Genomic DNA, 53,776 nt, shown 5'->3' on the forward strand with positions numbered 1-53,776 from the left:
GGTGCTCACGCCCGGCGGCCCGCGCAACGCCTGGGTGGTCGCCACCAACGTCTACCTCAAGACCGCCCAGGGCTGGCGCCTGGTGGCTCACCACGCCAGCCCGGGCAGCTCCAGCGAGACCCTGGAGGTGGCGGACGGGCCGCAGGTGCTGCACTGAGCGTGGCAGGCATGGAGTACGCAGCGCCGGCCTGGCTGCCCGGCGGCAACCTGCAGACCATCTGGCCGGCCCTGTTCGCGCGGCGCGTGTTCGGCGGGCCGGTGCGCTACCGGCGCGAGCGCTGGACCGCGCCCGACGGCGACTTCATCGACCTGGATTGGCTGGCAGGGGGCAGCGCAGCGCACGCAGTGGCAAGCGTGGGGGCTCACGGTCTCCTGGTGCTGTTCCATGGGCTGGAAGGCTCCTCGCGCAGCCACTATGCCGAGGCCTTTGCCGACTTCGCCCGCGCCCACGGGCTGGCCTACGTGGTACCGCACTTCCGCGGCTGCAGCGGCGAGCTCAACCACGGGCCGCGCGCCTACCACTCGGGCGACCATGAGGAGATCGGCTGGATCCTGGCGCGGCTGCGCGAGCGGCATCCCGGCCCGCTGCTGGCCGTGGGCGTCTCGCTGGGCGGCAATGCGCTGCTGCGCTGGGCCGGCGAGCAGGAAGGCGCGGCGGCCCGCCTGGCATCGGCGGTGGCTGCCGTGTGCTCGCCCATCGACCTGGCGGCCGGTGGCACGGCGATCGGCCGCGGCTTCAACCGGCTGGTCTACACCGGCATGTTCCTGCGCAGCATGAAGCCCAAGGCCCTGGCCAAGCTGGCCCAGCACCCCGGCCTGTTCGACCGCGAAGCGCTGCTGGCGGCGCGCGACCTCTACGCCTTCGACAACGTGTTTACCGCGCCGCTGCACGGCTTTCAGGGCACCGACGACTACTGGGCCCGCGCCTCGGCCAAGCCGCACCTGCACCGCATCCGCATCCCGGCGCTGGTGCTGAATGCGCGCAACGACCCGTTCGTGCCGGCGGCCAGCCTGCCGGCCGCGCACGAGGTCGGTCCACGGGTGACGCTCTGGCAACCGGCCACCGGCGGCCACGTCGGCTTTCCCAGCGGCCGGCCGCCGGCCCACGTGCGGGCCATGCCCGAGCAGGTGGGGCGCTGGCTGATGGCGGCCGCCGGCCTGCGCCCGGCCGCTCAGGCCTGGCGCGGCAGGGCGCCGCAGTAGTCGGCCAGCGCCGTGCCGTCGCGGCCCTTCTGGAACACCGCGTCGGCGCCCAGCCGCAGGCAGTAGTCGCGCACCTCGTCGGTGACGTAGTCGCTGAACACCACCACGCGGCCGGCGACCGGCTGCGCCTTGCAGGCCGCGATGACGGCCATGCCCGTGCCCTGTTCGAGCACCAGGTCCACCACGGCCAGGTCCCAGCCCCTGGCATGCGCGCGCAGCCACTGCAGCGCCGGTGCCTCGGCCGCGAGCTCGGCCACGACCCGGAAGCCGCCCAGGCGGTGCAGCAGGTCCCGCAGGGACCTGCGCAGCACACCGGAGTCTTCGACGAGCAGTACGGACAATGTCATGCAAACTCCGCCACGGGCCGGCGATGGCCACCCCGAGGGACGTGCGCCGGCCGCATCGGCGGCCGGCTGGCGTGCAGCGATCAGTTCTTCTTGCCGGGGCGGTCCGGGCGGCGCTGGCCGCCCGACAGCTTGTTGGCCTGCTCGCGCAGCGCCTCGATGGCCTGCCCCAGCAGGCGGTCGGCCCGCACCCGCAGCACCGCGATTTCCGCATCCAGCACGTCCAGCGCCTTGGGATCGGTGTTGGCCTTGCGCCGGTCGTACAGCCGGTTCTCGGCCTCGGCCAGCTCCTTGCGTGCTTGTTCCCACAGGGAGAAGGCGATGGCGATGTCGTCTTGGTCGCGGACCATTGTGCTTGGTGTTGGAACGTCCTGGCCGATTATGCCGAGGGTGCCCGCCGCGGTGGCGCGCTGCGGCGCCGCAGCGCGGCCACGATGCCGGTGGTCTCCGGCGCGGGCACGGCCACGGCCAGCCGCTGCCCCAGCCGTGCGGCCACCGCCTCGGCGGCCAGCGCGCCCGACCGCGCCGCGCTTTCCATGGAGCAGGGCACGGCCGTCGCCGTCCAGTCGCCGGCCAGCCACAGGCCTTCCACCGGCGTCGCATTGGCCGGGCGCAGGCGCTCGGTGCCGGGCTGCGGGCAGGGGATGGCCATGGGGATGCGGTGCACGCGCGAATGCACCACGGCGGCCTGGGCCGCGGGCGGCGCGAACTCGCGCACCTCGCGCAGCGTGCGCTCGACCAGCTGCGCATCGCTCCAGTGCCAGGCCGCCTGCGCGTGGATGGCGTTCGCGGCGATCAGCGCGGGCCGCCCCTGCCCGGGCGAGCGGATGTTGTTCAGCTCGTAGAAATCGGTGTTCAGGTCGCCCGCCGCGACCGTGCGGGCCCAGAAGCGTTCCCCGGTCACCGGCCGGTCCAGCCACAGCAGGGTGCTGACGTAGGGGCTGGGCCGGAACGCGTCGGCGTCCCGCGCCAGCGCCTCCAGCGCGATCCCCTGGCCGCGCCGCCCGAGCTCGGCGATGGCCTGCGGCGGCAGGGCGAGCACCGCCGCGCCGGCGTGCAGGCGCCGGCCGTCCTCCAGGACGACGCCTTCGAAGCGTCCGTCCCGCACCAGCAGCGCATGCACCGCGGCCGAGGTGAGCACCCGGCCGCCGGCCGCCTCGACGGCTGCGCGGGCGCCGGGCACGAACAGGTCGGCCAGGCCCACGGTCGGGAAGCCGAAATGCCAGCCGCTGCGCCCCAGCATCAGCCGGAACACCCGCATCAGCGAGGCCGCCGAGCAGCTCTCCAGCGGGACGTTGAGCAGGGCCAGCACGGCCGAGGCGAAGAACCATTCGGTGAAGCGCGCGCTGACGCCCATGCGGCGCAGGTAAGCCAGCGCGTCCTCGCCGTCCAGCGCGAGGCAGGCGGCCTCGTCCATGCGGGTGGCCCGCCAGGCCAGGCGCAGGTTGGACAGCAGGTCCGCCGGCGACACGCAGCGCAGCGCGTTGGGCAGCGCGGGCAGCCCATGCAGCGGCACCGGCCAGGCCGGCGCGCGCATGCGCAGCGCGCGGCCGGCGTCCAGCAGCGTGATCAGCGGATCGGGCTGCCACCGCACCTGGCCGGCCGTGCCCAGGCGCTCCAGCAGGGCGATGAAGTTGCGGTGCTCGCTGCTCAGGACGTGCGGCCCGATGTCGACCCGCTCGCCCGTCACCTCGTCGGTCCAGCTGCTGGCGCGCCCGCCCAGGAACGTTTCGCTTTCCAGCACCGTGACCCGCACCCCGGCGCCGGCCAGCCAGCTGGCGCACGCCAGCCCGGCGACGCCTCCTCCGGCGATAAGGACTTCGCTCATCAGGACACCTCCGCCCGGCGGGCTGCGGTGCGATGAGCCTTCGGAGCGGCCGTGCGGCTCATCGGCCCGGCTACCGGGCCGGCAGGGAAACGCGCGTGGGCGCGGCGCGCACCGGCAAGGCCGCCTGGGGCGCGGAGGCCGGCAGCGAGGGCGCGACGGCTGCCGCCGCGGCCGCGGCGGCGCCGGGCGGCCAGGCCACCTCGGCCGCATTGCGCGGCTTGCCGACCGGGTTGGCGGCCTGGCCCTTGCGCACGGCGGCCAGGTCTTCCTCGCTGGGGTACTGGCCCATCAGCCAGTAGTCGAACACGCGCCGGGTGATGGGCGCCGCCGAGGCGGCGCCGAAACCGGCGTTCTCGACGATCGCCGCCACCGCGATCTTGGGGTCGTCGGCCGGCGCGAACGCGATGTACAGCGCGTGGTCGCGCTGGTGCTCCTCCAGCTTGGAGGCGTTGTACTTCTCGCGCTGGCCGATGGTGACCGCCTGCGCCGTGCCGGTCTTGCCGCCCGACAGGTAGCCGGCGCCGGCGAACACGCGCGCCGAGGTGCCGCCCTGGGTCACGCCCACCATGGCCTTGCGGATCACGGCCACGTTCTCGGGCTTGAAGCCCAGGTTCTCCGGCGGCTTCGCCGGCACCGGGCGGATGTCGCGCGTCATGGGGTCCTGGGTGGCGATCACCAGGCGCGGCTTGTGCTTGACGCCGTTGTTGGCCAGGGTGGCGGTGGCCTGCGCCAGCTGCAGCATGGTGAAGCTGTTGTAGCCCTGGCCGATGCCCAGCGAGATGGTCTCCCCGCCGAACCATTTCTTCTGCTCGGGGCGCCGGTAGTAGTTGCGCTTCCACTCCTGGCTGGGCAGCACGCCGCGCACCTCGCCGAAGATGTCGATGCCCGTGAACTGGCCGAAGCCCAGCGGCTTCATGAAGTCGTGCATCGCGTCCACGCCCATGTCGTTGGCCAGCTGGTAGTAGTACACGTTGCTGGACTTGACGATGCTGGTGTGCATGTCCACGGCGCCCAGGCCGTGGTCGCCGTGGCTGCGGAACACGTGGCCGCCGTACGACCAGGTGCCGCTGTCGTAGATCACCTGCGTGGCGCTGCGCTTGCGGGTCTCCAGTGCCGCCAGCGCCATGAAGGGCTTGTAGGTGGAGCCGGGCGGGTAGGTGCCGCGCAGCGCGCGATTGAGCAGCGGCTTTTCGATGGATTCGTTGAGCGCCTGCCAGTTCTCGGCGTCGATGCCGTCGACGAACAGGTTGGGGTCGAAGGTCGGCTTGGACACGAAGGCCAGCACCTCGCCGCTCTTGGGGTCCAGCGCCACCAGCGCGCCGCGGCGGTCGCCGTACATGTCCTCCACCAGCTTCTGCAGCTTGATGTCGATGGACAGCATCACGGTGTCGCCGGGCGTGGCCGGCTTGCTGTCGAGCTTGCGCACGGCCCGGCCGCCGGCCGAGGTCTCGACCTGCTCGACGCCGGTGGTGCCGTGCAGCTGCTTTTCCAGGCTCTGTTCCACGCCCAGCTTGCCGATGTACTCGGTGCCGCGGTAGTTGCCCTGGTCCTCCTCCGGCCAGTCCTCCATCTGCTTCTTCTCGGCCTGGTTGATGCGGCCGATGTAGCCGATCACGTGGCTGGCGAGCTCGCCCCAGGGGTAGTTGCGGAACAGGCGGGCCTTGATGTCCACGCCGGGGAAGCGGAAACGCTGGGCGGCGAAGCGGGCCACCTCCTCGTCACTGAGCTTGGTGCGGATCGGCAGCGATTCGAAGCCCTTGGATTCCTCCAGCAGCTTCTTGAAGCGGCGCCGGTCGCGCGGCTGGATCTCGACGATGCGGGCCAGCTCATCGATGGTGTCGTCCAGGCCGGCGGCCAGGCGCGGTGGCGTGATCTCCAGCGTGTAGGCCGAGTAGTTGGTGGCCAGCACGATGCCGTTGCGGTCCAGGATCAGGCCGCGATTGGGCACGACGGGCACGATGGCCGTGCGGTTGGCCTCGGCCTGCTCGTCCAGCTCGTCGTGCTTGATCACCTGCAGCCACACCAGGCGGGCGGCCAGCAGCAGGAAGCACACCAGCACCGCCAGGCTGGCCACCAGCACCCGCGCGCGAAAGCGCGAGAGGTCGGCTTGGACGTTCCTGAGTTCGGTCATGCGCTTGGTCGGGCGTTGGCGGGGCGGGGGTCGGGCATCGTCCGGCGCATCCGGCCCCTAGATGGGGCGATTCTCATCCGGATCGGGCGCGCGGCGCTGCGGCGCCAGCAGGATGATGCTGACGATGGGCCAAAGCAGGGATTCGATCACGGGCGCCAGCAGGATGCCCAGGCCGGGGAAGCTGCCGCCGGAAATCATGCGCAGCGCCAGCTCGATGGCGTGGGCGGCGACGAACAGCGGCAGCACCTGCAAGGCCTGGGAGGGCACCGAGAACCACAGCAGGCGGCGGTGGATGGTGATGGCGAAGAAGCTCAGCGCCGCGTAGGCCAGCGCATGCTGTCCCAGCAGGGCGGCCTGGTGCACGTCCATGAACAGGCCGAACACGAAGGCCGCGCCTATGCCCACGCGCTGCGGCTGGTGCACGCTCCAGAACACCACCACCAGGGCCAGCACGTCCGGCTGCCACGCCAGCCGGCCCAGGGGCAGCACGTTGACCACCAGCGCCGCCAGCAGGCTGAACCAGATGAACAGGGGATTGGCCGGCAGCAGCAGCTGCTGCCCGGGGCGCATGATCACTTCTTGACTCCCTTGCGCACCAGCGCGGCATCCTGGGGCTGCGGCCGCGGCCGCGGCGGGATCTGCGCCGAGATCGGCTTGAGCACCATCACGTGCCGTGCGCCGTCCACCAGCGCCTGCGGCGTGCAGTGGATGCGGGCGAAGACCGAATCGGCGCGGCGCTCGACCTTGGCCACCCGCGCCACCGGCAGCCCCGCCGGGTAGATGCCGTCCACGCCGCTGGTGGTCAGCAGGTCGCCGGCCTGCACGTCGGCGTTGTCGGCCATGAAGCGCAGCTCGAGCGATCCGGCATGCGAGCCCGAGGGGTCGCCGTAGGCCACGCTGCGCGCGCCGGTGCGGGTATTGAGCACCGGGATGGCGTTGTCGGCGTCGGTGACCAGCGTTACCTCGCTGATCAGCGGGTGCACCCGGGTCACCTGGCCCAGCACGCCGGCCTCGTCGACCACGGGCGAGCCGGGCTCGACGCCCTGCGCCAGGCCCTTGTCGATGATGACCTTGCGGGTGTAGGGGTCGGCCGCGTCGTACAGCACCTCGGCCGCCTGCGAGGGCGTGCTGATCCGGTCGCGCAGGTCCAGCAGCTTGCGCAGCCGCTCGTTCTCCAGGGCCAGCTGCTCGACCTGGCCGGCGCGCTGCGCCTGCTGCGCCAGCTTGAGGCTGGCCTCGGCCTGCGCCGACTGCGCGCCCGTCATCGACTGGAAATAGGAGGCGCCATGGCGCACCAGCAGCACCGGCCGCAGGGCCAGCCACTGCACCGGGTACAGGACCGAGGCCACCGCGGCGCGCAGCGGCTGGGTGATGCGAAAGCGCGTGTCCGCCACCATCAGGAACAGCGCCAGGGCGCTGCACACCATCAGCTTGGATGCGGCGGACGGGCCCTGCTTGAAGAACGGCGGGGGGGCTCTGTCGAGGGTGCCGAGTGGCATGATGGCGACACCCTCCCCGGAAGGGGGAGGGGAGAGGATTACTCGCTGGTGAAGATGGACCCCAGGCGCTCCATGCGCTCCAGCGCGATGCCGCAGCCGCGCACCACGCAGGTCAGCGGGTCCTCGGCCACCAGCACCGGCAGGCCGGTCTCCTCGGCCAGCAGGCGGTCGAGGTCGCGCAGCAGCGCGCCGCCGCCGGTGAGCATCATGCCGCGCTCGGCGATGTCGGCGCCCAGCTCGGGCGGCGTGCTCTCCAGCCCGTTCTTGACCGCCGACACGATGTTGTTCAAGGGGTCCGTCAGGGCTTCCAGGATCTCGTTGGAGGAGATGGTGAACGAGCGCGGCACGCCCTCGGACAGGTTGCGGCCCTTGACCTCGAGCTCCTTGACCTCGCTGCCGGGGAAGGCCGAGCCTATGGTCTTCTTGATCGCCTCGGCCGTCGGCTCGCCGATCAGCATGCCGTAGTTGCGGCGGATGTAGCTGATGATGGCCTCGTCGAACTTGTCGCCGCCCACGCGGACGCTGCCCTTGTAGACCATGCCGCCCAGGGAGATGACGCCCACCTCGGTGGTGCCGCCGCCGATGTCCACCACCATGGAGCCGGACGCCTCCGACACCGGCAGGCCGGCGCCGATGGCCGCGGCCATGGGTTCCTCGATCAGGTACACCTCGCTCGCGCCGGCGCCCAGGGCCGACTCGCGGATGGCGCGGCGCTCCACCTGGGTGGAGCCGCAGGGCACGCAGATGATGATGCGCGGCGAGGGTTTCAGGACGGACCGCGGATGGACCATCTTGATGAACTGCTTGAGCATCTGCTCGGTGACGGTGAAGTCGGCGATCACGCCGTCCTTCATCGGGCGGATCGCCTCGATGTTCCCGGGCACCTTGCCCAGCATCGCCTTGGCCTCGTGGCCCACCGCCTGGATGGTCTTCTTGCCCTGCGGGCCGCCCTCGTGCCGGATGGCGACCACCGAGGGTTCGTCCAGCACGATGCCCTTGTCCCGCACGAAGATCAGCGTGTTGGCCGTCCCCAGGTCGATGGCCAGGTCGGTGGAGATGTAGCGTCGGAATGCTCCGAACATTGGGAACCCTCGTCTTATCTTGCGAAAGCGGCCGCTGTCGCGGCCGTGCTTTCCGAAGGCGGGATAATAACTGATCCCCTGTGAATAACTCAGCGAGAAGCGATGCGATTCTCGCGTTTACAACTGTCCCTGCCCGCCCCCGTTTCCGCCATGGCCCTGACCCCCGACGACATCGCCCGCATCGCGCACCTGGCGCGGTTGCAGCTCCAGCCCGCCGAGAGCGAGCGCATGCTGGCCCAGATCAACGGCTTCTTCGGCATCGTCGAACGCATGCGGGCCGTGGACACCGCCGGCGTGCAGCCGCTGGCGCACCCGGTGGCGGCCTTCGAGGACGTCCAGCTGCGCCTGCGCGAGGACATCCCCGGCGAGCCCGACCAGCGCGAAGCCAACCAGCAAAGCGCCCCGGCCGTCGAGCGCGGGCTGTTCCTGGTGCCCAGGGTGATCGAATGAGCGCTCTGCACCAGGCCTCCGTGACCGAGCTGGCGCGCTCGCTGCGCGCGCGCGAGGTGTCGGCCGTCGAGGCGGCCCGGCACTTCCTGGACCGGGCCCAGGCCCACGCCGGCCTGGGCGCCTTCCTGGCCGTCGACCCCGAGGTCACGCTGGCCCAGGCCCGGGCGGCCGACGAGCGCATCGCCGCCGGCGATACCGCGCCGCTGCTGGGCGTGCCGGTGGCGCACAAGGACATCTTCGTCACCCGCGATTTCCCCAGCACCGCGGGCTCCCGGATGCTGGCCGGCTACCGCTCGCCGTTCGACGCCACCGTGGTGCGCAAGCTGGCCGAGGCCGGCGCGGTGAGCCTGGGCAAGCTCAATTGCGACGAATTCGCCATGGGCTCGTCCAACGAGAACTCGGCGTTCGGCCCGGTGAAAAACCCGTGGGATCCCTCGCGCATCCCGGGCGGCTCCTCGGGCGGCAGCGCCGCGGCCGTGGCGGCGCGCCTGGCGCCGGCGGCCACCGCCACCGACACCGGCGGCTCGATCCGCCAGCCGGCCGCCTTCTGCGGCGTCACCGGCATCAAGCCGACCTACGGGCGGGCCTCGCGCCACGGCATGATCGCCTTCGCCTCCAGCCTGGACCAGGCCGGCCCGATGGCGCGCAGCGCGCAGGACTGCGCGCTGCTGCTGTCGGCCATGTGCGGGCCCGACCCGGACCGCGACTCCACCTCGCTGGACCGGCCGGCCGAGGACTTCGGCCGCGCCCTGGGCCGCTCCATCGAGGGGCTGCGCATCGGCGTGCCCAGGGAGTTCTTCGGCGAGGGCCTGGCCGCCGACGTGCGCGAGGCCATCGACGGCGCGCTGGGCGAGTACCAGAAGCTGGGCGCGCGCCTGGTGGAGATATCGCTGCCGCGCACCGAGCTGTCCATCCCGGTGTACTACGTCATCGCCCCGGCCGAGGCCTCGTCCAACCTGTCGCGGTTCGACGGCGTGAAGTTCGGCCACCGGGCCAGGGACTACACCGACCTGCTGGACATGTACAAGAAGACGCGCGCCGAGGGCTTCGGCGACGAGGTCAAGCGCCGCATCATGATCGGCACCTACGTGCTGTCGCACGGCTACTACGACGCCTACTACCTGCAGGCGCAGAAGATCCGCCGCATGGTGGCCGACGACTTCCGACAGGCCTTCTCGCAGTGCGACGTGATCGCCGGGCCGGTGGCCCCCACCGTGGCCTGGAAGCTGGGCGAGAAGTCGGGCGACCCGCTGGCCAACTACCTGGCCGACATCTTCACCCTGCCGGCCTCGCTGGCCGGCCTGCCGGGCATGAGCCTGCCCTGCGGCTTCGGCGCGGGCGGCCTGCCGGTGGGCCTGCAGCTGATCGCCGACTACTTCGCCGAAGGCGCCCTGCTCAACGCCGCCCACGCGTTCCAGCAGGCCACGGATTTCCACCTGCGCGCGCCCGAGGGCTTCTGAGAACACGAGATGAGCGCCAAACTGATCCAGGGCTGGGAGGTCGTCATCGGCTTCGAGACGCATGCCCAGCTGTCCACGCGAAGCAAGATCTTCAGCCGCGCGCCCACCGCCTTCGGCGCCGAACCCAACACCCAGGCCAACGCCGTCGACCTGGCCCTGCCCGGCACCCTGCCGGTGATGAACAAGGGCGCGGTGGAGCGCGCCATCAGGCTCGGGCTGGCCGTGGGCGCCACCATCGCGCCGCGCAGCATCTTCGCGCGCAAGAACTACTTCTACCCGGACCTGCCCAAGGGCTACCAGATCAGCCAGTACGAGATCCCGGTGGTGCAGGGCGGTGCGGTCGAGTTCCACCTCGGCGAGGAGAAGAAATCCGTGCGCCTGGTGCGGGCCCACCTGGAGGAGGATGCCGGCAAGTCGCTGCACGAGGACTTCGTCGGCCAGTCGGGCATCGACCTGAACCGCGCCGGCACGCCCCTGCTGGAGATCGTGACCGAGCCGGACCTCCGCTCGTCCGAGGAGGCGGTGGCCTATGCCAGGGAGCTGCACAAGATCGTCACCTGGATAGGCATCTGCGACGGCAACATGCAGGAAGGCAGCTTCCGCTGCGACGCCAACGTCTCGGTGCGCCGCCCGGGCGGGCCGCTGGGCACGCGCCGCGAGATCAAGAACCTCAACAGCTTCAAGTTCATGCAGCAGGCCATCGACTACGAGGTGCGCTGGCAGATCGAGCAGCTGGAGGACGGCCACGCCATCGAGCAGGCCACGGTGCTGTTCGACCCCGACACCGGCGAGACCCGCGCCATGCGCACCAAGGAGGACGCGGCCGACTACCGCTATTTCCCCGACCCGGACCTGCCGCCGCTGGTGGTCGCGCCGGAGTGGGTGGAGCGCGTGCGCTCGGGCATGCCGGAGCTGCCGCGGGCGATGGCCGGGCGCTTCGTCAGGGACTATGGCCTGCCGGAGTACGACGCCGTCACGCTCACGCAGAGCCAGGCCATGGCCGCCTATTTCGAGGCCGCGGCCCGGGCCAGCGGCCAGCCCAAGCTCGCCAGCAACTGGGTGATGGGCGAGCTGTCCAGGCGCCTCAACGCGGGCGAGGGGACAGTGGAAGCGGCGCCCGTCGACGCCCGGACGCTGGCCGTCCTGCTGGGCCGGGTCGCGGACGGCACGGTCTCCCACAATGCCGCCCGGCAGGTGTTCGACGCGCTGTGGAGCGGCGAAGGCCGGGACGTGGACGCCCTCATCGAGGCCAAGGGCCTCAAGCAGATGAACGACGCCGGCGCGCTGGAGAAGATCATCGACGAGGTGATCGCCGCCAACCCCGACAACGTGGCGCAGTTCAAGGCCGGCAAGGACAAGGCCTTCAACGCGCTGGTGGGCCAGGCCATGAAGGCCAGCAAGGGCAAGGCCAACCCGGCCCAGGTCAACGAGCTGCTGCGGCGCCGGCTGGCGTCGTGACCGCCGGCGCGGCGGCCTGCAGCGCCCACAGCGGCTTCAGGCGCACCAGCTCCTCGTCGAAGCGGGCGTTGATGCGCTGCTTCTCCTCCTGCTGCTCGGCCACGTAGCGCAGCTGCGCCGCCTGCTGCCGGTCGTTCTCCTCCAGCAGGCGCTTCAGGCGCGGCGGCATCTTCGCCGGGTCGGCCCGGTAGAACTCGGTCTCGGTGTCCAGCGCCTTGCGCTGGTCCGCCAGCTCGCCGGCGCGCCGGTGGGCCGTGGCGATCAGGTCGTCCACCAGGGCCAGGGCCGCGCGGCGTTCCTTCTCGTGGCCGTCCGGCTGCGGGAAGCGGGTGAGCAGGGCGCGGCCGCGGCGTTTTTCCTCGGCCAGGCGGCTGCGCTCCTCGGCGGCCTCGCGGGCCTGGGCCTCCTGCGCCGCGCGTTCGGCCGCGGTGGGCGAGGGAGCTATCCTGCGGCGCACCGTGCCGCTGGGATTGAGCTCCTTCTGCTCGCGGTCGATGCACGCCAGGATGGGGCGGTCGGACGTCACGCGCCGGCCCTGGGCGTCCACGCAGGTGTAGATGGCCTGTGCCAGCAGCGGCGTGCATCCGGCTGCCCACAGCATCCCCACCAGCGTACGCACCATGCCTGCCACCTGCGTCAGTCCACGCCGTAGCGCTGGCGGTAGGCCAGCACGCGGGCATGGTGCTCGCCCAAGGGCTGGCCGGCCTGGCCGCCCAGGTACTGGAGCAGATCGGCCAGGCGCGCGATCGCGCACACCTGCAGGCCCAGGCGCTCGCGCACGTACTGCACGGCCGAATGCGGCACGTCCTGGCCGCCCTCGGTGGCCATCTCCTGGCGGTCCAGCGCGATGGCGACCGCATGCGGCGTCGCGCCGGCGGCCCGGATCAGGGCAATGGACTCGCGCGCGGCGGTGCCGGCCGACATCACGTCGTCCACGATCAGCACCCGGCCGGCCAGCGGCGCGCCCACCAGCAGGCCGCCCTCGCCATGGTCCTTGGCTTCCTTGCGGTTGTAGGCATAGGGCACGTTGCGGCCCAGGCGCGCCAGCTCGACGGCCACCGCCGCGGCCAGCGGGATGCCCTTGTAGGCCGGCCCGAACAGCATGTCGAATTCGATGCGCGAGGCCAGGATGCGCAGTGCATAGAATTGCGCCAGCCGGCCGAGCTTGGCGCCGTCGTCGAACAGCCCCGCGTTGAAGAAGTAGGGCGACGCCCGGCCCGCCTTGGTCTTGAACTCGCCAAAGCGCAGCACGCCGGCTTCCACCGCGAACTGCACGAAATCCTGCGCCAGCTCGTCCTGGCCGCCCGCTGCCACCATGGGAAGTTCCTTGTTCACCCTCACCAGCCTCAACCTCAACGGCATCCGTTCGGCCGCCAGCAAGGGCGTGGAGGCCTGGCTCGCAAAAAGCAGGCCGGATTGTATTTGCGTGCAGGAGGTCAAGGCCCAGGCGGCCGACGTGGCCGGGCGTTTCGAGGCCCTGGCCGGGCTCAAGGGGTACTTCCATTTCGCCGAGAAGAAGGGGTATTCGGGCGTGGCCGCCTACTGCCGCCACGAGCCCAGCGACGTGGTGGCGGGCTGGGACGGCGGCGAGTTCGACGCCGAGGGCCGCTACGTGGAGCTGCGCTTCGACACGCCGGCGCGACGCCTGTCCCTCATCAGCTGCTACTTCCCCTCCGGCTCCTCCGGCGAAGAGCGGCAGCAGGCCAAGTTCCGCTTCCTGGCCGCGTTCGAGCCGCACCTGGCCCGCCTGAAGGCCGGGCGCGAGTTCATCCTGTGCGGCGACGTCAACATCGCCCACCAGAAGGAAGACCTGAAGAACTGGCGCAGCAACCAGAAGAACAGCGGCTTCCTGCCCGAAGAGCGCGCCTGGATGACAAAGTTGTTGAACGAAACCGGCCTGGTGGACGTCTACCGGCGGCTGCGGCCCGACACCACCGACGCCTGCTACACCTGGTGGAGCAACCGCGGCAACGCCTATGCCAACAACGTAGGCTGGCGGCTGGACTACCAGATCGCGACCGCTGACCTTGCGCGGACTGCACGCGAGGTGACGATCTACAAGGAGGAGCGGTTCAGTGACCACGCGCCGCTGACGATTCGCTATGAGCTGGCGATCTGACGCGCCTGCCGTCTAGACCCTGCGACCAGGCCGGCGCCGGAACTGAACAAGGTGGCCGGCATCGCCCTTTGGCACACTCCCATCATGCGAGACCCGAACCTGCAACGCCGCCACCTACTCCGCTCCGCCCTGGCTTCAGGCGCCGCCGCGCTGCTGCCCGCAGCCGCTGCGGCCGCGGTGGACTGGGGCGCGCTCGAAGCGCGCGCGCGCGGAAAGAAGGTGTTCTTCAACGCCTGGGCCGGCAGCGAACGCACCAACGCCTATCTCGCGTGGGTGGCTGCCGAGGTGTCGCGGCGGCATGGGATCGGTCTGGAGCACGTGAAGATCACGGACACCGCCGAGGCCGTGAAACGCGTCCGCTCGGAGAAGCAGGCGGGCCGCAGCTCGGGCGGCAGCGTCGACATGGTCTGGATCAACGGCGAGAACTTCCTGACGCTCAAGCGCGAGGGTCTGCTGTTTGGCCCGTTCGCGGAGCAGCTGCCGAACTACCGCTGGGTGGACACGGCCGGCAAGCCCACGACCCGGGTCGACTTCTCCGAGCCGGTGGAAGGCCTGGAGGCGCCCTGGGGGATGGCGCAGTTCACCTTCTTCGCCGACCGCCAGCGGGTGCCGCAGCCGCCGCGCAGCATGGCGGCCCTGCTGGAATTCGCGCGCGCGCAGCCCGGCCGCGTCACCTATCCGCGCCCGCCCAACTTCCATGGGACCACCTTCCTCAAGCAGGCGCTGCTCGAGGCCACGCCTGATCGCACGCCGCTGTACCGGCCCGTCACGCCCGCGGCGCTGGAGCGCGCCGGCGCGCCGCTGTGGAACTACCTGGACGCCCTGCGCCCGCACCTGTGGCGCGGCGGCCGCCAGCACCCGCAGAATGCCGCGGCCGTGCGCCAGATGATGGCCGACGGCGAGCTGCTGATCGCGCTGACCTTCAACCCCAACGAAGCCGCCAACGAGATCGCCGCCCGCCGCCTGCCCGCCACGGTCCACAGCTGGCAGAACGAGAAGGGCGCGGTGGGCAACACCCACTTCCTCGCCATCCCGGTGAACGCCAGCGCCCCGGACGCGGCGCAGGTGGTGATCAACTTCCTGCTCTCGCCCGAGGCGCAGGCGCGCAAGGCGGACATCGAGGTCTGGGGCGACGGGACGGTGCTCGCCGTCGACCGGCTGCCGGCCGGCGAGCGCGAGCGCTTCCAGGCGCGCAGCTGGCCGGGGCAGGTGGAGCAGCCGGCGCCCGTCCTGCTGGAGCCGCACGGCAGCTGGGTGGACCCGCTGGAGCGCGAGTGGCTGCGGCGCTACGGCCAGTAGGCGCTCCAACCTCGTCCTTGCCGGCCCGCGCGGTGCCCTTGGTGCTCGCGGCGGCGGCAGCGGTCCCCCTCGTGTGGGTCGCCGCGTCCGCGCTGGCCGCTGCTTTCGATGCCTCGGCCTGGCGCGACCTGCTGTCGGACCCGCAATGGCCGCGGGCGTTGCTGCACTCGCTGGCGACGGGCCTGGCCGCGACGGCGCTGTCCCTGCTGGCCGCGGCGTGGATCCTCTCGCGCAGCTTCGCCGCCCGCCCGTGGAACCTGGTGCTGCGCGCCCTCGCGCCCATGCTGGCGATGCCGCACGCCGCGTTCGCGATCGGCCTGGCCTTCCTCGTCGCGCCGAGCGGCTGGGTGCTGCGGGCGCTCTCCCCGTGGGCGACCGGCTTCGAGCTGCCGCCCGCCTGGCCGACGACCCAGGACCCGTGGGGCATCGGACTGGTGGCGGCGCTGGTCGGCAAGGAGGTGCCCTTCCTGCTGTGGACCGCCGCGAGCCAGCTGCAGCGGGCGGACACGGGAGCGCGCTGGCGCCGCGAGCTCGAGCTGGCCTGCACCATGGGCTACACGCGGCCGGCCGCCTGGTGGCGGGTGGTCTGGCCCCAGCTGTGGCCACGCCTGGCCGCGCCCGTGCTGGCGGTGGGGGCCTACAGCCTGACCGTCGTCGACGTGGCGCTGGTCATCGGGCCGGCGTCGCCGCCCACCGCGTCCGTGCTGGCCTGGCAGTGGCTGCTCGACGCCGACCCCGCGATCAACGCCAAGGGTGCCGCCGGCGCCTGGCTGCTCGCGCTGACCGCGGCGGCGGCGGCAGGCGTGTTCTGGGTGCTGCAGGGGCGCGCCGGCGCCGGCAGGCGCTGGACGGACGGGGACCGCGGCAGGAACGAGCCCCGCCAGGGGGATGCGATCGCGCCGGCGCTTCTGCTCGCGCTGGGGTACTTGTGCGTCATGGGCGCCCTGGCCGTCGGCAGCGTCTCGGGCGTGTGGCCCTTTCCGGATGTATGGCCCCGCGAGCTGAGCCTGTCGGGGTGGCGCTCGGTGCTGGCGAGCGTGGCCACGGTCTCCACCACGGTGGGGCTGGCGGCCGCCAGCAGTGCGACGGCGCTGGTCTGGGCCGTGGCGTGGCTGGAGGCCGCGCCGCCTTCCTGGGACGCGCGGATGCGCCGCATCGCCTACCTTCCGCTGCTGCTGCCCTCCATCCTGTGGGTCGTGGGCCTGCACCGCCTCACGCTGGCCTGGCGGCTCGACGGCCAGTGGGCGGGCCTGTGGCTTGCGCACACGCTGGCGGCGCTGCCCTATGTGCTGATCGCCCTCAGTCCCTCCTACCTCGGGTTCGATGCGCGCTACCGCCAGGTGGCCGCGACGCTCGGCCGCGGCCGGCCGGCGTTCCTGCTGCGGGTGAAGTGGCCCCTGCTGCGCGCCGGGCTGGCCACCGCGCTGGCAGTCGGCTTCTCGGTCAGCGTGGCGCAGTACCTGCCGACCCTGTTCGTCGGCGCCGGGCGCTACACGACCCTGACCACCGAAGCGGTGGCGCTGTCCAGCGGCGGCCAGCGATCGCTGCTGGCGGCCTATGCCTGGCTGCAGTGGCTGCTGCCGGCCCTGGCCTTCGGCCTGGCGGCCTGGGCGGGGCGGCCGCGCCGCTTCCGGGAGCGGGCGTGAGCCTGCACGTCTACGTGCGGGAGCTGCGCGTGGCGAGGCGACGGCTGGTGCACGAGCTGCGGCTGGACATCGCCCCCGGCACCGTGCACACCCTCATGGGCGAGAGCGGCTGCGGCAAGTCCAGCCTGCTGTCGGCGATCTGCGGCACCGCGGCGCCGCCGGTGCGCTTCGATGGCGAGGTCTTGCTCGACGGCACGCGGCTGGACGCCCTGCCGACGCGGCAGCGCGGCATCGCCATCCTGTTCCAGGACGACCTGCTGTTCGCGCACATGTCGGTGCGCGAGAACCTTCTCTTCGCCGTGCCGCCGGGGGCACGGGCGCAGCGCGAAGCCGTGGTGCAGCAGGCGCTGCGCGACCTGGAGCTGCCGGGCCTCGCGCAGGCGGACCCGGCCACGCTCTCCGGCGGCCAGCGGGCGCGCGTGGCGCTGGTGCGTGCGCTGCTGGCGCGGCCGCGCGCGGTGCTGCTGGACGAGCCGTTCGCGCGGCTGGACGCCGGGCTGCGCGCCCGCATGCGCGAGTTCGTCTTCGGCACCATCCAGGCCCGGGGCATCCCGGCCCTGCTGGTGACGCACGACGCGCAGGACATCGCCGATCCGCAGCGCGTCACGCGCCTGGCCAGCCCGCAGCCATGACTAGGCGCCTGGCGCGGCGGCCAGCCGCGCCAGGAAGTCGTTGATGATGGCGTCGCGGTCGACCGCGTACGCCTCGCGCATCAGGTGGCTGCCGCTGCGCTGGATCCAGCGCTTGTCGCCGCCGAGGTCCGGCGTGCGCACCAGCGTGCTGCGCAACCAGCGGGGCTCCAGCACCCAGGCCACGCAGACGAGGTCCCAGATCACCCAGGAGTGCGGTCTCGCCGGGTCCGCCGGGTAGATCGTCCACAGCGGGTTGCTGGTGAAGAGATGGTGCAGGTACCCGCCGATGGCTCCGCATCCCCGTACGTGGCTTTCCATCTCCGCGAGCGACAGCCGCAGCTGCGCGCCCACGTGGAAGCCGGGCAGGTACACCAGCGGAACGCCGCTTCGCAGCAGCAAGCGGCTGGCGGCCAGGTCCTGCTCCAGGTTGAACGAGTCGTTCGCGTGGGGCGCATGCGACGGGTAGCCGCTGGTCCACACGACCACCAGGCGCTCGACGATGTCCGGGGCCATCAGCAGCGCGCTCGCGATGTTGGTGACGCAGCCCAGCGCCAGCACGTACAGCGTCTCGCCCGGCCCGCAGGCGCGTGCCAGCGCCACCAGGTGCTCGGCCGCCTCGCTGGCGATCGGCCGATCGGGCGCCTCGAGGTAGCCGGCGCTGCCGGCGAAGGCGCGGCCGCGGTGGTCCATGCCCAGGAGTTCGTGGATGCGCCGGATCTCGGCCAGGCTGCGCCGCATGCCTTCGGCCGGTGCATTGAAGGGCGGTGCGTCGGCCGGCGCGTGCGCGAGCTGGGCGCGCCGGTGGGCGAAGGAGAAGGGCACCGCGTACACGGCCTCGACCTGCAGCCGCTCGCGCGCCAGCAGGGCCCAGGCCAGCGCGAACTGGTCGTCGATCTCGTTGGCCGTGTCGGTGTCGATCACGCAGCGCACCGGGCCGCGCGGCTCGGCGAGGCGGCCGGCGTACCAGGCGTCGTCGCGGCGGCGGGTCATGCGCACCCCTCGCCCGGCACCGGCCCCGCCGGGGCCAGCTCCCGGAAGCGGCGCAGGTCCGCGGGCTCGTCCACGTCCCAGAGGCTGTCGAGCTCCTGCCAGCGCGCGCCGGCCGCACGCAGCCGCTCGCGCGTCTGCGCCAGCACCGCCGGCGTGCTCCAGGCGATGTCTTCGAAGACCTCGGGCAGCACGCGGGCCAGCCCCAGCAGCACGTAGCCGCCGTCTTCCGCCGGGATCAGCACGGCGTCGTGCCCGGCGAGCGCCCGGGCAGCGGCCTGCAGGTGCCCGGGGGCGAGCAGCGGACAGTCGGTGCCGATCACCAGCAGGGGCAGCCCTGGATGCTGCGCGAAATGCGATTGCGCCGTGGCGCGCATGCGCTCGCCCAGGCCGCCCTGCACCTGGCTGCGCAGGGCAAGCCCGCACCGCCGGTGCAGCGCGCGGAAGAAACGGTGCCCAGCGTCCGGGGCGCACCACAGCTGCACCGGACCCAGCGCCGCCGCCTGCGCCGTGCGCAAGGTGTCCAGCGTGAAGGCCCGCTGCAGGCGGGCGGCGGCCGGCGCACCGATGCCCGGTGCCAGGCGCGTCTTCGCGAGGCCCGCGACGGGCGCCTTGGCCAGCACGGCGACGCCGGCGGCAGCCGGCCCCGGCCGGCGGCGGTAGCCGTAGCGGTCGGCCAGCTGCTGGGGCGCGGCGCCGAAGAAGTACCGCAAGCGCAGCCACCACATGAGCAGGATGATGCGCAGCACGCCGTGCCGCTCCCAGCGGCGCGCGGACGTCGCGACGGTCGCGCGCAGGCAGGCGGGTGCTCCCCGGCGGCGCAGCCGGGTGCTCAAGGCGATGTCCTCCATCAGCGGCAGGTCCGGGAAGCCGCCAGCGGCCGCGAACACCTCGCGGCGCACGAAGAGGGCCTGGTCGCCGGTGGCGATGCCCGTCCAGCGCGACCGCAGGTTCATCAGCGCACCCACCAGGCGCAGCAAGGGGGCGTCGCCGGCGATGCGCACGTCGAAGCGTCCCCAGTCGGCGCCCGCCGCCAGCGCCTGCGCCACCAGGCGGTCGGCCTCGGGCGGCAGCACGGTATCGGCGTGCAGGAACAGCAGCGCATCGGCCCGCGCGCCCTGCGCCCCCGCGTTCATCTGCGAAGCGCGTCCCTGAGCGGCTACCAGCACGTGGTCGGCCCCGCCCCGCGATGCGAGCAGCCAGGTGCCGTCGGTACTGCCGCCGTCCACGACCACGACTTCGGCGCCGCGCGAGCGCAGCGGCTGCAGCGTCCGCAGCAGCGCGGGCACGGCGGCCGCCTCGTCCAGGACCGGCACGATGATGCGCAGGGAGCTCATGGAGCGAGCATACGCGGCAGCCGCGCCAGTTCGTCCAGGACGGAGGCGACGGCTTGCGGGGACAGGTAATGGTCGACCCGCTCGCGGACGTGCCGCACCAGCGCTTCATCGCTGTTCGCGGCCGACCAGTCCTCGCCGTGCCCGGGATCGCGGCGCGGGCCGGCCGACGCCGTGCGCCACTTGCAGCACCAGGTGATCGACCACAGCCACATCGCGCGGCGCAGCGGAAGGTGCCACGGTCTCGCCGCGGCGGCAAGGCCGGTATCGACGGCGCGCTCCCAGCGGCGGTAGAAGCCGGCCACCTCGGCCGGGGTCAACACGGCGCGCGCGGTGACATCCCAGGTCGTGGAGGTGTAGAGGCTCGCGTGGGCGAGATCGAGTCCCGGGTAGCTGTAGCGGCATTTCTCCAGGTCGACCAGCACCGCGTCGCCGCTGCCGCGCAGCAGGAAGTTGCCGGGGTGGGCGTCGAAGGCGACCAGGCAGCGCGGCGGCCGGTCGGGCAGGGCCACGCATGCGGCGAGCGCCTCCAGCTCGGTGCGGACCGCATCGTGCACCTCCACGGGCAGCCCTGCGCGCGGCACGAAGGCGGCTTGTGCAGCGATCTCCGCATGCAGCTGCCGCAGCGGATCGCCTGCGTCCTGCAGCGGCGGCCGGTCCTGCGCACGAGGCAGTGGCAGCGCGTGCAGCGCGGCGAGCGCCTGCGCGACGGCATCGAGGTCGCGCGGCAAGTCCGCCGGCCGGCCGGCGATCTCCTGCACCAGCAGCGCGCCGCGGGGAAGGCCCTGGCCCACCGGCAGGACCCCCAGCAGCCGCGGCGTGTGCCCGCCGGCCTGGGCGCGGGCGAAGCAGGCCTGCTGGTGGTGCAGGTTGGCCGCGGGCTCCAGGCCCACCTGGCTCTGCTTCGGGATGCGCGCCAGCACGCCCGTGCCCACCAGGCGCACGTGCAGGTGCGCCAGCCCCGTGTCCGCGAGGACCTCGAGCGGCACCCCGGCCCAGGCGCCGTGGGCGCGCAGCGCCTCCCGCAGGCCTTCCACGGGCGCGCTGGATCGCGCGGATCGCGTCGTCATCTGCGCGGGCGCTCCCCGTCGCCTTCGCGGTCGTCTGGTTTCATGCCGTAGCTCCGGGCCTGTCTGGCCGCGAGTGTGAACCCGAAGCCCCGTTGCCCACGGATGGGTGAGACGCGCGATCAATGAATCGCGGCCCCCAGTAGATCGCCCGTCTCGCCGAGCGCGTAGCATGCATGCCAACCGACGGAGTGCACATGGACGCGCTTTCCCTCCTGCTGAACCGATTCGCGATCAGCGCCGGCGTCTTCTACACCGGCCAGATCTGCGGCGTGCACGGTTTCGCCGGCGACGAACACCGGGGCCACCTGCACATCATCGAGGAAGGCCCCGTCGACCTGGTGCAGGCGGACGGCGCTGCGCAGCGCATCGACAGGCCCACGCTGCTGTTCATGCCGCGGCCGCAGCAGCATCGGCTGGTCGCCGACGATTCGCTCGGCGCGAAAGTGCTGTGCGCCACGGTGCAGTTCGGCGGCTGCAACAACAACCCGATCAGCGATTCGCTGCCGCCCCTGCTGGCGGTGCGGCTGCAGGACCTGGAGGGCGCGCTCCCCCTGCTCGGGCTGCTGGCGCGCGAAGCCTTCGGTGGGCGGCCGGGCGCGCAGGCGGCGGTGGACCGCCTGTGCGAACTGCTGATCATCCAGCTGCTGCGGCATTGCCTGCGCCAGGGCCTCACCACCGGCGGCACCCTGGCCGGCCTGTCCGAGCCGCGCCTGGCCAGGGCGCTCGTCGCCCTGCATCGCGAACCCACGCGGGCCTGGGAGCTCGCCGACATGGCCGCGCAAGCCGGTCTCTCTCGCGCGCGCTTCGCCGCGCGGTTCCGCGAGGTGACCGGGCAGACCCCGGCCGATTACCTGGCCGGCTGGCGCATGACGATCGCGCAGCACCTGCTGCGCAGCGGCCGGGCCATGAAGCAGGTGTCGGCGGAATCCGGGTACGGCAGCAGCAGCGCCTTCATCCGGGCCTTCGTGCGCAAGGTGGGCGTGCCGCCGGCACAGTGGCTGCGCCAGATCGAGGATGCCTCGGCCGCCGGGCAGCGCCCGCACTGAACCTGAACCTGGAGATACCCGCGATGGACCTGAACACCCGTCCGACCGTCCTGTTGTTCGACGTCAACGAGACATTGCTGGACGTCGGCGCCGTGAAGCGCCAGGTCGGCGACCTGCTGCAGGAACCCGGCGCGGGGACGCTCTGGTTCACCACCATGCTGCACTACTCCCTGGTCCTGACCGTCAGCGGCCAGTACGCGGGATTCCCGGAGATCGGCGCCGCCGCGCTGCGGATGCTGGCGCGCAATGCCGACCTGGGCCTGTCGCAGCAAGACGCCTTGGCCGTGATGGCGGGGATGCGCACCGCGGCTGCCCATCCCGAGGTGATCCCCGCGCTGGAGCGGCTGCAGCGGGCGGGGTTCCGCATGGCCAGCCTGACGAATTCGACGCAGGCCGGCGCCGAGGCGCAGCTGGCGCACGCCGGCCTCGACCGGTTCTTCGAACGGCAGCTGAGCGTGCAGGGTACCGGCAAGTTCAAGCCGCACCGCGACGTCTACCTGTGGGCGGCGGACGAAATGGGTGTGCAGCCCTCCGAATGCATGCTGGTCGCCGCCCATGGCTGGGACGTCGCGGGCGCTGCCTGGGCCGGGATGCGGACGGCGTTCGTCGCGCGCGAAGGCCAGCAGAAGTTCCCGCTGGCGCCCGAGCCCGCGCTGGACGTTCCCGACCTGGCGGCCCTGGCCACCCGGCTCACCGCAACGCAGGCGCCATCACCTCAGGCCCGCCCCGGGACAGCTCCATGAGCACAAGGAAGTTGACCCTGGTCGCGACCCTCCTCGCCGCCATCGTCCTCTTCTTCGCCCTGGACCTCGGCCGCTTCCTGAGCCTGGACGTGCTGCGGCAAAGCCAGGCTGCGCTGGGCGCACTGCGCGACCGGCATCCAGTCGTCACCGCGGCGTCGTTCTTCGCGCTCTATGTCCTGGCGACGGCCCTGTCGCTGCCGGGCGCGGCGATTCTCACGCTGGCCGCCGGCGCCCTGTTCGGCCTCGCGGGCGGCACCCTGCTGGTGTCCTTCGCCTCCAGCCTGGGCGCCCTGTTCGCCTTCCTCCTCGCGCGCTTCCTGCTGCGCGACAGCGTCCGCGCCCGCTTCGGCAGCAGGCTGCGCGAGATCGACCGTGGCGTGCAGCGCGAGGGCGCCATGTACCTCTTCACGCTGCGCCTGGTCCCGTTCGTACCCTTTTTCGTCATCAACCTGGCCATGGGCCTGACCGCGCTGCGGCCGTGGACCTTCTACTGGGTCAGCCAGGCCGGCATGCTCGCCGGCACCGTGGTGTACGTGAATGCCGGCACCCAGCTGGCGCAGGTGCAGTCGGTGCGCAGCATCCTCAGCCCGGCCCTGATCGGGTCCTTCGCGCTGCTGGCCGTGTTCCCCTGGCTCGCGCGCGGCATGGTGCGCGTCTTCCAGGGTCGCCGTGTCTACGCGCGCTGGCGGGGGCGTCGTCCGCGCCGCTTCGACCGCAACCTGGTGGTGATCGGCGCCGGCGCGGCCGGGCTGGTGTCGGCGTACATCGCTGCGGCCGTGAAGGCGTCGGTCACCCTGGTGGAGGGCCACAAGATGGGCGGCGACTGCCTCAATTACGGGTGCGTGCCGAGCAAGGCGCTGATCCGCAGCGCGAAGCTCGCGCACCAGATGCGCCATGCCGGCGCCTGGGGCCTGCAGGACGTGGCGCCGTCCTTCTCGCTCCAGGCGGTGATGCGCAGGATCCGCGCCGTGGTCAGCGCGGTGGAGCCGCACGACAGCCCGGAACGCTTCCGCAGCCTGGGCGTGGATGTCGTGGCGGGCCATGCCCGCATCGTCGATCCCTGGAGCGTGGAGATCACCCACGCGGACGGCTCCTGCCGCAAGCTCACCACGCGGGCCATCGTCATCGCCGCCGGGGCGCGCCCGATCGTCCCGCCACTGCCGGGTCTGGATGCGGTGGGCTACGTCACCAGCGACACGCTGTGGGACGACTTCGGCGCGCGCCAGCAGCCGCCCAAGCGGCTGCTGGTCCTCGGGGGCGGCCCGATCGGCTGCGAACTGTCACAGGCTTTCGCCCGCCTGGGCGTCGAGGTCACGCAGGTGGAGCTCGCCGAGAGGCTGCTGGCCCGCGAGGACGACGAGGTCAGCGAGGCAGCGGCGCGCGCCTTGCAGGCCGACGGCGTGCGGGTGCTCACCGGGCACGAGGCGATTCGCTGCGAGCGCCACGGCGACGAGAAGGTCCTGGTGGCGCAGGCCGGGGGCGGGGAGGTCCGGCTGCCGTTCGATGCGCTGCTTTGCGCCGTCGGGCGCCAGGCCAGGCTGGAGGGCTACGGGCTCGAGGACCTCGGCATCCCCGTGGACCGCACGGTGGAGACCAACGAGTACCTGCAGACGCTCTACCCGAACATCTACGCCGCCGGCGACGTGGCAGGGCCCTACCAGTTCACCCACACGGCGTCGCACCAGGCCTGGTATGCGACGGTGAATGCCCTGTTTGGCGGCTTCAGGCGCTTCCGTGCGGATTACCGGGTGATTCCCGCGGCCACCTTCATCGATCCCGAGATCGCGCGCGTGGGCCTGAACGAGCGGGAGGCACGCCAGCAGGGCATCGCGTACGAGGTCACCCGCTACGGCCTGGAGGAGCTCGATCGCGCCATCGCCGACGGCCAGGCCCGCGGCTTCGTGAAGGTGCTGACCGTGCCCGGCAAGGACAGGATCCTCGGCGCGACCATCGTCGGCGCGCACGCGGCGGAGATGCTTGCCGAGTTCGTGCTGGCGATGCGCCATGGCCTGGGCCTCGGCAAGATCCTCGGCACCGTCCACACGTACCCCACCTGGTCGGAAGCGGGCAAGTACGCCGCCGGCGAGTGGCGGCGCGCGCACCAGCCGGCGCGGCTGATGCGGTGGCTCGCGCGCTACCACGCATGGCGCAGGGGCTGAGATGTCCAAGCGCAGCCACGACGCCGACGAGCCGCTTCGCATCGCGCGGCGCGATGCGCTCCTGTGGGGCGCGGCGATGGCCGCGCTGCCCCTGGATGGAGCCGGCGCCGCCGAGGTCGCGCTGCCTCGCTTCTCGACGGCCCCGCCGGGCGGCGGCCCGCCGCCGGGATGGGTGCACGAGACCTTGCCCAAGGTGCGACGCGCCAACGTCTATGCGGTGACGCTGGACGACGGCGTGGCCGTCCTGCACGTGCGGTCCCGCGCGTCGGCGTCGAGCCTGCTCGCGACCGTGCCGGCGGGCACGCGGGCGACACGGCTGCGCTGGCGGTGGAAGGTGTCGAACGCCCTGGCCGGATCCGACCTGCGCACCCGGGCGGGCGACGACTACGCCGCGCGCCTGTACGTGCTGTTCGACCTGCCACCGGAGCGCCTCTCGCTCGCGGATCGCCTGCGCCTGCAGGCGGCGCGCAGCCTGTCCGGCCGGGAGATCCCCGCGGCCGCGATCTGCTATGCCTGGGGAACCGCACAGGCGGCGGGCAGCACGGGATGGAACCCGTACACGGACCGGGTGCGGATGGTGGTGCTGGAAAGCGGCGACGCGCGGGTCTCGCAATGGCGGCCCGCCGAGCGCGACCTGCGGCAGGACTGGGAGGAGTCGTTCGGGGGGGCCATGCCGCCGGTGCGCGCGATCGCGGTGGGCGCGGACACCGACAACACCGGCGACGGCGTCGACGCCTGGTTCGGCGACGTGCTGCTGTCCGGCGCGTGAAGCGGCTCGTGCTCCTGGGCGGCGGGCACGCCCACCTGCAGGTCCTGGCCAGGTTCGCCGAGCGCCGGCCCCGCGGCTGGGACGCGCTGCTGGTCACGCCGCATCCCCGGCAGATCTATTCGGGGATGCTGCCAGGATGGATCGCGGGGCACTACACGCTCGACGAGATCTCGATCGACCTCTTGCCGCTCGCACGCGCGGCGGAGGTGGGTCTGCTGCTGGATGCAGCAACCGGGCTGGACGCCGATGCCGGGGTCCTGCACACCCGGCATCACGGAAGCATCGCCTTCGACGCGCTGTCCATCGACGTGGGATCGGGCCCGCCTCACACCATCCCCGGCGCCGCGGAGCATGGCGTGGGCATTCGTCCCATCGAGGGCTTCGCCGCCGCGTGGGAACGCCTGCGGCGGCAGCTGCACGACACCCGCGGGCCCCTGCACGTCGTGGTGCTGGGCGCCGGCCCGGGCGGAGTGGAACTGGCTTTCGGACTGCGTCATCGCGCCATCCGCGAAGGATGGTCGCACCTGCGCGTGCGGCTCGTGGGCTCCGAGGCCACACCACTGCCGGGCGCGCCCGCGTCCGCACGGACCTGCATGGCGGACAAGCTGCGGGAGGTGGGCGTCGAGTGGGAGGGTTCCAGGCGAGCCGCCGCGATCGAATCCCGACGCATCGTGTTCGAGGACACCGGCGAGGCCGCCGCGGACGTCTGCTGGATCGTGACGGGCGCAGCGCCCGTGCCCTGGCTGGCGGCCTCGGGCCTGGATACCGACGACGCAGGATACGTGCGCGTGAACGGCAAGCTCCAGAGCCTCTCGCACGCGAACGTCTTCGCCGCGGGGGACGCCGCCAGCCACCCGCGGCCGCTGCCGAAATCGGGCGTGTACGCCGTGCGCGCCGGCGCGGCGCTGGCGCGCAGCCTGCTGGCCTTCTGCGAGGGCATGCCGCTGACCGAATGGCGTCCCCAGCGCCAGGCGCTGTACCTGGTGAGCACGGGCGATCGCCACGCCGTGGCGGTCTGGGCGCGCTGGAGCTGGCAGGGAAGTTGGACGTGGCGGTGGAAGGATTTGATCGACCGGCGTTTTGTCGAGGGCTTCAGGCAGAGTGTGTGAGCCCTGCCGGATCCCCGCCGCGTGGGCGTGGCCAGCCTGAGCCTGTCGGCACGTTCTGACGCCTGTCCGTGCCGCTGGCCGATGCGGGGGCGGCGCTGCGGTGCCTAGACTGGCACCGCTGACGTGCTGACCAGAAGGAGAAACACATGCGCAAGCTTCTGCTTTCCCTGGGAGCCGGTGCCGTGCTGATGGCGGGCCTGGCCGCGCCTGCCTGGGCCGACAGAATCCCGGCAGCCGAGCTGCCGGGCGAGGTGGTGCAGGCGCTCCAGAAACGCTTCCGTGACGCCATCGTGCTGGAGGCCGGGCGCGAGCAGGAGGGCGGCCGGCTGCGTTACGAGATCCTGCTGCGCCACGAGGGTCGTCAGCACCAGGTGGACGTCAGCCCCGAGGGCAACATCCTGAAGGTGGATCCGCGGGGCTGATGCGCAGCCAGCTGTGCGACAGCGTCCAGGCGGCAGTGGCCAGCAGCAGCAGCGCCACCGCCCGGGCCGTGCGCACCTGCGCGATTCTTGACCGTTCCAGCCGGCTGCGCAGTGCGCCGGCACCCAGCGCCACCGCCCCGTACACCAGCACCTGGGTGAGGGCGACGATGGCGCCCAGCGCCAAGGCCTGCGGCAGCAAGGCGCCGTGCCCGGGGCGGATGAACTGCGGGAACACCGCGACCATGAAGACATAGGCCTTGGGATTGAGCAGGCAGGTCGCCGCCGCGCGGCAGAAGGTGCGGCCGGTGCTGCGAGAAGACAGATCCTGCACTTCGCCCAGCGTGGCCGGGTGGCGCCACAACGAGACGCCCATCCAGGCCACGTAGACGCAACCGGCGGCCAGCACGACGTTGAAGGCCGCCGGTGCCGCCTGCAGCACCAGCCCCACGCCCAGCGCACCCAGCGCCACGTGGGCCATGCCGCCGGCGACCAGGCCGGCCACGGCCACCAGCCCGGCACGCCGCCCGTCCACCACGGCGCTGGACAGCACGAACGCCATGTCCATGCCCGGCACCACCACGATGCCGAACACGAACAGGGCGAACAGCCACAGGGTGCCGTCCATCACCCGGCCCGCAGTGCCGAACGCGCCGTTGGGCAGAGGCGGCGCGTCTCGGGTGCCGCCGCCAGGCAGGGCTGCAAAGCCGGCGCGATCTCGCGTTGCCAGCGGCCTGCCCGCACGAAGGCGTCGAAAGCCGGTGCGTCGGCGAAGAGGGCGAGGCCCAGCAGCACCTGCTCCTTTTCGCGCACCGGCAGGCGGGGAAAGTCGTTGGGAGCGGGTTCGTTCGTGTACCAGCCCACGTCCAGGGCGCCGCCTTCGCGCAGCACCTGTGCCGCCCGTCCGCAGACCAGGTCCAGCAGGGCGGGCGAGGCGGGCTCGCGCAGCGCGAACACCGTCCCGTCGAGCAGGCCCGGTGCGCAGCCGCCGGCGCCGGCGGCGGGTCGCGGCCGCTCCCGGGTCCACGCGCTGCCGGATCGGGCCGGGCGCAGCAGCAGCACATTGTCCGAATCCGCCATGGTGGCGTTGGCCGCATCGCGGTGGGCCGCCCACACCGGCCCGCCATAGAAGGCCTCCAGGCCGCGCCGCCGCGCCCGCATGTCGGCGAAGCCGCGCAGCCAGGTGAAGCGGTCGGGATCGTCCAGGTCGCGGAACTGGCCCAGCACCCGCATCCCGACGGCCTCCTGCGTCTCGACGAACTCCCTGTCGAACAGCTCGATCAGCGCCTCGCGCCGGCCGGGGTGCAGTGTGTACTGGCGCAACTCGATGACGGCGCAGTCGCGGGCGCCCGGGGCAGTGCTCATGGAAACCTCCTGGTGAAGAGGCCGCGAGTCTGCGCCGCCATACCTGACAGGGAACGGCAGGTATTGCCTCTACACTGCCCCTCATGCGCGCCAGCCGGCTCCTGTCGATCCAGATGCTGCTGGAGACGCGCGGCCGGATGAGCGCGCCGGCGCTGGCCGAAGCGCTCGAAATCTCCGTGCGCACGCTGTACCGCGACATCGACGAGCTCACGGCGGCCGGCGTGCCCGTCTACGCCGAGCGCGGGCGCGCAGGGGGCTTCCAGCTCCTGCCCGGCTGGCGCACCACGCTGACCGGCCTGACGCCCGCCGAGGCGCAGGCGGTGTTCCTCGGCGGGCTGGGCGGGCCCGCCGGCGAGCTGGGGCTGGGCCGGCAGGTGCAAAGCGCGCAGCTGAAGCTGCTGTCCGCGCTGCCGGCGGACTGGCGCGGCCATGCGCAGCGCGTGAGCACGCGCCTCCATCTGGATCCGGTCGACTGGTACCGCGAGCCGCCGCCCGCCGGCTGCCTGCCCACCGTGGCGGGCGCCGTGTGGGAGGAGCGCCAGCTGGAGATCGACTACGAGGGCTGGGTGCGCACCGCGCGGCAGGTGGTGCATCCCCTGGGGCTGGTGCTCAAGGCCGGCGTCTGGTACCTGGTCGCCTCGCGCGAGCGGAAGGTCCGCACCTACCGGGTGGCCGGCATCCGGCAGGCGCGGGTGCTGGACGCGCGCTGCCGGCGGCCGCGCCGCTTCGACCTGGCCCGCCACTGGGCGCAGGCGGTCCGGCGGTTCGAGGTGGCGCTGTACGCCGGCCAGGCGGAGGTGCTGGCCACCGCGCAGGGCCTGGCGGACCTGCGCCGGCAAAACGCCGCGGTGGCCCGCGCCCTGCAGGACGTGCACCCGCCGGCCGCGCCGGGCGCGCGCGTGAAGGTGCGCATCCCCACCGAGTCGGTGCAGCAGGCCGCCGGGCCGCTGATGCGGCTGGCCCCCGAGGTGGAGGTGCTCACGCCCGTGCAGCTGCGCCAGGCGATCGCGGACCGCCTCCACGCCGCGGCCGAACGCTATGGGCTGGGGGGCCCAGCGTGCGGCCGACCTTGAACGGCCGCACGCGCGCCGGCAGCGGCGAAGGCGTTGGCAATCTCCTGGTTGAACGTGGGCAGGTCCTGCGGGCCGCGCGAGGTCACCAGTTGCCCGTCAGATACGCAGGCCCGGTCAATCCAGCGGGCGCTCGCGTTCTCGAAGCCATCGGTGGCGACCAACGCGATCCGCAGGTGATCCAGGCTTTTCATGCGGGCTCCTCGTCCCTCAAGTGGCGTGGTGCCTGACCAGGAAGTCCCTGCTCAGCGTGACGACCTCGTCCAGGTGTGTCTCCAGCAGCCAGTGACCGCCGTCCAGCAGGTGGAGCTGGGCATCGGGCAGATCGCGCAGGTAGGCACGCGCCGACGCCTGCGGCATATAGCCATCCTGCGGTCCCCACACGATCAAGGCCGGCGGGCGGTGCTCGCGCAGGTACGACTGGTATCTTGGAAACCAGTTGAGGTTTTCCTTGAGCCCGAACAGCACGTCGGCCGCGATCTGCCGGCGCCGCTCGGTCATCAAGGCCCAATGCAGCTCCCAAAGGTCCGGCGACAGCAGGGGCGCCAGCTGCGGCCCCACGTCGTTGAGGAATTCGGCCTTGAATTCCTCTTTGGTGACGTGCTGCAGCAGTTCGCGGCGTGCGTGGTCCTCCGGCAGCTCGAAAACCTGTTTCAGGCCCTCGTACTTGGGGCCCAGTGCATCTTCATAGATGTCGCCGTTCTGGATGATCAGGGCGGCTATGCGCTGGGGCACCCGCATCGCGAGCCGCAGCCCGATCTGCGAGCCGAAATCGTGCAGGTACAGCGCAAACCGCCCGACGCCGAGGTGGTCCAGGAAGCGTTGCAGGAAATCGGCATAACCGGTGAAGCTGTAGTCAAAGCCCTGCGGCGTGGCGCTGTAGCCGGTGCCGGGAAAGTCCGGCGCCAGCAGCCGCCACCGGTCGCCCAGCGCGCCCATGAAATTCCTGAATTCATAGGACGAGGAAGGGTATCCATGCGGCAGCAGCAGGACGGGGGCGCCGGGTGACCCGGCCTCTCGGTAGAAGACATCGGTCCCGTTCAGGACCAATCGTGAATGCCTTACGGTCGTTTTCATGGCGCGCGTGTTGCTTCGATCACTGGAAATCGGAGGGCAAATGGAGAAAAGAGGGGGCAGAGGGTGCCCGGCTCGGGCCGAGGCGCCTGCAACCGGATCCATGCTAGCCGCGCGGCTTTCGCGTGGCTTGTATGGAATTGCGCAGTTGCGATGCGGCAGCGCGTGTCAGCGCCGACCGGAGGGCGGAAGGCGGGGCGCCGAAGGCCTGGCGGACGCTGTGGGTCAGGTGCGCGTGGTCAGAGAAGCCCACGTCGGCGGCGAGCCGGGTAAGGTCGGACTCGCCGCCTTCCAGGGCGTCGAGCACCCGCGCCAGCCTGACGTGCAGGCGGTAGCGGGTGATCGTCATGCCCGTCGCCTGCCTGAACAGGCGGGTCAGGTGGAAGGGCGTGCATTGCGCGTGCAGTGCCAAGGCAGGCAGGCTGTGCCTGAAGGCCGATTCTGTGGAGACCAGCTCGCGGATGCGGCTGACGGCCTGCCACGCCCGTGCCGTGAGTTTCGGCAAGCCGGGCGGCGCATGTGCCAGGGTGCCGGCCTGCGCGGCCAGCAGGTACAGCGCCCGTTCCTCGCCTTCCATCGGGTCTAGGGCGCGTGCTGCCATGGACGAGCGCATCAATGCTGTCTCGAGCAGCACAGGCTGCGGCACCAGCAATCCCAATTCACGCCCGTTGGACCGGTCGCCGAACACCTCGCCGAGCAGGTCCTTGCCGAATTCGAGAAACAGCGATTCGTCGGGGTGTTCGGTGATGAATGGATGGCTCAGGCGAAAGGGCTGGTCGCCCCGGTACAGCACGCTGCTGCCCGGTTCGATGACCGCTGCCCGACGGTGGGCATGGTGCAGGTGGGTTCCGCGCCGGATGAAGGTCAGCGACGGGACGCCGTCGCCCAGCTCCTGCGAAACGTGCGCGGTCGAGGCGATCCCCTGGTAAGTCGACACCTGCACCAGCGTGCTGGCGAACAGCTTGTGGATTTGGTGGGTGCCCGGCCGCCATCGCGGCTTGCCGGCCGAGTCTGGGGCGCTCACCAGTCCACCAGCGCCACTCCCAGGCTGAGCACGTTGCGCTTGCGGTTGTAGTCCAGCATGCTGTCGCCATAGCCGCTGAAGTACTGCGCGTGGAAGCGCAGGTCGCCCAGCGGCCCGCCCTGGCCGCCCTTGCCCAGGGCGCGGAAGTACTCCAGCCGCAGCGAGCCCTTGCCCGACGAGCGCAGGTTGTGCCGCACCGTGGTGGCCACCGTGTCCAGCGGCGACATGTGCCAGAAGCCGGTCAGCTCGCTGCGTCCCATGAAGTTGCTGATGTCCGGGTTGTCGTCGTTGCCGTTCTCGAACGCGCGCTTCCACACCCGCGCCTCGAGGCCGAAGCGGTTGTCCAGCTCGAAGCCGGCCATCGCATAGACGCGGTTCCAGCTGCGCGACTGCGGCAGCTGGCGGCCATTGGACTGGTGCGACACCCCCAGGCCGACGTGGCTGAACCGCCAGCCCAAGGGCAGCTGCAGCGCCGCCGGGTAGACGTACACGGCCTCGGGCTCGTAGTCGGTGGTGCGGAACGGCCGCGACAGCTCCGGGGTGAAGAACTGCCAGTACGACTGCTGGGTGAAGCCCACCCACAGCGAGTCGCTGCGCACCGGGTCGCGGGCGGTGAGCAGGTTGGCCGCGATCTTGACGCGGGCCGACAGCTGGATGCGCGCCTCCGCGGTGCGGTAGGGCTCCTCGGCGTCGTCGCTGCGTCCGGGCGCCGGGGAGGTCGGCCGGCGGTTGACGCTGTCGGCCGCCACCACCGACGCCGAGATCGGCCGGTAGCCGCGCAGCTCGAAGGTGCCGCAGTCGGTGGCGCGTTCCAGCTCCCAGAAGCGCGACAGGCGCGAGTAGCGGTCGTCGCGGCAGCCGGCCTGGGCGCTGGCCACGACCGCCGGTTCGGCCGGCGGGATGGGCGCCGCCGCCGGGGCGGCGGCCCCGGGCGCTGGCGGCGGCGTGATGCCGGGCGCGGCCACCACCGCCGGAGTCGCCTGCTGGCGCAGCGCCCAGGTGTCGAAGCAGGCCAGCCGCGCCGCCGGCTCCTGGGTGGCGGCGCAGGACTGCCAGCTGTCGGTGGGGGCGGCCTGCGCGGCTGGGGTCTGCGCCGCCGCGGGTGCCAGGCCGGCCAGCGATGCGCCGGCGGCGCAGCTCAGCGTGGTCACGGCTCGGGCGATGGGGGAAGCGTTCGACTTGGGGGGCATGGAGGCTTTCGGTGCAAGCTCTGCAATACGCGAAGGTAGCAGCCGGCCGCTGGCGCGCTTGTAGGCCAAGGCCGGATGATCGCCCGCCGCAGCGGGCGGGAGGCCGCGCTTGTGTGACGTTTCGTTCTGCGGGTTAAACCTTAAGAAAACCAGCTCTTCACCATCCCATCAGGAGCCGAGATACTGCGCGCCTCTCTCGTCGTTACTAAATGTAAATATCTCTGTGGGGCCACTCTCTATGCGTTCATTCATTGCCACCCTCCTGTTCGCCCTTGCCGCCGGCCACGCCGCCGCGCAGGCGCCCGCTCCGCTGGTCTTTGCCGTGAACGAGGGCGCGACCTACCGCGTCAATCCCGGCGCCACGGCCGAGCGCTTCCACGACCTGGCCGAAGACCTGTCCCGGCTGATGAAGCGCAAGGTCCGCATCCAGCCCGTCGTCGACTACAAGGAACTGGTCGAGGGCCTGAACGAGCAGCGCTACGACCTGGCCTACGTCCATCCGGCCCATCACTCGATCCGCGCCATGAGCAAGGGCTACCGGCTGGTGGCGCTGACCAAGGGCTTCACCGAGTACCGCGCCTCGTTCCTGGTGCCCGCGAACTCCCCGCTCAAGACCATCGCCGAGCTCAAGACCGCCAAGGTCGGCGCGCCCGACGAGGATTCGATCACCTCGGTCATCATGCGGGCCACGCTGCGCGAAGCCCTGGGCGAGGTGCCCACCGTCTCGTACGTGCGCATGCAGGACGCGGTGCCGTTCATGGTCGAGCATGGCCTGGTGGCCAGCGGCGTGACGGCCTCGCGTACCGTGGTGAAGGACTGGCAGGACAAGGGCGGCAAGGTCCTGTTCAGCAGCAAGCCCGTCCCGATCAAGCACATGATCGCCAGCCCCCGCATCAGCGACGCGCAGCGCGAGCAGCTCACCGCCTACTTCGTCGGCCTGGAGCAGAGCGCCGAAGGCAAGAAGCGCCTGGAAAACCTGAACGTCGGCGGCTTCGTGGAATTCGACCAGAACTCGCTCACCGGCATCGGCAAGTGGCTCGGCGTCTGACCTGACGTTGGGTTCAGCGCGGCGCCGTACGGCGCAGCACGAAGGGCCGGGCGAGCTCCGTGCCCTCGGCCTCCCAGGTGCCGCGGATCTCGCGGCCGCAGGAGCCCTCGACCACTTCGCCCAGCCACGTCGCGGAGATGCGCGTGCCGTCGGCCGACTCTTCCATCGTGAACTCGCCGTCCTCCACGTCGCCCGCCACCTCGCTGCGGGCGCCGTTGCGGTTGACGGTGCCGCTGAAGCGGCCCTCCCAGCGCGGATTGCGCTCCAGCAGCACCGTGGCGCCCTGGGCCAGGCCCTCGAACTCGGCACGCCACCGGCCCAGCAGCTGCTCCGGCTTCAGCTCGGCGGCCCGGGGGCAGGTCCGGACCTTGGTTTGGGCCGCAGCCTGCACCGGTGCCAGGCAGGCAGCCATCAAAAGAAGGGCGATCGTGCGTTTCATGGTGTGCCGGCGGCGGCTTGCGCCGCGCTGTCCTGGGCCTTCCTGGCGAACTCCGCGCGCAGGGCCTTGAGCTTTTCGCGCGGGTCCTCGCGCGCGGTGGTCTTGTCCAGCGCCATCTCGGCGATGAAGCGGCTGGGCTGGGCCGCCACCATCTCGCGGCCCTTCTTGCGCTTCTTGGTCCAGCTCACGGCCAGCGAGCGCTGGGCGCGGGTGATGCCCACGTACATCAGCCGGCGCTCCTCCTGCAGGCGCTGCAGCAGGCCTTCGCTCATGGGCCCGTCGGCGCGTCCGGTCGGGTTGTCGTCGTCGCCCAGCTTGAACGGCAGCAGGCCCTCGACGCAGCCGACCAGCATCACGTGCGGCCATTCCAGGCCCTTGGCAGCGTGCAGCGTGGACAGGGTCACCACGTTCTGGTCCTTCTCGCGCTCGCTGATGGTGGACAAGAGGGCGATGGTCTGCGCCACCTCCAGCAGGTTCTTGCGCTCGCTGGCGACGGCCACGCCGGCGGCATCGTCGATCTGCCCGCCGCAGCGCTGCGCCATCCAGTCGCAGAACTCCAGCACGTGGGTCCAGCGGCTGGCCGCCAGCTTCTCGCTGTCCTCGCTGTCGTACAGGTGCTTCTCGTAGCCCATGTCCTTGAGCCAGTCGGCCAGGAAGGCGCGCGCGTCCTCGGCGCCCAGCGTATGGCGGGCGCGGTACGCCAGGTCGTTTACGTAGCGGCCGAACTCGTGCAGGCTGCCCACCGCCTTGGCCGGCAGCACCGAGCCCAGCGAGGAGGAGAACAGCGCCTCGAACAGGCTCAGCTTGTACTGGCTGGCAAAGGTGCCCAGGTTCTGCAGCGTGGTGTGGCCGATGCCGCGCTTGGGCGTGGTCACCGCGCGCAGGAAGGCCGGGTCGTCGTCGTTGTTCACCCACAGCCGCAGCCAGGCGCACAGGTCGCGGATCTCGGCGCGGTCGAAGAAGCTCTGGCCCCCCGACACCTTGTAGGGGATCTGCGCCTTGCGCAGCGCCTGCTCGAACACCCGGGCCTGGTGGTTGGCGCGGTAGAGGATGGCGAAGTCCTTCCACTCCTTGTGCACGCTGCCGGCGCTCCCGGCCTCTGATCCGGCGCGGATCGACTGGATCCGCGCCACCGCGCGCTCGGCCTCGTGCTCCTCGCCGTCGGCGTCGACCACGCGCACCGGCTCGCCCTCGCCCAGCTCGGAGAACAGCGTCTTGGGGAACAGCTTGGGGTTGGGCTGGATGACGTTGTTGGCCGCGCGCAGGATGGCCGAGGTGGAGCGGTAGTTCTGCTCCAGCTTGATGACTTTGAGGTTGGGGTAGTCCTGCGGCAGCTTCTTCAGGTTGTCCAGCGTGGCGCCGCGCCAGCCGTAGATCGACTGGTCGTCGTCGCCCACCGCGGTGAAGCGGCCGCGCTCGCCCACCAGCAGCCGGAGCAGCTCGTACTGGGTGGCGTTGGTGTCCTGGTATTCGTCGACCAGCACGTGGCCCAGGTTCTTCTGCCACTTCTCCCGAACCTCGGCGTGCTCGCGCAGCAGCTTGAGCGGCAGGCCGATCAGGTCATCGAAGTCCACGCTCTGGTAGGCGGTCAGGCGTTCCTCGTAGCGGGCCATGATGGTGGCGGTGACGCGCTCGTTGTCGTCCTTGGCCTGGGCCAGCGCCTGCGCCGCGTTCAGGCCCATGTTCTTCCACAGGCTGATGGCCCATTGCCACTGGCGCGCGGTGGCGGCGTCGGTGGTGCCGCCAGCGTCCTTGAGGATGGAGGTGACGTTGTCACTGTCCAGGATGGAAAACTGGGGCTTCAGGCCCAGCGCCGCGCCATCCTGCCGCAGCAGGCGCACGCCCAATGCGTGGAAGGTGCAGATCACCACCTCCTTGGCGTCGCGGCCGATCAGCGACTTGGCGCGCTCGCGCATCTCGGCGGCCGCCTTGTTGGTGAAGGTGATGGCCAGGATGCGCCGGGCTTCGCAGCCGGCCTGGATCAGCCGCGCGATCTTGTGCGTGATCACACGCGTCTTGCCCGATCCGGCGCCGGCCAGCACCAGGCAGGGCCCGTGCAGGTAGTTGACGGCTTCCTGTTGGGCGAGGTTGAGGCCGGACATGCGTGCGCGAGAAGGAAGAGGAGTACGGCGGGGCGAAGCGGCGGATGATACCGAGGATGGCTATGGCCGCTTGCGGCCGACACGGAGGTCGCCCATCACGTGGGTCCAGATCGGGGCCTGACTGCTTCTGGTGCTACGCAATGCTCAGTTCCGCTCGCTCACGAGCCGGAACTTGCCAGCGTTGGCGGCGAGCCAGTCTTGCGCGAGCGGGCTGACCTCCTGGCCGGGGTGGAAATCGCGCCTCAGATAGGCGGACCAATGGCCGAACGCGTGCCGCAAAAGACCGCGTTTCCCGAAAAGGAAGCGGCCTGCGCTGACCCATGTGCGGCGACGCCACAGCGTGCGGTCGTTGCTCAGGTTGAATACGGTCTGGCGAAAGCAGTCAGTCGCAAAAACCACCGTCGCCACCAGCATCCACCAGCGGCGCCAGCCATGGCCGCCACCGATCTCCCTGTACACGTCGAACGCGATCGACTTGTGCTCGATTTCTTCGCAGGCATGCCACAACCAGAGCGACCTGAGACGCTCCTCGCAGCCGTCGAACACGTCCGGATGACACAGCAGCCATTGGCCCAGCAACGCCGTGAAGTGTTCGTAGGCGACGGTCAGCGCGAGCTTGTGCCGCGCGGAAAATCCCTTGATCCGGCGGATCCGACGCTCAGCGCGAGGTATCCACCGATTCGGCAAGCCCTGCCGTTCTAGCTGCGCATTGAACAGGCCGTGGATGCGCCGGTGTATGGCCTCCTGTGCGACGAAGCCTTGAATCGCTGCCTTCCGGCCATCGCGCTTTTCCGGATGCAAGAGCGGGAGGCAATCGCGCACGGAGTCAATGAACAGCTGTTCGCCCGGAGGAAATCCTTGGGACAGCGCATTGAAGAATGCCGTCCTGAAAGCATCACCCCCGCACCAGTGGCGCGCAATGGGTGTCTGGAGATCGACCGTCGGCTGCCGCGCGAGCGGTGCACTAGCGGCAACGGCCGGGTCGTTCATGCAGCTGCCTGCCTCTTCTTGCGAACCAGCAGCGTATAGAGCATTTCGGACGACAGGCCATGCAGCACCAGCCTGTGCCCGGCGCGCAAGGTCGTCAGCGGGACCAGCGGGTGCTTGTTGTTCAGCAGGACCAGATGTTCCGGCTGACCCAGGATCTTGGCCGCATAGATGGCGATCGGCTCGTCCATCTGCAGCGAGTTGGTGGCCCGCCAGAAATCATGGTCCGAAAGGAACAGCGAATAGACCGGCGTGAACAGGTCGATCGCCGTCTCGAGGTCCAGGAAGTTGGTCCAGCGGTTCGGCAGGTCCTCGATGCGCATGTCCACGTCGTCGATGTCCCGGAAGTCAGGGTGTTCGATCTTGCCGATCTCGATGTTCTTCTCTCGCAGGTCACGGTTCAGGTTGATGACGAAATTGAACAGGTTGATGTCGTGGCGCAGGAACACATGATCGATGAGATCTTCGATCCGGCGCGGCATCAGCGGACTCAGCGGCACGCTCACGCCCGGCACGTTGCGCGCGATGAAGGCCAGGTTTTGTGAGCCGATGTGGAAGTGGCGCAGGATCAGCCAGTTCGCCTCCGGCCGCACCCAGGTCTTCAGGCCCCACACCAGCATCCGATGCAGCAACGCCGACGAGGTGAATGCCTTCGGCAGCAAGACTTTCCACAGCTGGAGAAGGATGATCACGACGTGCGCGAGCGGCCGCAGGACCGGGAGCAGGAACTGGCGCGTTCTCGAGCGCAGGTTGCTGATCCACGCCTTCTTCACCTCGTCGAGCACCGGCACGCTGGTGTCCATGTACATCGCGAGCCACGGGTCGGGATCCGCCGGATCGTGCGGAACCTTGGAAATGTCGGTGTAGATCGTCATTGGACGTGGTCCATGTGCAGCAGGTACAGCGACGCGACTTCGCGCGCGGTGCGCACGATTGCGTCCGACATCGCCTGCGGGTCCTCGGCGCCGTCCAGGGCGATCTCGACCGCGGCCAGCCAACGTTCCAGGTGGTGCGGGTCGTTGTCACCGTGGTATTGCAGGAAACGGTATGCCTGCGGCGGCAGGCCCGTCTGCTCCCTGATCATCGGCAGCAAAGCCGGAATGATCCGCTGGCCGGTGCCTTCGATGATGTAGATGCCACCCAGCAGCGCCACCGGATTCGGTCGCGCAGCAGCGGCGTGCATATAGGCGTTGAGCGCCTCGCCGCCCGGGTTGCGGACCAGCGCATCCAGCGGCTTGTCGCCACCGGCACGCAGGTAGTCCTCGTACAGCACCTTGAAGTCGTTCTTCTCCTCGTTCCCGTGCTGCCGGATCAACGCTTTCAGCAAGAGAAACGGCTCGCCGATGCTGTCGACCGCTTCGAACATCCAGCGGCTACCCTCGCGCACCTGCGGCACCCAATGCTCCATCCAGGTCCGGTAGTCGGCCGCGGCAAACCTGCCTTCGACGAGCTTGCGGATGAGGGGCGTGCGCCATGCCGCCGACCGGTAGTCCTGCCAGACGCCCGCCAGGCGCTTGAGGGTGTCGGACAGCGCGGTGGCCATGCCGGCGGCGGCCATCACCGGCGCCTCCGGCAACGCCGGCTGGGGCGGCGTGCCGGCGTGCCGTCCTGAAGCCTGCGCCGCCGGGTCGCCGGACTCGACCGCCTCCAGCAGCGCATACGACACCGTGAAGCGGCCGGATTCGGGCACGAACAGCAGGATCTTCTGCCCGTTTCGCAGGCGGCCGCTGGCGAGGAAATCGTCGAGCATCACGAAGATCGAGGCCGCTCCGGTATTGCCACGCACCGCGAGGTTGCTGTACCAGCGCTCCCTCGGAATCACGAGGCCCGACTTGTCCATCAGATCGCCCACCACGCCACCAAGCTTTTCCGAGGAGTAGTGGCAAAGGAAATGATCGATCTCCTCCGGGCGGAACACACCGTCACGCACCAGCTTCGCGTATTCATGGATGCCGACGTCGAACAGGTGCGGCAGCAAGCGGATGTCCTGCCGCAGCAGGAACGCCCCATCCTTCTCCGCGTCAGCGAACGACGGGTAATCCAGGTACGACTGCGGCCGATTCTTCTCCGGGAACCCGACCTGCATGCACAACGGGTAGTCACCAGAGAACGATTTCAGGTGGAGCCAGTGCAGCTTCAGCGACAAGCCGTGCGTGGCCGGCCGGCTGGCTAGCCGGAACGCGCCCGCACCATCCGACAGCATCCAGCGCAGGAAGTGGCTGTCGAAGTCGGTGTTGTATTCGCGCGAGGTGAAGCGCGATTTCTTGAACAGGCGCGACGGGAATTCTGCGGCGACCACCATGCCGCACGCGTGCTCGCCGCGCTCGACCAGCATGGCCCCGTGTTGCAGCGCGGCCATGCCGGACGCGCACACACCCTGGTGGCTGCTTGTGACCAGCGGCTGCGCGCCCAGCTCGCCCTGGACCGCGTTGGCGAATCCCGGCAGTACCGTGTCGCCGCCCGAGGTGCCGCTACAGAGGAACGCAAGGTCCGACAGCGCTCCCTGTGCCTTGTCGAGGCAGTCGCGGATGGCTTGCGCGCCCATTTGCGCGCAGGAGTGGGTCGTCCGCGCGTCCTGGTCCAGCGCATAGTGGCGAGTCTTGATGCCGGCTTCTTCAAGGATCTTGTTCTTGATCCGCGGCGAGCGGGCATTCAGCGGCTCGATGAACTGATCGATCTGATCGTTGGTCACCGGCGCGTTGGGCATGAACTTGCCTGTGCCGGTGATGTACACGCTGTGATAGGGCTTGATCAAGGGATGGAACGGCGATCTGGAGGGGGTCAAACGGATGGGAGCAAGCCTCGGACGTGACAACACATGCGTCTCATGGCCTTGATCATCACGAGCTGGTGCGGGCCGGCGTGGAGAGCATCGTCGCCAGGCAACCATGGGCGCCAGGAGGCGGCCGACAGGAACGCCTTGCTCTCGAAAGTTGCGCGATGGTCAGGTCCAGAACGCTCTCCACTGCGCCTGATTATGGGCGAACTCAGCAGTGCCAGGGCATGCGGTGGCCTGCACGCAACGCAGGCCATCCGCGATCGGCATGTCGGCTCCGACCCCCAGCAGAAGTGGGCTTCAGCTGGCCGCCTTAGGCGCCACCTATCGAGCTCTTGCAAAACTCCAATTCGTCCCCGGCCATCCGCCGAATACCCTACGGGCTGGACGCTGACGGATCGGTTGACTCATCCGCAGCGGACATTCCCACACCCAAGGAGAACAGCAGCATGAGCGCCGAAACCGAATTCAAGTGCCCCGTCGCGCACGACAAGGCCGCCGCGGGCAACAAGCCCAGGCAGACCCGCACCAACGCGCACTGGTGGCCGGACCAGTTGAACCTGGGCATGCTGCACCAGCATGCCGGCCTGGGCGACCCGATGGTCGAGGACTTCGACTACAAGGCCGAATTCCAGAAGCTGGACCTGAAGGCCGTCATCGCCGACCTGCACGCGCTGATGACGGACTCGCAGGACTGGTGGCCGGCCGACTACGGGCACTACGGCCCGTTCTTCATCCGCATGGCCTGGCACTCGGCGGGCACGTACCGCATCTTCGACGGCCGCGGCGGCGCGCGCTCCGGTGAGCAGCGCTTCGCGCCCCTCAACAGCTGGCCCGACAACGGCAACCTCGACAAGGCGCGCCGGCTGCTGTGGCCGATCAAGCAGAAGTACGGACGCAAGCTGTCCTGGGCCGACCTGATGATCCTGGCCGGCAACGTGGCCCTGGAATCCATGGGCTTCAAGACCTTCGGCTTCGGCGGCGGCCGCGAGGACATCTGGGAACCGCTGCCCATCGACTGGGGCCCCGAATCCAGCTGGCTGGGCGATGAGCGCTACAGCGGCGAGCGCGAGCTGGCCAAGCCGCTGGCTGCCGTGCAGATGGGCCTGATCTACGTGAACCCCGAGGGCCCGAACGGCAAGCCCGACCCGGTGGGCTCGGCGCGCGACATCCGCGACACCTTCGGCCGCATGGCCATGGACGACGAGGAGACCGTGGCCCTGGTGGCCGGCGGCCACACCTTCGGCAAGAGCCACGGCGCCGGCCCGGCGCACCACGTGGGCGAGAACCCCGAAGGCTCCAACATCGAGGAGCTGGGCTTCGGCTGGAAGAACGCCTACGAGTCCGGCATCGGCGCGCACACCATCACCAGCGGCATCGAAGGCGCCTGGACCCCCACGCCCACGAAGTGGGACATGAGCTACTTCGAAACCCTGTTCGGCCACGAGTGGGAGCTGACCAAGAGCCCCGCCGGCGCCCACCAGTGGAAGCCCAAGGGCGACGCCGGCCGCAACGTGCCCGACGCGCACATCCCCGGCAAGCTGCACCAGCCGATGATGACCACCGCCGACCTGGCGCTGCGCTTCGATCCGGCCTACGAGAAGATCTCGCGCGACTTCATGGCCAACCCGCAGAAGTTCGCCGACGCCTTCGCCCGCGCCTGGTTCAAGCTGACCCACCGCGACATGGGCCCGAAGGTGCGCTACCTGGGGCCCCTGGTGCCGAAGGAAGACCTGCTCTGGCAGGACCCTATCCCGCCCGTCAACCACAAGCTGGTCGACGAGTCGGACATCGCGGCGCTGAAGAAGAAGATCCTGGACGCCGGCCTGTCGGTCCAGCAGCTGGTGAAGACCGCGTGGGCCTCCGCCTCCACCTTCCGGGGGTCCGACCTGCGCGGCGGCGCCAACGGTGCGCGCATCCGCCTGGCCCCGCAGAAGGACTGGGAGGCCAACGATCCGGCCGAGCTGGCGCAGGTGCTGGCCCGGCTGGAGGGCATCCAGAAGGACTTCAACGCCACGGCCACCGGCGGCAAGAAGGTGTCGCTGGCCGACCTGATCGTGCTGGGCGGCTGCGCCGCGGTGGAAGCCGCCGCCCGCAATGCCGGCCACAGCGTCAAGGTGCCCTTCGCCCCGGGCCGCATGGACGCCTCGCTGGAGCAGACCGACGTCAACTCGTTCGAGGTGCTCGAACCGGCGGTGGATGGCTTTCGCAACTACATCCACACCGGCGCCCAGGGCAACGTCGCCAACGGCATGATCGACAAGGCCAACCTGCTGATGCTGACCGCACCCGAGATGACGGCGCTGGTCGGCGGCATGCGCGCCCTGGGTGCGACCAGCGGCAACGTGAAGCACGGCGTGTTCACCAGCCGCCCCGGCACGCTGACGCCCGACTTCTTCCGCAACCTGCTGGACATGCGCACGGCCTGGAAGCCGGTAGAGGGCACCAAGCACCTGTTCGAGGGCACCGACCGCAAGACCGGCCAGGTGCGCTGGACGGCGACCCTCGCCGACCTGATCTTCGGCTCCAACGCGCAGCTGCGCGCGCTGTCGGAGGTGTACGCCGCCGCCGACGGCGAAGCGCACTTCGTCAGCGACTTCGTGGCCGCCTGGGACAAGGTCATGAACCTGGACCGCTTCGACCTGCGCTACCGCAAGGCGGCCTGACGCGAGGGATCGGGCACGGGGCGTGCCGCGACAATACGCCCCGTGCTCGAGATCCTGCAGGTCACCTTCCCTTTCTTCGCCCTGGTGCTGGCCGGCTACGTGGCCGCGCGCCGGCGCATGCTGCCGCTGGAGGCCATCGCCGGGCTCAACACCTTCGTGCTGTTCTTCGCGCTGCCCTGCCTGCTGTACCGCTTCGGCGCCGGCACGCCGATCGCGCAGCTGCTCGACCCGTCGGCGCTGGCGGTGTACCTGCCGTGCGCGCTGCTGATGGTGGCCGGCACCGTGTGGTTCAGCCTGAACCCGCGCATCCGCTGGAACGACGCCGCCTTCGGCGCGCTGGTGGCGGCCTTTCCCAACACCGGCTTCATGGGCGTGCCGCTGCTGGTGGCGCTGCTGGGCCCGGCGGCCGCCGGGCCGGCCATCCTCACCATCCTGATCGACCTGGTGATCACCAGCTCGCTGTGCATCGCGCTGTCGCGCCTGGACGGGGCCGACCAGCACGGCGCTTCCGAGGCGGCGAGGAAGGCGCTCAGGGGCGTGGCGCTCAACCCCATGCCCTGGGCCATCGCGCTGGGCGGGCTGGCCTCGGCCTCCGGGCTGCGGCTGGTGCAGCCGGTGGACGCCACGGTGGGGCTGCTGGCCGACGCCGCCTCGCCGGTGGCGCTGTTCACCATCGGCGCCGTGCTGGCGCGCTCGCAGGCCGTCTCGGCGGCCAGCGAGCACGGGCGCCTGCCCGCCGCGGACTTCGTGCCGGTGGCCGTGGCCAAGCTGGTGGCGCATCCGGTGCTGGTCTGGCTGGTCGGCCGCGCCGCCATCGCCTGGGGGCTGCCGCTGGACCGCTTCGCGCTGACCGTGATGGTGCTGGTGGCAGCCCTGCCCAGCGCCAGCAACGTCTCGCTGCTGGCCGAGCGCTTCGGCGCGGACACCGGCCGCATCGCCCGCATCATCCTGCTGACGACGGCGGCGGCGTTCCTCACGTTCTCGGGCGCGGTGGCGCTGGTGCGCTGAGGCGCGCGGACCTGGTTCAGTACGCGCTGGCCGTGGGCCGCACGATGACCTCGCTCACATCGACGTCGTCCGGCTGCTCGATCGCGTAGCCGATCGCGCGGGCGATCGCCTCGGCTGGCAGGGCGACGCGCCGGTACTCCGCCATCAGCTGCCGCGCCGCCGGGTCCGAGATCGATTCGGCCAGGTCCGAGGTGGTCACGCCCGGCGACACCACGGTGACCCGGATGTCGCCGCCGACCTCCTGCCGCAGGCCCTCGGAGAGGGCGTTGACCGCGAACTTCGTGGCGCAGTACACGGCCGCGGTCGGCGACACCGCATGGGCGCCGATCGAGGAAACGTTGACGATCTGTCCGCTGCGCTGCCGGCGCATGGGGGGCAGGGCCGCCGCGATGCCGTGCAGCACGCCCCGGATGTTCACGTCGATCATGCGGTCCCATTCATCGACCTTCAGCGCGTCCAGCCTCGACAGGGGCATCACCCCCGCGTTGTTCACCAGCACATCGATGCGGCCGCCCCATTCGTGCGCGGCGTCGACAAAGGCCTGCATGTCGTCGCGCCGGCTGACGTCCAGGCGCTGCCAGCGTGCGCTCCCGCCCGCCTGGGCGATCTCGGCGGACAGCCGCTGCAGGCGCTCGTCGCGGCGCGCGCCGAGCATGACGCGCGCCCCGCGCCGGGCGAGCCAGCGTGCCGTCGCCTCGCCGATGCCGCTGCTCGCCCCCGTGATGGCGATGACTTTTCCTTCGATTCCTTGCATACCTCGGTGCTCCATGGCGTGATGCCGGCGCCTGTCGCCAGCGGCCCGCCAGCGTAGGCCGGCACGCGGCGCAGGCGGTAGCCCATTGCTGGCCCATGCTTGCCCGATCCTGCGAGGCACGCGCACACCGTACCGGCCGCGGCGCCTTAGACTGCGGACCATGCCAGCCCTGACCCTGCCGGACTCCCCGACGGCTGCCGCCGACGGCCCGGCGCCGACGCCGCTTGCGCGCGCAACCGCGGAGCTTGCCGGTGCCGTGCAGCGCGTCGCCCGGCACGACGGCGAGCACGCCACCGCGGTTGCTGGCCTCAAGCTGCTGAGGCTGTCCGCGCCCTGCGCGCCGGTGCACGCGGTCCACCAGCCGGCGCTGTGCCTCATCGTGCAAGGCGCCAAGCAGCTGATGCTGGCCGATGAGCTCTACGCCTACGATGCCTCCAGCTACCTCGTCGTGGCGCAGGACCTGCCGGTGATGGCCCAGGTGGTGCGGGCCAGCGGACAGCAGCCGTACCTGTGCGTCCGGCTGGACTTCACCGCGGCTGAGCTGGCCCGCTGCGCGCTGGAGTGGTCCGCAGCGGCGGCTGGCGCCGGCGCGGCCGACCGGGCCGCGCAGGAGGAGGGCGGGCGCGGCCTGTTCGTCGGTGCGGTGGACGCGGCGCTGCTCGATGCCGTGCTGCGGCTGGTGCGCCTGCTGGAGACGCCCCGCGACATCGCCGCGCTGGCGCCGCTGGTGACGCGCGAGATCCTGTACCGCCTGTTCGCCGGCCCGCAGGGCTGGCGCCTGGCGGCGATGGGCCATGGCGCCAGCCAGGCGTCTCGCATCGCCCACGCCATAGCGCTGCTGCGCGAGCGCTATGCCGATCCGCTGCGCATCGACGACCTGGCGCGCGCCGCCCACATGAGCGGCTCATCCTTGCACCACCACTTCAAGGCGGTCACCGCGATGAGCCCCTTGCAGTACCAGAAGCGCCTGCGGCTGGTGGAGGCCCGCCGGCTGATGGTGGGCGAGCGCCTCGACGCCGCCACGGCCGCGTACCGGGTCGGCTACCAGAGCCCCTCGCAGTTCAGCCGCGAGTACGCGCGCCTGTTCGGCGCGCCGCCGTCCAGGGAACTGCGCGCGTGGCGAGAGCGCCAGGCCTAGGACCTGTGCCACGGGCTGGACCGCGCGGCGCGGCCACGGTTTGCAGGATCGGGCAAGAACCCCGCAACTTCGGGCGACCGCGCCGGGCGGTGGACTTCCTACAGTGACGGCACCCCATCCCTGTCTGAAGGAGTTTCCCGATGCCCATCGTTTCCGACATCACGAGGCAGGCACCGAGAGCGCTGCTGGCCGCGGGCCTGTCCTGCCTGGCGCTCTGGCCTGCCGGCGGCCACGCCGCCGACCCGCGCGTCGAGCGGGGCGAAGCCCTCCTGAACCAGCTCAACCAGGGGCGGCAGCAACCGGTCTACGAGGCGATGCGCAAGGAATTCCCGTTCCTGGCCGAGGCCACGGCAGGCTACGCACTGGGCGATGTGTGGGGCCGGCAGGTGCTGGACGCGCGCACGCGCCAACTGGCGGCGATGGCCGCCTTCGCCTCGCTGGGACTGCGCGGCTTCTTCAAGACCCACGCGGGCTATGCCCTGGACGCCGGGGTCCCGCCCGACGAACTCAAGGAGATCGTCTACCTCGTCACCGTGCCGGCCGGGTTCCCGCGCGCGATCGAAGCCTCGCAGGCGCTGCAGGAACTGCTTGCCGAGCGGGGGCTCACCCGACAGCAGCCCGCGCCATGACGTCTTTCACCACGGCGGCTACGTGTTCCGCCGCGAACGCCGCTGATCAGGGTGTGCCGGCACCGTAGTCCTCGCGCAGCTGGCGCTTGAGCACCTTGCCGATGTCGCTGCGCGGCAGCTCGTCCAGCAGGCGCACATCCGCCAGCCGCTGCGTCTTGCCCAGGCGCTCGTTGGCCCAGGCGCGCAAGGCCCGGGCGTCCGGCGCGCCGGCGGCGGGCACCACGAAGGCCACCGGCGTCTCGCCCCACTCGGCCGAGGGCACGCCCACCACCGCCACGTCGGCCACGCCGGGATGCCGGCGCAGCACGGCCTCCAGGTCGCTGGGGTAGATGTTGAAGCCGCCGCTGATCACCATGTCCTTGCGCCGGTCCAGCAGCGTCAGGAAGCCGTCGGCGTCGAAGCGGCCCACGTCGCCGGTGCGGATGTAGCGCCGGCCCTCGCCGTCGTGCCACTCGGCCTCGCGCGTCCTGCCCGGCTGGCCGTGGTAGCCGGTCATCATGGAGGCCGAGCGGCCCACCACCTCGCCGATGCCGCCCGGCGGCACCTCGCGCCCGTCCTCGGCGATCAGGCGGATGTCGTGGCCGTCGGCGGGCCGGCCCACGGTGTGCAGCTTGTGCGGGAAGTTGTGCGCCTCCAGGATGCAGGTGCCGCCGCCCTCGGTCATGCCGTAGTACTCGACCAGCCCGCCGGGCCAGCGCGCCAGCACGTCGGCCTTGAGCGCGGCGGCGAAGGGCGCGCTGGTGCAGAACTTCATGCGGAAGGACGACAGGTCGAAGCGGTCGAACTGCGGATGCGCCATCAGCCGCTGGTACTGCACCGGCACCAGCATGGCGTGGGTGGCGCGCACCCGTTCGGCCAGCTGCAGGTAGCGGCCTGCGTCGAACCGGCCTTCGTACAAGGCGACGGTGCCGCCCGTGGCGAGGGCAGGGAAGAAGCACACCAGCGTGGTGTTGGAGCACAGCGAGGTGGCCAGCAGGGCCACGGTGTCGGTGCCGTAGCCGCCGGCGGCGGCGCGGCCCACGTGGGCCCAGCGCATGGCATGCGGCTGCACGATGCCCTTGGGCATGCCGGTGGTGCCGGAGGAGTAGATGATGTTGAAGGGCCAGTTCGGCTCGACCACGACGGGCTGCGGGCGGGAGCCGGCCGGCGCCAGCCATTGCGCCAGCGGCTGGCCCGCGCCGGCGCTGCCGTCCAGCGCGGTTCGCGGCACGCCGGGCGTGCCGAAGGCGGGCGTGGCGGCGTCGACGAACAGGCGCTGCGCGCCGCTGTCGGCCACCATGCCCGCCAGCTGCTGCGGCAGCGAGCCGGTGGGCAGCGGCGCCACGGCCACGCCGGCGCGCAGCGCGCCCAGGAACACCGCCACGTACTCGACGCCGTTGGCCGCGCAGACCGCGACGCTCTGGCGCGGCTGCACGCCATCGCGCTGCAGGCTGGCGGCGACGCGGTCGGCCAGGGCGTCCAGCTCGCCCCAGGGCAGGCGGCGCTCGCCCTGGATCAGCGCGGTGTGCCGCGGCCGCGCCAGGGCGTGCTCGCGCACCAGGTCGGCGATGGCGCGGAAGGGCGGCAGGCCGGACGCGGCCGGGGCGGGGAGGGAGGTGCTCATGGTCTGTACTGCGAAGTGGGGGGTTACCAGGCGTCCATGCCGGCATTGTCCGGGAGTCGACCTGCCGGGCTGGAGGCGGCCGAGCAGGCCGCGGGTCGGCCCGCGCGACAAGCGGCCGCTGCCGTGGTATGTTGGTTTCCACCTGCCATTGCAGCCAGACGAGGCGTCCACCATGCAGTCGCCACCCGTGCCGGACGATGAGGAGCGCCGCCTGCGCCGCCTGCGCCGGCTGGACCTGCTGGACACCGGCCCCGAGGCGGTGCTGGACGCGATCACCGAGCTGGCCGCCTCGCTCACCGGCATGCCCATCGCGCTGATCTCGCTGGTGGACCGGGACCGCCAGTGGTGGAAGTCGGCGGTCGGCCTGCCCCAGGGCGGCGGCACGCCGCGCGGCATCTCGTTCTGCGGGCATGCGATCGGCGGCGAGGGGCTGTTCGAGGTGGAGGACGCGCGCGGCGACCAGCGCTTCGCGGGCAACCCCCTCGTGGCCGGCGAACCGCACGTGGTGCACTACGCGGGCATGCCGCTGGTGATGCCCGACGGCGAGCGCATCGGCACGCTGTGCGTCATCGGCGACCGCCCCGGCCGGCTCGACGAGCGCGGCCGCGAGGCGCTGGCCAGGCTGGCGCGCAACGTCGTCAACGTGCTGCTGCTGCGCGAGAGCGAGCACCAGCTGGGCGCGCAGGTCAGGGCCGAGGCGGCGCTGCGCGAGAGCGAGGCCCGGTTCAGGACCGTCGCCGACGCCATGCCGCAGATGGTGTGGTCGCGCCTGCCGGACGGCCGCGACGACTACCACAACCAGCGCTGGTACGACTTCACCGGCCTGGAGCCGGCCGCGGACGGCTTCGAGCCCTGGGACGAGGTGCTGCACCCGCAGGACCGCGCGCAGGCCCGGGCCGCGTGGCAGCGCTGCCTGGCCACCGGCCAGCCCTACGAGACCGAGCTGCGGCTGCGCCACCGCTCGGGCGACTACCGGTGGGTGCTGGCGCGGGCGCTGCCGGTGCGCGACGACGCCGGGACCGTGCTGCGCTGGATGGGCACCTGCACCGACATCCACGACCAGAAGCTGGCGCGCGAGGACCTGCAGGCCGCCAACCGGCAGAAGGACGAGTTCCTGGCCATGCTGGCGCACGAGCTGCGCAACCCGCTGGCGCCGATCAGCACCGCCGCGCAGCTGCTCAAGCTGACCGCGCGCGACCCCGAGCGCGTGCTGCAGTCCAGCGAGCTGATAGGCCGGCAGGTCAGGCACATGACGGCGCTGGTCGACGACCTGCTGGATGTGTCCCGGGTCACGCGCGGCCTGGCGCAGATCGAGCGCAAGCCGGTGGACCTCAAGCAGGTGGTGCACAGCGCGCTGGAGCAGGCGCGGCCGCACATCGAATCGCACCGCCACCAGGTCACCGTGCACCTGCCGCCGGGGCCGGCCCAGGTGACGGGCGACCGGGTGCGGCTGGTGCAGGTGGTGTCCAACCTGTTGAACAACGCGGCCAAGTACACGCCGGAGGGCGGCGCCATCACCGTGGCGCTGGCGCTCGAAGGCGGCGCGGCCTCGATCCGCGTGTCGGACAACGGCACGGGCATCGACGCGGCGCTGCTGCCGCACGTGTTCGACCTGTTCACCCAGGCCAAGCGCACGCCCGACCGCTCGCAGGGCGGCCTGGGGCTGGGGCTGGCCCTGGTCAGGAGCCTGGTGGAGCTGCACGGCGGCAGCGTGCTGGCGCGCAGCGAGGGGCGCGGCTGCGGCAGCAGCTTCACCGTGACGCTGCCGCTCAGCCCCGAGGCGGCAGGGGCGCCAGCGCCGGCCGAAAAGGCCGCGCCCGTGACGGCGCGCAGCCTGTCCATCCTGGTGGTGGACGACAACGTCGACGCCGCCGTGTCGCTGGGTATCTGGCTGGAGATGGAGGGTCACCGGGTGGTGGTCAAGACCGGCGCGGCCCAGGCGCTGGCGGCCGCGTCGCGCCAGCCGGCGGAGGTGTACGTGCTGGACATCGGCCTGCCGGTGATGGACGGCTACGAGCTGGCGCGCCAGCTGCGCGCCTTGCCTGCGCCGCGGCGCGCGACCTTCATCGCGCTGACCGGCTATGGGCAGGCGCACGACATCGCGCAGTCGCGCGCCGCCGGCTTCGACCACCATTTCGTCAAGCCGGTGGACCCGGCCGAACTGACCGCGCTGCTGACCCGATTGAGCCGGCAGGCGCCAGGGCCAGAGGACACGGGTTAGGACGTGACCGCGGCGACGCCCGGCGACCGCGTGGTAAGGGACCCGTCCGGCGCTTCCCTTGACCTGTCCTTCAAGGACCGTCGGATGCTGTCCTACATACAGCCGAGCATTTAGCTTTTATCGTCGCCCCTTTTTCCGTCGCACGGTCCCGCACGCAGGCCCGCTGCGGTGCCCACCAAGCGTGAGCTGAACGCTCATCCCCTTGCCCTGATTCGCGCCCTGTCGGGTGCCCGTTGCCGGAGCCTGTCGCGCATGATCGTGCCTGTCGTGGTTGTGGAAGATTCGCTGACCCAGCGCGCCGCCCTGCTGCAGGTGCTGGGGGACGAGGGCTTCCGGGTGCTCGCCGAGCTGACGACCGAGGCCGAGGCCAAGCAGTGGCTGGCGTGCCACGCGCAGGACTGGGGGCTGGCCGTGATCGACCTGATCCTGCAGCAGGGAACGGGCATGCGGCTGATCCGGCAGTGCCGCGCGGATTCCCCCTTCGGCACCATCGTCGTGTTGAGCAATTACGTGACGCCGGGGATCCGCGAGCACTGCCTGCGGCTGGGGGCGCATGCCGTGTTCCAGAAGGCCGACGAGTTCCCGGCGTTCGTCCGGTTCTGCCGGGAGCTGGCCCAGCGTGCCGCTGCCGGCGGCCGGTGGGGTCATGCCTAGGCGCGGGCCTGGTTCAGCCGTGGCCCCGAGGTTGCGCCTGCCGCAGTTCGCGCAGCGCCTCGATGGCCTGTCCCAGCAGACGCTCGGTCTTGACGCGCAGCACCGCGATCTCGGCATCCAGCACATCGAGTTCCTTGGGATCGATGGGCCCGCTGCGGCGCATCGCGATCAGGCGCTCCTCCAGCTCCAGCAGCTCCCGGCGCGATTCCTCCCACAGTGAGAAGGTCAACGTTACGGTGTCAAGCTCTCGAATCATTTACGCGTGCCTGCGGGGGATTTCGTACCCGCGCATTCTAGGAGTCGCCCCCGCGCGGCGGTCGGTGCCGTTTCCGGCAAGGTCTTTGGCCTCACAGGCGTAGGCGTGGATCCGGACGAAAGACTCAGCCAGGCGTTCCAGGCCTGGTCCGCCGCGCGGGACGCGCTTGGCAGGCAGCGCAACCTGCTGCGGATCGCGCGCGAACGGCCCGGCGCCGCGGCCCAGACCGTGGACGAGGTCCTGGCCCGGCTCCGGTCGCTGGAGCAGGAATGCGAGCGCCGCTTTGCCGAGCTGCTGGCCGCTGCCGACGAGCGCGACGGTCTGCGCTGACATCCCGGGCGCCCGCAAACCCGCGCCGCAGCAGGGAAAAAGGTTCAAGGACATAACGTTCAGGCACGGGAAAACGCCAATCGCGCGTGGCCGGCCCGGCGCGCATGATCGCGCCTCGACCCTCCCTCTCTCTCCCTTTCCCGCACAAGGAGACAGCCATGCGCGCCCGCCTTCCTTCCTGCCTGCGTCTTGCCGCCGCCGCCGTCCTGGCGGCCTGCGCCGCCGGCGCCTTCGCCCAGGACAAGCCGGTCGAACTGAAGTTCGCCCACTGGCTGCCGGCCAACCACTCGCTGGCGCGCAACGGCTTCGAGCCCTGGGCCAAGTCGGTGGAGGCCGCCTCCAAGGGCTCGATCAAGGTCGTGTTCTTCCCCTCGCAGCAGCTGGGCAAGGCCGCCGACCACTACGACATGGCGCGCGACGGCATCGCCGACGTGACCTGGGCCAACCCCGGCTACCAGGCCGGCCGCTTCCCGCTCATCGCCGCCGGCGAGCTGCCCTTCCTGGTCGCCAAGCCGGGCCCGGGCTCGGCGGCGCTGGATGCCTGGTACCGCAGGTACGCCGGCACCGAGATGAAGGACGTGAAGTTCTGCTTCGCCCACCTGCACGTGGGCACCCTGCACGCCAAGAAGCCGATCACCGAGCCGGGGCAGCTCAAGGGCATGAAGATCCGCTCGTCCAACGGCACCAACGCGCAGTTCATGACGCTCCTGGGCGCCACCAACGTGCAGGTGTCGGCGCCCGAGGCGCGCGACGCGCTCGAGAAGGGCGTGGCCGACGCGATCTCCTTCCCCTGGGGCTCCATCCTCAGCTTCGGCATCGACAAGGCCGTGAAGTACCACACCGACATGCGCCTGTACGCCTCGGACTTCGCCTGGGTGGTGAACAAGGGCTGGTACGACAAGCTGGGCGCCTCGCAGAAGAAGGTGATCGACGACCATTGCAGCAACGAATGGGCGGCCAAGGTGGGCGCGGCCTGGGGCGACGACGAGGACTCCGGCCAGGCCAAGCTGGAGAAGGCGGCCGGCCACACCATCGTCAAGCTCACGCCGGCGCAGCTCGATGCCTGGAAGAAGGCCGCCGAGCCGCTGTACGGCCAGTGGGTGCAGGGCGTCGACAAGGCGGGCGCCAACGGCAAGCAGGCGCTGGCCGAGCTGCGCAAGGAACTGGACGCCCGCAAGGCCGGCAACTGAGGGCGATGCGCCGGCTGCTGTCGGCCGCCGAGACGGTGGCCGCCCTGTTCCTGCTGCTGATCGCGCTGCTGACCGCCGGCAACGTGCTGCTGCGCGACGTCTTCAGCGTGCAGATCCCCGACTGGTACGACGGCTCGCGCATGCTCCAGGGCATCGCCCTGTTCTGGGGCCTGGCCCTGGCCACCTGCTACGGCAGCCACATCTGCGTGGACATCGTGTGGGAGCACCTGCGCCCGCGCGGCCGCCGCGCGCTGGACGTCGCGGCCACCGCGGTCACGCTGGCCTTCCTGGCGCCCCTGGCCTGGATGGTCTGGGTCAAGGTGGGCAGCACCGGCACCCAGGGCACCATGGACCTGCGGCTGCCGCTGGTGAACTTCTACGCGGTCGCCGCCGTGGGCATGACCGTGGCCGCGGTGCTGGCGGCGGTGCGGCTGGTCCTGCTGCTGCGCGGCCGCGAGGCGCTGCTGGAGCCGCCCGCCCTGGACGCGCCGGCGGCGCCGAAAGCATCCGATGGACCGTGACCTGGTCGCCCTGCTGGGCTTCCTGGGCATGTTCGCCCTGATGGCACTGCGCGTGCCCATCGGCATCGCCATGGGCATCGCCGGCGTGGCGGGCTTCGCCGGCCTGTCCGGCCTCAAGCCGGGGCTGAACCTGCTGGCCAACGTGCCGCTGTCGGTGGTGACCGACTACAACCTCAGCGTCATCCCGATGTTCATCCTGATGGGCGCGTTCGCCTCGCGCTCGGGCATGAGCACCGAGCTGTTCGCCGCCGGCCGCGCCTGGCTGGGGCACCTGCGCGGCGGGCTGGCGATGGCGTCGGTGGCGGCCTGCGCCGGCTTCGCCGCCATCAACGGCTCCTCGGTGGCGACCGCCGCGACCATGGCGCAGGTGGCCCTGCCCGAGATGCGGCGCGCCGGCTACCACCCCGGGCTGTCGGCCGGCCTGGTGGCCGCCGGCGGCACGCTGGGCATCATGATCCCGCCCTCGGTGATCCTGGTGCTGTACGGCATCATGACCGAGACCGACATCACCCGGCTGTTCGCGGCCGGCCTGATCCCCGGCCTGCTGGCGGTGGCCTTCTACTTCGGCGTGGTGCAGTTCATCGGCTGGCGCCGGCCCGACGTGATGCCGCGCGGCCAGGCGCACGGCTGGCGCGAGCGCCTGGCCTCGCTGCGCTCGCTGTGGGCGGTGCTGCTGCTGTTCGTGTTCGTGCTGGGCGGCATCTACGGCGGCCTGTTCACGGTGGAGGAGGCGGCCGGCATCGGCGCGGCGGGCACGCTGCTGATCGGCCTGGCGCGCGGGCGCCTGGGCTGGGCCGGGATCCGCGCCGCGCTGATCGACACGCTGCGCGTGTCCTCGGCCATCATGATGATCGTGATCGGCGCCTTCCTGTTCGGCTACTTCCTGACCATCACCCAGTTCACGCAGAAGGCCGTGGGCTTCCTGGTCGGCCTGCCGATCGGCC

53 protein-coding genes (2 of these 53 running past the window's edge) are annotated in these 53,776 nt (G+C 71.2%); 27 read left to right on the plus strand and 26 right to left on the minus strand.

All coding sequences use genetic code 11. From position 1 onward, the window contains the following. Both RTA_RS01890 and RTA_RS01895 read left to right on the plus strand, forming a co-directional pair. Window positions 1–157, plus strand: partial view of a YybH family protein gene (locus RTA_RS01890; RefSeq protein ID WP_013899681.1) — the 3' end only. It extends 293 nt beyond the left edge of the window; the window shows 157 of its 450 coding nt (coding positions 294–450); its start codon lies off the left edge, out of view; its stop codon occupies window positions 155–157. A gap of 11 nt (window positions 158–168) precedes the next feature. Then, window positions 169–1,203: a YheT family hydrolase gene (locus RTA_RS01895; RefSeq protein ID WP_049871204.1), complete on the plus strand. Its 1,035-nt coding sequence runs from the start codon at window positions 169–171 to the stop codon at window positions 1,201–1,203. Here RTA_RS01895 and RTA_RS01900 read toward each other — a convergent pair. The 7 genes from RTA_RS01900 to RTA_RS01930 form a co-directional block, all read right to left on the minus strand. Beyond that, window positions 1,173–1,550, minus strand: a complete 378-nt coding sequence (locus tag RTA_RS01900; protein WP_041674960.1) for a response regulator — start codon at window positions 1,548–1,550, stop codon at window positions 1,173–1,175. The two genes, RTA_RS01895 and RTA_RS01900, sit on opposite strands and share 31 nt — an antisense overlap. An 80-nt stretch (window positions 1,551–1,630) precedes the next feature. Further along, entirely contained in the window at window positions 1,631–1,897 is a 267-nt protein-coding gene (locus RTA_RS01905; protein ID WP_013899683.1) for an RNA polymerase subunit sigma-32, read from the minus strand. Between the two features lie 29 nt (window positions 1,898–1,926). Continuing rightward, window positions 1,927–3,375 (minus strand): hydroxysqualene dehydroxylase, encoded by a 1,449-nt coding sequence (locus RTA_RS01910; protein WP_013899684.1) that lies wholly within the window; start codon window positions 3,373–3,375, stop codon window positions 1,927–1,929. 70 nt (window positions 3,376–3,445) lie between these two features. Continuing rightward, on the minus strand, window positions 3,446–5,506 hold the full coding sequence (gene mrdA, locus RTA_RS01915; protein ID WP_013899685.1) for a penicillin-binding protein 2: 2,061 nt from the start codon (window positions 5,504–5,506) through the stop codon (window positions 3,446–3,448). 57 nt (window positions 5,507–5,563) lie between these two features. Beyond that, window positions 5,564–6,082, minus strand: a complete 519-nt coding sequence (mreD, locus tag RTA_RS01920) for a rod shape-determining protein MreD (RefSeq protein WP_013899686.1) — start codon at window positions 6,080–6,082, stop codon at window positions 5,564–5,566. Beyond that, window positions 6,079–7,005, minus strand: a complete 927-nt coding sequence (gene mreC / locus RTA_RS01925) for a rod shape-determining protein MreC (protein ID WP_013899687.1) — start codon at window positions 7,003–7,005, stop codon at window positions 6,079–6,081. Before mreC ends, mreD begins: the two co-directional genes overlap by 4 nt. A gap of 38 nt (window positions 7,006–7,043) precedes the next feature. Continuing rightward, the gene (locus RTA_RS01930; protein ID WP_013899688.1) at window positions 7,044–8,087 is read right to left on the minus strand and encodes a rod shape-determining protein; all 1,044 of its coding nucleotides are present in this window, start codon (window positions 8,085–8,087) and stop codon (window positions 7,044–7,046) included. A 150-nt stretch (window positions 8,088–8,237) separates the two neighbouring features. On the opposite strand from RTA_RS01930, the gene gatC reads away from it, so the two are divergent. From gatC to gatB, 3 genes are read left to right on the plus strand one after another with little or no spacing between them, the layout of a single operon-like run. After that, complete coding sequence (gatC, locus tag RTA_RS01935; protein WP_041674961.1) at window positions 8,238–8,537, plus strand: Asp-tRNA(Asn)/Glu-tRNA(Gln) amidotransferase subunit GatC; 300 nt, start codon at window positions 8,238–8,240, stop codon at window positions 8,535–8,537. After that, window positions 8,534–9,997, plus strand: a complete 1,464-nt coding sequence (gene gatA, locus RTA_RS01940) for an Asp-tRNA(Asn)/Glu-tRNA(Gln) amidotransferase subunit GatA (protein ID WP_013899690.1) — start codon at window positions 8,534–8,536, stop codon at window positions 9,995–9,997. The genes gatC and gatA overlap by 4 nt, the downstream gene beginning before the upstream one ends. A 9-nt stretch (window positions 9,998–10,006) precedes the next feature. Beyond that, window positions 10,007–11,455, plus strand: a complete 1,449-nt coding sequence (gatB, locus tag RTA_RS01945) for an Asp-tRNA(Asn)/Glu-tRNA(Gln) amidotransferase subunit GatB (RefSeq protein WP_013899691.1) — start codon at window positions 10,007–10,009, stop codon at window positions 11,453–11,455. Here the strand turns inward: gatB and RTA_RS01950 are convergent. Both RTA_RS01950 and pyrE read right to left on the minus strand, forming a co-directional pair. Continuing rightward, window positions 11,421–12,077, minus strand: a complete 657-nt coding sequence (locus tag RTA_RS01950; protein WP_041674962.1) for a DUF4124 domain-containing protein — start codon at window positions 12,075–12,077, stop codon at window positions 11,421–11,423. The genes gatB and RTA_RS01950 overlap by 35 nt on opposite strands. Before the next feature lie 14 nt (window positions 12,078–12,091). Next, window positions 12,092–12,772: an orotate phosphoribosyltransferase gene (gene pyrE, locus RTA_RS01955; RefSeq protein ID WP_013899692.1), complete on the minus strand. Its 681-nt coding sequence runs from the start codon at window positions 12,770–12,772 to the stop codon at window positions 12,092–12,094. Between pyrE and RTA_RS01960 the strand changes: the two genes are divergently transcribed. The 4 genes from RTA_RS01960 to RTA_RS01975 all read left to right on the plus strand — a co-directional run bounded on the left by RTA_RS01960 (window position 12,771) and on the right by RTA_RS01975 (window position 17,151). Further along, complete coding sequence (locus tag RTA_RS01960) at window positions 12,771–13,574, plus strand: exodeoxyribonuclease III (protein ID WP_193384808.1); 804 nt, start codon at window positions 12,771–12,773, stop codon at window positions 13,572–13,574. The two genes, pyrE and RTA_RS01960, sit on opposite strands and share 2 nt — an antisense overlap. Window positions 13,575–13,658: 84 nt before the next feature. Then, on the plus strand, window positions 13,659–14,873 hold the full coding sequence (locus RTA_RS01965; protein ID WP_041675908.1) for an ABC transporter substrate-binding protein: 1,215 nt from the start codon (window positions 13,659–13,661) through the stop codon (window positions 14,871–14,873). A 71-nt stretch (window positions 14,874–14,944) separates the two neighbouring features. Further along, window positions 14,945–16,519 carry an ABC transporter permease gene (locus RTA_RS01970; protein ID WP_013899695.1) on the plus strand — a complete coding sequence of 525 codons (1,575 nt, stop codon included), beginning with the start codon at window positions 14,945–14,947 and terminating at the stop codon, window positions 16,517–16,519. Next, window positions 16,516–17,151, plus strand: a complete 636-nt coding sequence (locus tag RTA_RS01975; protein ID WP_013899696.1) for an ATP-binding cassette domain-containing protein — start codon at window positions 16,516–16,518, stop codon at window positions 17,149–17,151. Before RTA_RS01970 ends, RTA_RS01975 begins: the two co-directional genes overlap by 4 nt. Here the strand turns inward: RTA_RS01975 and RTA_RS01980 are convergent, their stop codons facing one another. Genes RTA_RS01980 through RTA_RS20555 form a run of 3 tightly spaced genes read right to left on the minus strand, consistent with a single transcriptional unit; the run spans window position 17,152 to window position 20,542 of the window. Beyond that, the gene (locus RTA_RS01980; protein ID WP_013899697.1) at window positions 17,152–18,141 is read right to left on the minus strand and encodes a nucleoside hydrolase; all 990 of its coding nucleotides are present in this window, start codon (window positions 18,139–18,141) and stop codon (window positions 17,152–17,154) included. Beyond that, window positions 18,138–19,475 carry a TIGR04283 family arsenosugar biosynthesis glycosyltransferase gene (locus RTA_RS21165; protein ID WP_226986101.1) on the minus strand — a complete coding sequence of 446 codons (1,338 nt, stop codon included), beginning with the start codon at window positions 19,473–19,475 and terminating at the stop codon, window positions 18,138–18,140. The genes RTA_RS01980 and RTA_RS21165 overlap by 4 nt, the downstream gene beginning before the upstream one ends. Continuing rightward, window positions 19,472–20,542 (minus strand): phosphotransferase, encoded by a 1,071-nt coding sequence (locus RTA_RS20555; protein ID WP_013899699.1) that lies wholly within the window; start codon window positions 20,540–20,542, stop codon window positions 19,472–19,474. The genes RTA_RS21165 and RTA_RS20555 overlap by 4 nt, the downstream gene beginning before the upstream one ends. A gap of 194 nt (window positions 20,543–20,736) precedes the next feature. Between RTA_RS20555 and RTA_RS01995 the strand changes: the two genes are divergently transcribed. The 6 genes from RTA_RS01995 to RTA_RS02020 all read left to right on the plus strand — a co-directional run bounded on the left by RTA_RS01995 (window position 20,737) and on the right by RTA_RS02020 (window position 26,790). Beyond that, complete coding sequence (locus RTA_RS01995) at window positions 20,737–21,588, plus strand: AraC family transcriptional regulator (protein WP_013899700.1); 852 nt, start codon at window positions 20,737–20,739, stop codon at window positions 21,586–21,588. A 23-nt stretch (window positions 21,589–21,611) separates the two neighbouring features. Further along, complete coding sequence (locus RTA_RS02000; protein WP_013899701.1) at window positions 21,612–22,331, plus strand: haloacid dehalogenase type II; 720 nt, start codon at window positions 21,612–21,614, stop codon at window positions 22,329–22,331. Then, a complete protein-coding gene (locus tag RTA_RS02005) occupies window positions 22,328–24,490 on the plus strand; it encodes a dihydrolipoyl dehydrogenase family protein (RefSeq protein WP_013899702.1) in 2,163 nt (720 codons plus the stop codon). Before RTA_RS02000 ends, RTA_RS02005 begins: the two co-directional genes overlap by 4 nt. A 1-nt stretch (window position 24,491) precedes the next feature. Next, a complete protein-coding gene (locus RTA_RS02010; protein ID WP_013899703.1) occupies window positions 24,492–25,259 on the plus strand; it encodes a DUF3047 domain-containing protein in 768 nt (255 codons plus the stop codon). After that, window positions 25,256–26,368, plus strand: coding sequence for an FAD-dependent oxidoreductase (locus RTA_RS02015; RefSeq protein ID WP_041674963.1), 1,113 nt, complete (start codon window positions 25,256–25,258; stop codon window positions 26,366–26,368). The genes RTA_RS02010 and RTA_RS02015 overlap by 4 nt, the downstream gene beginning before the upstream one ends. A 146-nt stretch (window positions 26,369–26,514) precedes the next feature. Then, window positions 26,515–26,790, plus strand: a complete 276-nt coding sequence (locus RTA_RS02020) for a PepSY domain-containing protein (protein WP_041674964.1) — start codon at window positions 26,515–26,517, stop codon at window positions 26,788–26,790. Here the strand turns inward: RTA_RS02020 and RTA_RS02025 are convergent. Both RTA_RS02025 and RTA_RS02030 read right to left on the minus strand, forming a co-directional pair. Then, a complete protein-coding gene (locus RTA_RS02025) occupies window positions 26,747–27,415 on the minus strand; it encodes a LysE family translocator (protein WP_013899705.1) in 669 nt (222 codons plus the stop codon). The genes RTA_RS02020 and RTA_RS02025 overlap by 44 nt on opposite strands. Beyond that, window positions 27,415–28,152: an NIPSNAP family protein gene (locus RTA_RS02030; RefSeq protein WP_013899706.1), complete on the minus strand. Its 738-nt coding sequence runs from the start codon at window positions 28,150–28,152 to the stop codon at window positions 27,415–27,417. The genes RTA_RS02025 and RTA_RS02030 overlap by 1 nt, the downstream gene beginning before the upstream one ends. 83 nt (window positions 28,153–28,235) lie before the next feature. On the opposite strand from RTA_RS02030, the gene RTA_RS02035 reads away from it, so the two are divergent. After that, window positions 28,236–29,225, plus strand: coding sequence for a helix-turn-helix transcriptional regulator (locus RTA_RS02035; RefSeq protein ID WP_041674965.1), 990 nt, complete (start codon window positions 28,236–28,238; stop codon window positions 29,223–29,225). Here the strand turns inward: RTA_RS02035 and RTA_RS02040 are convergent. The 4 genes from RTA_RS02040 to RTA_RS02055 all read right to left on the minus strand — a co-directional run bounded on the left by RTA_RS02040 (window position 29,189) and on the right by RTA_RS02055 (window position 32,510). Then, the gene (locus RTA_RS02040; protein ID WP_041674966.1) at window positions 29,189–29,416 is read right to left on the minus strand and encodes a DJ-1/PfpI family protein; all 228 of its coding nucleotides are present in this window, start codon (window positions 29,414–29,416) and stop codon (window positions 29,189–29,191) included. The two genes, RTA_RS02035 and RTA_RS02040, sit on opposite strands and share 37 nt — an antisense overlap. Before the next feature lie 16 nt (window positions 29,417–29,432). Next, on the minus strand, window positions 29,433–30,299 hold the full coding sequence (locus RTA_RS02045; protein ID WP_041674967.1) for an alpha/beta fold hydrolase: 867 nt from the start codon (window positions 30,297–30,299) through the stop codon (window positions 29,433–29,435). Window positions 30,300–30,402: 103 nt separating this feature from the next. Beyond that, window positions 30,403–31,320, minus strand: a complete 918-nt coding sequence (locus tag RTA_RS19595) for a helix-turn-helix transcriptional regulator (protein ID WP_013899709.1) — start codon at window positions 31,318–31,320, stop codon at window positions 30,403–30,405. Then, complete coding sequence (locus RTA_RS02055) at window positions 31,317–32,510, minus strand: phospholipase A (protein WP_081466187.1); 1,194 nt, start codon at window positions 32,508–32,510, stop codon at window positions 31,317–31,319. Before RTA_RS02055 ends, RTA_RS19595 begins: the two co-directional genes overlap by 4 nt. Window positions 32,511–32,748: 238 nt before the next feature. On the opposite strand from RTA_RS02055, the gene RTA_RS02060 reads away from it, so the two are divergent. After that, window positions 32,749–33,558, plus strand: a complete 810-nt coding sequence (locus RTA_RS02060; protein ID WP_013899711.1) for a phosphate/phosphite/phosphonate ABC transporter substrate-binding protein — start codon at window positions 32,749–32,751, stop codon at window positions 33,556–33,558. Between the two features lie 13 nt (window positions 33,559–33,571). On the opposite strand, the gene RTA_RS02065 is transcribed toward RTA_RS02060, so the two are convergent. The 5 genes from RTA_RS02065 to RTA_RS02085 all read right to left on the minus strand — a co-directional run bounded on the left by RTA_RS02065 (window position 33,572) and on the right by RTA_RS02085 (window position 39,793). Continuing rightward, window positions 33,572–33,997 carry a hypothetical protein gene (locus tag RTA_RS02065; RefSeq protein ID WP_013899712.1) on the minus strand — a complete coding sequence of 142 codons (426 nt, stop codon included), beginning with the start codon at window positions 33,995–33,997 and terminating at the stop codon, window positions 33,572–33,574. After that, window positions 33,994–36,099, minus strand: coding sequence for an ATP-dependent helicase (locus RTA_RS02070; protein WP_041674968.1), 2,106 nt, complete (start codon window positions 36,097–36,099; stop codon window positions 33,994–33,996). The genes RTA_RS02065 and RTA_RS02070 overlap by 4 nt, the downstream gene beginning before the upstream one ends. Before the next feature lie 144 nt (window positions 36,100–36,243). Beyond that, window positions 36,244–37,089: a metal-dependent hydrolase gene (locus tag RTA_RS02075; RefSeq protein WP_013899714.1), complete on the minus strand. Its 846-nt coding sequence runs from the start codon at window positions 37,087–37,089 to the stop codon at window positions 36,244–36,246. After that, a complete protein-coding gene (locus tag RTA_RS02080; protein WP_013899715.1) occupies window positions 37,086–37,961 on the minus strand; it encodes a DUF6999 family protein in 876 nt (291 codons plus the stop codon). Before RTA_RS02080 ends, RTA_RS02075 begins: the two co-directional genes overlap by 4 nt. Then, window positions 37,958–39,793, minus strand: a complete 1,836-nt coding sequence (locus RTA_RS02085; RefSeq protein ID WP_049871353.1) for a StlD/DarB family beta-ketosynthase — start codon at window positions 39,791–39,793, stop codon at window positions 37,958–37,960. The genes RTA_RS02080 and RTA_RS02085 overlap by 4 nt, the downstream gene beginning before the upstream one ends. A 518-nt stretch (window positions 39,794–40,311) precedes the next feature. Between RTA_RS02085 and katG the strand changes: the two genes are divergently transcribed. After that, complete coding sequence (gene katG, locus RTA_RS02090) at window positions 40,312–42,528, plus strand: catalase/peroxidase HPI (protein ID WP_013899717.1); 2,217 nt, start codon at window positions 40,312–40,314, stop codon at window positions 42,526–42,528. A gap of 42 nt (window positions 42,529–42,570) precedes the next feature. Next, entirely contained in the window at window positions 42,571–43,536 is a 966-nt protein-coding gene (locus RTA_RS02095; protein WP_013899718.1) for an AEC family transporter, read from the plus strand. Window positions 43,537–43,552: 16 nt separating this feature from the next. Here RTA_RS02095 and RTA_RS02100 read toward each other — a convergent pair whose 3' ends face one another. Further along, window positions 43,553–44,290 carry an SDR family oxidoreductase gene (locus RTA_RS02100; RefSeq protein WP_013899719.1) on the minus strand — a complete coding sequence of 246 codons (738 nt, stop codon included), beginning with the start codon at window positions 44,288–44,290 and terminating at the stop codon, window positions 43,553–43,555. Between the two features lie 160 nt (window positions 44,291–44,450). Here RTA_RS02100 and RTA_RS02105 point away from each other — a divergent pair, with 160 nt between their 5' ends. Together RTA_RS02105 and RTA_RS02110 are read left to right on the plus strand one after the other, a co-directional pair. Further along, window positions 44,451–45,428: an AraC family transcriptional regulator gene (locus tag RTA_RS02105; protein WP_041674970.1), complete on the plus strand. Its 978-nt coding sequence runs from the start codon at window positions 44,451–44,453 to the stop codon at window positions 45,426–45,428. Window positions 45,429–45,568: 140 nt separating this feature from the next. Next, a complete protein-coding gene (locus RTA_RS02110) occupies window positions 45,569–46,057 on the plus strand; it encodes a carboxymuconolactone decarboxylase family protein (RefSeq protein WP_013899721.1) in 489 nt (162 codons plus the stop codon). A gap of 46 nt (window positions 46,058–46,103) precedes the next feature. Here RTA_RS02110 and RTA_RS02115 read toward each other — a convergent pair whose 3' ends face one another. Further along, complete coding sequence (locus RTA_RS02115; protein ID WP_013899722.1) at window positions 46,104–47,660, minus strand: class I adenylate-forming enzyme family protein; 1,557 nt, start codon at window positions 47,658–47,660, stop codon at window positions 46,104–46,106. A gap of 172 nt (window positions 47,661–47,832) precedes the next feature. Between RTA_RS02115 and RTA_RS02120 the strand changes: the two genes are divergently transcribed. Together RTA_RS02120 and RTA_RS02125 are read left to right on the plus strand one after the other, a co-directional pair. After that, the gene (locus tag RTA_RS02120) at window positions 47,833–49,881 is read left to right on the plus strand and encodes an ATP-binding protein (RefSeq protein WP_013899723.1); all 2,049 of its coding nucleotides are present in this window, start codon (window positions 47,833–47,835) and stop codon (window positions 49,879–49,881) included. A gap of 252 nt (window positions 49,882–50,133) precedes the next feature. Next, the gene (locus tag RTA_RS02125; protein WP_013899724.1) at window positions 50,134–50,535 is read left to right on the plus strand and encodes a response regulator; all 402 of its coding nucleotides are present in this window, start codon (window positions 50,134–50,136) and stop codon (window positions 50,533–50,535) included. 13 nt (window positions 50,536–50,548) lie between these two features. On the opposite strand, the gene RTA_RS02130 is transcribed toward RTA_RS02125, so the two are convergent. Further along, on the minus strand, window positions 50,549–50,764 hold the full coding sequence (locus RTA_RS02130; protein WP_041674971.1) for a hypothetical protein: 216 nt from the start codon (window positions 50,762–50,764) through the stop codon (window positions 50,549–50,551). 132 nt (window positions 50,765–50,896) lie between these two features. Between RTA_RS02130 and RTA_RS02135 the strand changes: the two genes are divergently transcribed. The 4 genes from RTA_RS02135 to RTA_RS02150 all read left to right on the plus strand — a co-directional run. Next, entirely contained in the window at window positions 50,897–51,121 is a 225-nt protein-coding gene (locus RTA_RS02135) for a hypothetical protein (RefSeq protein ID WP_013899726.1), read from the plus strand. A gap of 158 nt (window positions 51,122–51,279) precedes the next feature. Next, window positions 51,280–52,311, plus strand: coding sequence for a TRAP transporter substrate-binding protein (locus tag RTA_RS02140; protein ID WP_013899727.1), 1,032 nt, complete (start codon window positions 51,280–51,282; stop codon window positions 52,309–52,311). A 5-nt stretch (window positions 52,312–52,316) separates the two neighbouring features. Continuing rightward, window positions 52,317–52,832 (plus strand): TRAP transporter small permease, encoded by a 516-nt coding sequence (locus RTA_RS02145; protein WP_013899728.1) that lies wholly within the window; start codon window positions 52,317–52,319, stop codon window positions 52,830–52,832. Continuing rightward, on the plus strand, window positions 52,822–53,776 hold the 5' portion of the coding sequence (locus tag RTA_RS02150; protein ID WP_013899729.1) for a TRAP transporter large permease. The gene runs 347 nt beyond the window's last position; 955 of the gene's 1,302 nt are visible here — the first part of the coding sequence; it begins with the start codon at window positions 52,822–52,824; its stop codon lies off the right edge, out of view. Before RTA_RS02145 ends, RTA_RS02150 begins: the two co-directional genes overlap by 11 nt.

The sequence above is a fragment of the Ramlibacter tataouinensis TTB310 genome (assembly GCF_000215705.1).
Classification (GTDB): Bacteria; Pseudomonadota; Gammaproteobacteria; order Burkholderiales; family Burkholderiaceae_C; genus Ramlibacter; species Ramlibacter tataouinensis.

What these genes read in the sequence shown, in the direction of transcription:
- RTA_RS02085 (WP_049871353.1), bottom strand. Translation starts at nt 39,793, where the DNA reads ATGCCCAACGCGCCGGTGACCAACGATCAGATCGATCAGTTCATCGAG.
- RTA_RS02125 (WP_013899724.1), top strand. Translation starts at nt 50,134, where the DNA reads ATGATCGTGCCTGTCGTGGTTGTGGAAGATTCGCTGACCCAGCGCGCC.
- RTA_RS01910 (WP_013899684.1), bottom strand. Translation starts at nt 3,375, where the DNA reads ATGAGCGAAGTCCTTATCGCCGGAGGAGGCGTCGCCGGGCTGGCGTGC.
- mrdA (WP_013899685.1), bottom strand. Translation starts at nt 5,506, where the DNA reads ATGACCGAACTCAGGAACGTCCAAGCCGACCTCTCGCGCTTTCGCGCG.
- RTA_RS02010 (WP_013899703.1), top strand. Translation starts at nt 24,492, where the DNA reads ATGTCCAAGCGCAGCCACGACGCCGACGAGCCGCTTCGCATCGCGCGG.
- RTA_RS02145 (WP_013899728.1), top strand. Translation starts at nt 52,317, where the DNA reads ATGCGCCGGCTGCTGTCGGCCGCCGAGACGGTGGCCGCCCTGTTCCTG.
- gatA (WP_013899690.1), top strand. Translation starts at nt 8,534, where the DNA reads ATGAGCGCTCTGCACCAGGCCTCCGTGACCGAGCTGGCGCGCTCGCTG.
- RTA_RS02120 (WP_013899723.1), top strand. Translation starts at nt 47,833, where the DNA reads ATGCAGTCGCCACCCGTGCCGGACGATGAGGAGCGCCGCCTGCGCCGC.
- RTA_RS02100 (WP_013899719.1), bottom strand. Translation starts at nt 44,290, where the DNA reads ATGCAAGGAATCGAAGGAAAAGTCATCGCCATCACGGGGGCGAGCAGC.
- RTA_RS01995 (WP_013899700.1), top strand. Translation starts at nt 20,737, where the DNA reads ATGGACGCGCTTTCCCTCCTGCTGAACCGATTCGCGATCAGCGCCGGC.
- katG (WP_013899717.1), top strand. Translation starts at nt 40,312, where the DNA reads ATGAGCGCCGAAACCGAATTCAAGTGCCCCGTCGCGCACGACAAGGCC.
- RTA_RS01960 (WP_193384808.1), top strand. Translation starts at nt 12,771, where the DNA reads ATGGGAAGTTCCTTGTTCACCCTCACCAGCCTCAACCTCAACGGCATC.
- RTA_RS02075 (WP_013899714.1), bottom strand. Translation starts at nt 37,089, where the DNA reads ATGAACGACCCGGCCGTTGCCGCTAGTGCACCGCTCGCGCGGCAGCCG.
- RTA_RS02070 (WP_041674968.1), bottom strand. Translation starts at nt 36,099, where the DNA reads ATGTCCGGCCTCAACCTCGCCCAACAGGAAGCCGTCAACTACCTGCAC.
- RTA_RS02000 (WP_013899701.1), top strand. Translation starts at nt 21,612, where the DNA reads ATGGACCTGAACACCCGTCCGACCGTCCTGTTGTTCGACGTCAACGAG.
- RTA_RS01980 (WP_013899697.1), bottom strand. Translation starts at nt 18,141, where the DNA reads ATGACCCGCCGCCGCGACGACGCCTGGTACGCCGGCCGCCTCGCCGAG.
- RTA_RS02045 (WP_041674967.1), bottom strand. Translation starts at nt 30,299, where the DNA reads ATGAAAACGACCGTAAGGCATTCACGATTGGTCCTGAACGGGACCGAT.
- RTA_RS02065 (WP_013899712.1), bottom strand. Translation starts at nt 33,997, where the DNA reads ATGAAACGCACGATCGCCCTTCTTTTGATGGCTGCCTGCCTGGCACCG.
- RTA_RS01930 (WP_013899688.1), bottom strand. Translation starts at nt 8,087, where the DNA reads ATGTTCGGAGCATTCCGACGCTACATCTCCACCGACCTGGCCATCGAC.
- pyrE (WP_013899692.1), bottom strand. Translation starts at nt 12,772, where the DNA reads ATGGTGGCAGCGGGCGGCCAGGACGAGCTGGCGCAGGATTTCGTGCAG.
- RTA_RS01965 (WP_041675908.1), top strand. Translation starts at nt 13,659, where the DNA reads ATGCGAGACCCGAACCTGCAACGCCGCCACCTACTCCGCTCCGCCCTG.
- RTA_RS02140 (WP_013899727.1), top strand. Translation starts at nt 51,280, where the DNA reads ATGCGCGCCCGCCTTCCTTCCTGCCTGCGTCTTGCCGCCGCCGCCGTC.
- RTA_RS02080 (WP_013899715.1), bottom strand. Translation starts at nt 37,961, where the DNA reads ATGACGATCTACACCGACATTTCCAAGGTTCCGCACGATCCGGCGGAT.
- RTA_RS01900 (WP_041674960.1), bottom strand. Translation starts at nt 1,550, where the DNA reads ATGACATTGTCCGTACTGCTCGTCGAAGACTCCGGTGTGCTGCGCAGG.
- RTA_RS02005 (WP_013899702.1), top strand. Translation starts at nt 22,328, where the DNA reads ATGAGCACAAGGAAGTTGACCCTGGTCGCGACCCTCCTCGCCGCCATC.
- RTA_RS02035 (WP_041674965.1), top strand. Translation starts at nt 28,236, where the DNA reads ATGCGCGCCAGCCGGCTCCTGTCGATCCAGATGCTGCTGGAGACGCGC.
- mreC (WP_013899687.1), bottom strand. Translation starts at nt 7,005, where the DNA reads ATGCCACTCGGCACCCTCGACAGAGCCCCCCCGCCGTTCTTCAAGCAG.
- RTA_RS02105 (WP_041674970.1), top strand. Translation starts at nt 44,451, where the DNA reads ATGCCAGCCCTGACCCTGCCGGACTCCCCGACGGCTGCCGCCGACGGC.
- RTA_RS02040 (WP_041674966.1), bottom strand. Translation starts at nt 29,416, where the DNA reads ATGAAAAGCCTGGATCACCTGCGGATCGCGTTGGTCGCCACCGATGGC.
- gatB (WP_013899691.1), top strand. Translation starts at nt 10,007, where the DNA reads ATGAGCGCCAAACTGATCCAGGGCTGGGAGGTCGTCATCGGCTTCGAG.
- RTA_RS01895 (WP_049871204.1), top strand. Translation starts at nt 169, where the DNA reads ATGGAGTACGCAGCGCCGGCCTGGCTGCCCGGCGGCAACCTGCAGACC.
- RTA_RS02060 (WP_013899711.1), top strand. Translation starts at nt 32,749, where the DNA reads ATGCGTTCATTCATTGCCACCCTCCTGTTCGCCCTTGCCGCCGGCCAC.
- RTA_RS02020 (WP_041674964.1), top strand. Translation starts at nt 26,515, where the DNA reads ATGCGCAAGCTTCTGCTTTCCCTGGGAGCCGGTGCCGTGCTGATGGCG.
- RTA_RS02055 (WP_081466187.1), bottom strand. Translation starts at nt 32,510, where the DNA reads ATGCCCCCCAAGTCGAACGCTTCCCCCATCGCCCGAGCCGTGACCACG.
- RTA_RS02115 (WP_013899722.1), bottom strand. Translation starts at nt 47,660, where the DNA reads ATGAGCACCTCCCTCCCCGCCCCGGCCGCGTCCGGCCTGCCGCCCTTC.
- RTA_RS01950 (WP_041674962.1), bottom strand. Translation starts at nt 12,077, where the DNA reads ATGGTGCGTACGCTGGTGGGGATGCTGTGGGCAGCCGGATGCACGCCG.
- RTA_RS02110 (WP_013899721.1), top strand. Translation starts at nt 45,569, where the DNA reads ATGCCCATCGTTTCCGACATCACGAGGCAGGCACCGAGAGCGCTGCTG.
- RTA_RS01905 (WP_013899683.1), bottom strand. Translation starts at nt 1,897, where the DNA reads ATGGTCCGCGACCAAGACGACATCGCCATCGCCTTCTCCCTGTGGGAA.
- RTA_RS02025 (WP_013899705.1), bottom strand. Translation starts at nt 27,415, where the DNA reads ATGGACGGCACCCTGTGGCTGTTCGCCCTGTTCGTGTTCGGCATCGTG.
- RTA_RS02030 (WP_013899706.1), bottom strand. Translation starts at nt 28,152, where the DNA reads ATGAGCACTGCCCCGGGCGCCCGCGACTGCGCCGTCATCGAGTTGCGC.
- gatC (WP_041674961.1), top strand. Translation starts at nt 8,238, where the DNA reads ATGGCCCTGACCCCCGACGACATCGCCCGCATCGCGCACCTGGCGCGG.
- RTA_RS21165 (WP_226986101.1), bottom strand. Translation starts at nt 19,475, where the DNA reads ATGAGCTCCCTGCGCATCATCGTGCCGGTCCTGGACGAGGCGGCCGCC.
- RTA_RS20555 (WP_013899699.1), bottom strand. Translation starts at nt 20,542, where the DNA reads ATGACGACGCGATCCGCGCGATCCAGCGCGCCCGTGGAAGGCCTGCGG.